Raw genomic sequence first — 56,226 nt, forward strand, 5'->3', positions numbered from 1 at the left:
TTCTTCGCGGCCGTGCTCGGTTCCGGACTGTTCGTTTTATTGGTCATGGAGCTCCTCGGCATCCTCGAGTAGAAGGCAAAACAAGGAGTTCGCCGCGGCGAACTCCTTGTTTCATGGGTATTGATTTGATGACGACGTGTTTCATCTGACTCGCGCGGCTTCTCGCGTCATCCTTGTAGACTAAAAGACGCTATTTTAAAAAACTCTCGATTTATCTCTCTAATATGATTCTTTCAGAAAATAATTTAACAAATCGGCCAGAGGAAGTCTTCCTCTGACTTCAACAAGTGATGTTTTTTATTTGGCTGTGACGCCCCCATCGACCGGAAGTTCGATTCCGGTGATGTGACTCGCCTCGTCCGACGCTAGGAAGAGGATGGCCATCGCCACTTCTTCAGCCCGACCGAGATTCGGTAAGGCGATTTGGTTCAAGAAATGCCGTTTGTAGTCTGGGTGCTCCATGTGTGGCGCGCTCATCGGTGTCACGATATAGCCCGGATGGACCGAGTTGACGCGAATGTTGTGTTTCCCGTAATCGACGGCCGCCGCTTTCGTGAGCGACCGAACGGCTCCTTTCGAGGCCGTATAGGCACCGGCACCGGCCATGCCTGTGAGCGCCGAGATGGACGAGATGTTGACGATCGACCCACCGCCGTTTTGCTCCATGAGCGGGATGGCATACTGCGTCCCGAGCATGACGCCATCGATATTGATTCGATACGTCCGCGCCCAATCGTCCTCGGTCTGTTCCAAGAACGGTTTTGCGAGCGCGATGCCCGCATTGTTGACGAGAATATCGAGCTTCCCGCACACCGATTGCACTTCATCATAAATTCTCTCCCAATCACTGCGCGAAGTGACGTCGTGCTGAAGCGCGAGCGCCTCTCCTCCGTTCGCCCGGATCGTTTCGACGACACGTGTCACCGCGTCTACATTGATGTCTGTCGCGACAACCGTCGCTCCTTCGCGCGCGAACAGTTTAGCCGTCTCCTCACCCATACCGCTACCTGCCCCCGTAATGACCGCTACTTTCCCCGTTAACCGCATTGTTCCAGCTCCAATCTTAAATTATGATAGTCTAACTATCATAATAGTAGTCGATGCACATTCGATTCTCAACGAAACTGCTTCGACACGGTATAATAACGAGATACAAAGAGGTGATTTCATGAGTAAACGACAACAAAATAAAGTAGAACGAATGAATCGCATCATTGAGCAAGCCGAGGTGCTCTTTTTACAAGACGGATTTGAACGGGTGCAAATGCAGGATATCGCTGACGCGTCCGAGCTCGGGGTCGCGACGTTGTTCCGGTACTTTCCGAAAAAAGACCAGTTAATCGTTGCCGCGGCCGTGCGCAATTTGGCACCGACGTTGGACGCGTTCAAACAACTGACGAACCGACCGGAAAATGCCTACTCGCGACTCGAGGCGATTCTTGATTATTTGCTCGAGCAACAGCTGAAGCAGACAAACCATTCCCGCTTCCGTGAGGCGTTCGAGAGCTATGCTTCGTTCGTCACGAGTCCGCTACCAGACATCGACGACTATATCGAGTTGCAGCGCGAAATCATGGAGACGCTCGAACCGCTCATTGAGGCTGGGAAGACGGACGGCTCGCTTCGAAGCGACATCGACGTGAAAGCGACCATCGTCATCGTCATCAACGCGTTCGGGACGTTCGGCAACAACATCATTTTGAAGTCGCACATCAGTTATTTAGAGGACGACATCGAACCGGCTATCCAGCAACGGGTGCTGCGCGAGATGCTCTTGTCCTATGTGCGCCCATAACGAAAGCCCCTTCGCGTGAAGGGGCTTTATTCGTGCAGTTCGAGCGGCAGACCGTCCGGGTCGAAGAAGAATGTCATCTTCTCGCCCGTAAACGTGTCAAACCGAATCGGTTCCGTCGTGACACCGTGCGTATTCAGTTCGGCGACGACTGACTCGATGTCGTCGACTTTAAAGGCGAGATAACGCAGTCCGCACGCCTCCGGGAAGCTCGGCCGTTTCGGGCTGTCCGGTTTGATGAACAGCTCGAGCTCATACTCACCGAGTCGCAGGTCGATCTTGTGGTCGCCTTTGTCCGGACGATGATGCTCGCGGATGACGTCGAAACCGAGGATGTCGATGTAGAACCGCTTCGCCTCATCATAATTTGAGGCGATAATCGCCACGTGATGGATGGTATGTAGTTGCATCATAATCTCCCATATACAAAAAATGAGCACCTCTCACTAGAGGTGCTCTCGAAAAGTCTACCGCGTCGAACCACGCTCCACAACGTGCTCCCGAAGGAATGTCCGACGTCTTACATAGACCAGCTCATCGCATGTACTCAACTATAGGCGAATCAAAGCCCCGCGTCAATCTTTTGTTTACATCGGGTTGACATCTTCCTAAAAATTAGGATAATCAATAGTGTTAGCACTCTTATTGGCAGAGTGCCAAAATCGAACAAATAAAAAGGAGAACGATCATGACAAAGAAACAGTTTCAAGCCGAATCGAAACGAATTTTAGAGTTGATGGTCCACTCAATCTATACGCATAAGGACATCTTCCTGCGCGAGCTCATCTCGAACGCGAGTGACGCCATCGACAAGATGTATTACCGGGCCCTGTCGGACGAGGCAATCGACTTCAACAAAGACGACTACTTCATTAAAGTCGAGCTCGACAAGGACGCCCGCACAATCACCATCCGTGACACGGGAATCGGGATGACGGCCGACGAGCTCGAATCGAACCTCGGCATCATCGCCAAGAGCGGCTCGCTCGCGATGAAGCAGGCGACGAAGATGGAAGAAGACCACAGCCTCATCGGCCAGTTCGGGGTCGGTTTCTACTCGGCGTTCATGGTCGCCGACCGCGTGACGGTCCGTACCCGCTCGGTCGACAGCGAACAAGGCTACTTGTGGGAATCGGAAGGTACAGACGGCTATACAATTGAGCCGACAGATAAGACAGACATCGGGACCGAGATCACGTTGCACGTGAAAGCCGATACGGACGACGAGACGTACTCATCATTCCTCGAAGAGTACGAGATCCGTTCACTCATCAAGAAGCATTCGGACTTCATCCGCTATCCGATCAAGCTCGATGTGACGAAGCACCGTCAAAAAGACGACTCAGACGAGTATGAGGACTATATTGAAGAAGAGACGGTCAACAGCATGGTGCCGATTTGGCGCAAACGGAAGAGCGAACTGTCGGACGAGGACTACAAGGCGTTCTATCACGAGAAACGCTACGGCTTCGACGAGCCACTCAAGCACCTCCACTTGAACGTCGACGGCTCGATCCGGTATCAGTCGATTCTCTACATCCCATCGACGGTCCCGTTCGACTATTACACGAAAGAGTTCGAGAAAGGGCTCGAGCTATATTCGAACGGCGTCTTGATCATGGAGAAATCGCCTGACCTGCTCCCAGACTATTTCGGTTTCGTCAAAGGGATGGTCGACTCGGAAGACCTGTCGCTCAACATTTCCCGGGAGATGCTGCAGCAAGACCGTCAACTTCGCGTCATCGCCAAAAACGTGAAGTCGAAAATCAAAGGCATGCTCGAGAAGATGCTCCAAAACGAGCGTGAGGATTACGAGAAGTTCTTCGAGTCATTCGGCCGTCAAATCAAGTTCGGCGTCTACGACCAGTTCGGCGCCGCCAAGGACGAGCTGAAAGACTTGCTCTTGTTCCACTCATCGAACGAGAAGAAGCTCGTCACGCTCAAAGAGTACGTCGAGCGCATGAAAGACGATCAGAAGTACATCTATTATGCGACGGGTGAATCGATTCACCGCATCGACCTCCTCCCACAGGCGGAACGCCTGAAAGAAGAAGGGTTCGAGATTCTCTACTTTACCGAAGAAATCGACGAGTTCGCGATCAAGATGCTCCAGTCGTATGACGACAAAGAGTTTAAGTCGATTGCGAGCGGGGACCTCGGGCTCGATGACGAGGCGGCCAAGTCGCTCAACGAGGACAACAAGGACTTGTTCGCCTTCATGAAACAAGAACTGGGCGACCGCGTCAAAGAAGTGCGCGCATCTACACGTCTCAAGTCACATCCGGTCTGCTTGACGGTCGCCGGCGATGTCTCAATCGAGATGGAGAAGATTTTGAACACGATGCCGAACGGTGGCGGTATGAAAGCGGAGAAAGTGCTTGAAGTGAACGCCGATCACGCCATCTTCCAGACGTTACAGCGCATCTATAAGGAAGACGAAACGAAAGCGAAACAGTACACCGATTTGCTCTATCAGCAGGCGCTCCTCATCGAAGGACTACCGATTGAAGACCCGGTCGCCTATTCGAATGCGGTGTGTGCGTTGATGGCAGAATGATGGAAAGGCAGAGGGCGACCTCTGTCTTTTTCATTTATTCGTATGGAGACGTGATACAATTTAACGTAGACGGAATTCTTGGGAATGAGGTGTCGTATGCTGTTCGAAAAAAATAAGTTATATAAACGATCTGAGCTTCACGATCGTTATGGTGGAAGTCGACAACGAGGGATTAGTACCCCAAACAAACATAAACTCATCTTTATATTCGATAGTGGAATGGACGAAGAGTTTGGCTACAAAAACGGTTGGAATGAAGATGACGGTCTCTACTATTACAGCGGAGAAGGACAGGAAGGCAATCAATCGTTCTCTTTTGGAAACAAAGCGCTTCTGAACCATGTAGAGAACGGTGAAGACGTTTATTTATTCGAATCGCTTGGACGAGGGACTTATCGCTTTGTCGATCAACTCATTTTAATTGGTTATGATATTCAATTTGGAATTGATAAATATCACAATCAACGAGAAGTGATCGTCTTTGCGTTTGAACCACTGCATGTAATTCAGGAAGAAGCCCAGCAGTTCTCATCGACGATGCGCTATAAATCAATTGAAGAGTTAGAGGAAATTGCATCTCGCGATCCAAAACGAGCAACTGGTTTAAGCATGTCCGCCCGAAAATTACAAGTACGCGAACAAACAGCGGCGCTTCGTTATTATGTGCTGGCTCGTGCCAATAACTGTTGCGAAGCTTGTGAGCAACCAGCTCCGTTTGAAACGGAAAACGGACCTTATCTCGAGCTCCACTCGCTCTACAAAGAATCCGATGATGGCTTGTCGCAACCTGACCAAGTTGTAGCAGTTTGTCCGAACTGTCACGCTCGCCTCCATAAAGGCATAGATCGAGTAGAATTTAATCAAGACATCATCCATAAGATTCAGCAACCTTGATCTGCCTTCAGATTAAGGTTTTTTATTTGTAATTGATAATCTAGTGATTTATGACGAGAATCATGGATTCATTTCTTCATCGAACCTATGTCTCTGAATTAGGTTTTATTTTTTTTGCATAGGTTATTGAAAACAAAATCACATTTATTTTGTAATCGTTTTCTTTCCTTTTATCAAGCGTTTTATCCGTTCAACGTTGATATATCAACATTTTACCATACATGCAAACGTCTTGACATTTTTGGCGGGTTATATGAAGTTAGTATTACATTATAATTATTCTAGTAGAGACGAAAGTCCACTAGAGTAAAAAAACAAGGAGGACATATCCAATGTCATTAATCGGCAAAGAAATCTTACCTTTCAAAGCACAAGCATTCCAAACAGGTGAATTCCTCGAAGTATCGGACAACGACTTCAAAGGTCAATGGAGCGTCGTTTGCTTCTACCCGGCTGACTTCACATTCGTCTGCCCAACTGAACTTGAAGACCTTCAAAACGAATATGCGACACTCAAAAACCTCGGCGTCGAAGTCTACTCAGTATCGACTGACACACACTTCACGCACAAAGCATGGCACGAAACATCAGAGAAAATCGGCAAAATCGAGTACATCATGATCGGTGACCCATCACACACAATCTCACGTAACTTCGACGTCTTGAACGAAGAAGATGGCCTTGCTGACCGCGGTACGTTCATCATCGACCCAGACGGCGTCATCCAAACAGTTGAAATCAACGCAGACGGTATCGGCCGTGACGCAAGCACGCTCGTCAACAAAATTAAAGCGGCACAATACGTCCGCAACAACCCAGGCGAAGTTTGCCCGGCGAAATGGGAAGAAGGATCTGCAACACTTCGCCCGAGCCTCGACCTCGTCGGCAAGTTGTAAGGAGCGGATTTCATGTTAGAAGCAGATATTAAACAACAGTTGGACCAATATCTCCAGCTCATGGAGGGCGACGTCGTCCTCCGTGTCAGCGCTGGAGACGACGCGGTCTCTAAAGAGATGCTCGACCTCGTGAATGAACTCGCGAGCATGTCATCACGCATCTCGGTCGAGCATGTCACGCTCGAACGCACACCAAGCTTTAGCGTGAGCCGTCCGTCTGAAGAGACAGGGATTGTCTTCGCAGGGATTCCGCTCGGTCACGAGTTCACGTCACTCGTCCTCGCGTTGCTCCAAGTGAGCGGCCGGGCGCCGAAAGTGGACGCGGATGCAATCAAACAGATTCAAAACATTCAAGGCACGTACCACTTCGAATCGTATATCAGCCTCAGCTGCCACAACTGCCCGGACGTCGTCCAGGCACTCAACGTCATGAGCGTCCTCAACCCGAACATCTCACACACGATGATCGACGGTGGCGCGTTCAAGGCAGAAGTGGAAGCGAAAGAGATCATGGCTGTCCCGACCGTCTTCTTGAACGGTGAGGCGTTCGGCAACGGACGCATGTCACTTGAAGAGATTTTGGCGAAACTCGGAACTGGTCCTGACGCTTCGGCGTTTGAAAACAAAGACCCGTATGACGTCCTCGTCATCGGTGGCGGCCCAGCCGGTGCGAGCGCAGCGGTTTACGCGGCTCGTAAAGGCATCCGGACCGGCATCGTCGCGGAACGCTTTGGTGGTCAAGTGATGGACACGATGGGGATTGAGAACTTCATTGGCACATCTTACACGGAAGGCCCGAAACTCGTCGCGAGCTTGGAAGAGCACGTGAAAGAATACGGCATCGACGTCATGAACCTCCAGCGCGCGAAGCGTCTTGAGAAAACTGACCTCGTCGAAGTCGAACTTGAGAACGGTGCCGTCTTGAAGAGTAAGAGCGTCATCCTGTCGACTGGTGCACGCTGGCGTAACGTCAACGTCCCAGGTGAAGCTGAGTTCAAAAACAAAGGTGTGGCCTACTGCCCGCACTGTGACGGCCCTCTCTTCGAAGGCAAGCGCGTCGCAGTCATCGGTGGCGGCAACTCTGGAATTGAAGCAGCGATCGACCTCGCTGGGATTGTTAAACACGTGACGGTGCTCGAGTTCGCTTCTGAGCTCAAAGCCGACCAAGTGCTTCAAGACCGTCTCCACAGCCTCCCGAACGTGACCGTCGTCACGAACGCACAGACGACAGAAATCACGGGTACGGACAAAGTGAACGGCATCTCGTACTTGTCTCGTGAGACGAACGAGACGCATCACGTCGAACTCGAAGGCGTTTTCGTCCAAATCGGCCTCGTCCCGAACACGGACTGGCTCGACTCGGTCGAACGCAACAACTTCGGTGAGATCGTCGTTGACCGTCATGGCGCGACGAACGTCCCAGGTGTGTTCGCAGCAGGCGACTGCACGAACAGCGCCTACAAACAAATCATCATCTCGATGGGCTCTGGTGCGACTGCCGCACTCGGTGCTTTCGATTATATGATTCGTAACTAAGCGAAAACGCGTCCTCACATTGGAGGACGCGTTTTTATAATGTCTCCCGAATCTGGCACAAACAAGACTCGGTCCCCTGAATCGATCTCAAATAGATAGACACGGTTCGGTTGGAACGGATTCCATCCTTCGTTCACCACTCCGACATCGTTCACATACTTCACGTTCTCATAATCTTGTTGAAGGCGATACTCCGCTTCAGCGACCGAATAGTGCGGTAACCCGAAATAGATGGCGCCCGCAATCAATAGGGAGATGAAGCCGCCTCTCCTAATCCGATGACGTTGATCCAACTCCTTCATTCCAATCAACGTCACCACAATCATGCTAATTGCCATGCCAAACGCCGCCGAATTCCCGTACCAAGCCTCATTGACGAACATCATTCCCCCAATCGTCAATATGCCGAGCATCCACCACCACTTCATCCCCATCACCTCATGTCAATTATCCCAAAAATAGGAAAATAGGCAACGATATTCTGATTCACGGCAGCCGATTCAAACGTTTGATTCCCCGGGAAAGTGGAATATCGGACAAGAGAACGGATTTTGAATGAGGAGGCATTTTATGAATATCCCAACCATCAAACTACATGACGGCTACGAGATTCCGGCCATCGGACTCGGCACTGTCTATTTACGAGGCGAACCGGGTGTTGACGCCATCACATGCGCCATCCGCAACGGCTATCGTCTCATCGATTCGGCGATTCGCTATGACAATGAAGGGGCAGTCGGCGAAGCCGTCCGCCAATCCGGCATCCCGCGCGAGCAGCTGTTTTTGACGTCGAAGCTGCGGGCTCAATATTTTAATTATGATGATGCACTCGAGATGATTCGTGAGTCACTTTACCGGGCAAATCTCGACTATTGGGACTTGTTCCTATTGCATTGGCCGAACCCGAAACAAGACAAATATGTCGAGGCGTGGCGCGCGCTCATCCAAGCGAAAGAAAACGGATGGATTCGCTCCATCGGCGTCTCGAACTTTATGCCCGAGCATCTCGACCGGTTGATTGAGGAGACAGGTGAGACACCGGTCATCAACCAAATCGAGATGCACCCGTACTTCTCACAAGTCGAGCAACGTCAGGCTGACAAAGAGCGCGGTATCGTCACCGAGGCCTGGAGCCCGTTGAGCCGAGCCCGTACCGTCACTCATGACGAGACGATCGCCGAGCTGGCACGACAAAAAGGCAAAACCGTGTCTCAAGTTATTCTGCGTTGGCACGTCCAACTCGGTGTCATCCCGCTCCCGCGTTCATCGAGCGAGTTGCACCAAAAAGAGAATCTCGATGTCTTCAACTTCGAATTGACGGAGGAAGAGATGGAGACAATCAACGCGCTGACAAAGCCAGATGGCCGCATCGACAACCAAGATCCGAGAGAATACGAGGAATATTGATCAAATCGGATTGAGCATGCGCTCAATCCGATTTTTGTATATATTCGAACTAAACGACGTTAAGGAGAATCTTATGCTATCTCAACAACGAAAAGATATGATTACCATCTTGAAACGAGAAGTCGTACCTTATTTGCGGTCGCAGCAATTCCAAGGATCATTTCCTCACTTTCGACGCCTTCAATCCGACCAGATTGATTTAATCACGTTTCAATTCAATCGTCATGGTGGCTCGTTCATCATCGAATTGGCTCAAGCTTCGGCCGCTGGTTTTCAAACATATTGGGGAGAACAAATCACTCCACAAAAAATGACCGCCCACGATGTCGACGTCGACGCGCGACGAAGACTGGGCAGTCATTCTTCATATGAAGACGGTATTTGGTTCTCTTACGAATCAGCTCAATCTGAACAAGACTATATACGTGTGGCGCAACAAGTCATTGCTTCATTTGAACAAGATGTTTCGCATGAAGCGAGAAATTGATTAAAACGCCGGAATCGCTGTCTCGTCGTAATTCTCTTCCAAGAACGCACGGACTTCGTCACTTGTGAGTGCTTCGCCGAGTTTCTGAATCGCTTCTTCATCTTTGTTGTCTTCACGAGCCACGAGCGTGATGGCGAAGTCGTTCTCGACACCTTCCGTCAAGAGGGCATCGCTCTTCGGCGTCAAGCCGAGTGGAGCCGCATAGGCCGGCGTCATGAGGACCGCGTCGACGTCGTCATACGCACGCGCAAGCATGAGCAAATCGACTTCCTCGAACTTGAGGTTCTTCGGGTTTTCCGTGATATCGGCTTGCGTGTAATACGAACCATTTTTCTCACCGAGCTCGATCACATCGTGCTGCGCGAGCAACGAGAGCGAACGGTCGATGTTCGACACGTCGTTCGCGATGGCGATTGTCGCGCCTTCCGGGATGTCGTCCATGTTGTCATACTCTTTCGAGTAGACGCCGTAGTTGGCGAAGTAAATCGGTTCAATCGGGACGAGGTTGGCGTCATTGCTGCGGTTGAACTCTTCCATGTACGGGACGTGCTGGAAGAAGTTCGCATCGACTTCTTTCGCTGCGAGCGCCGTGTTCGGTTGGACGTTGTCACCGAGGACGACGATTTCGAGCTCGATATTGTCTTCTGCGAGTTGTTCTTTCGCGATTTCAAGCATATCCGTCATCGGTGGGATGAGCGATGCGACTTTGAGCGTCTGCGGTTCGTTTGACGGGGCTTCCGTCGTGTTCGTTTCGGTATCGTTCCCACATGCCGCGAGGACGAGTGTAAGTGAGGCGAAGAGCGCCATTAATTTTTTCATTGGTTCTCCTTCTTTCTGTGTTTGATTAGCGTTTGTCGATGAGCCGCGCCACCGTCGTGCCGGTGAACTGAATCATCTGGACGAAGACGAGCATGATCAAAATCATGTACATCATCAATTCTGTCTTAAATTGTTGATAACCATAGCGGATGGCAAAGTCGCCGATGCCACCGCCCCCGACCACCCCCATGATGGTCGAGTACGAGATGAAGCTAATGATTGACGTCGTCAGCCCGAGGACGAGACCGGAACGGGCCTCGACGTATAAGAACTTGAAGATGACGTCTTTGATGGACGCCCCCATCGACACGGCCGCCTCGACGACGCCGCGCGGCACGTCAAGGAGTGACTGTTCGACGAGGCGCGAGTAATGGGCGATGGCGATGATGGCGAGCGGCACGGTTGCCGCCGCCGTCCCGATGGCCGTTCCGATGATGAGCCGCGTAAATGGAATCAAAAACACGACGAGTAATAGGAACGGGAACGAGCGGACGATATTGACGACCAAGTTGAGCACGGAGAAGACGGCCCCATTCTCGAGCAGCTGTCCTTTTCGTGACAAGTAGAGCCATGTCCCGAGCGGCAGGCCGAGGATGACGGCCGCGAGAATCGAGACACCGACCATGATGAACGTCTCCCCGATCGATTGCCAAATCTCAGTCTGATATTGCAGAAGCACCTCAGGCATGTGGCTCACCTGCCTTCTTCAGTTGATCGACGAACCAGGACGGATTGTCGTCGATGTCTGCCACACCAGTTGGAATGACGTCAATCGTCTCATACACCGAACCGTCCGTCATGACGGTCACGCGGTCGCACACTTGTTTGATGACGTCCATCTCATGCGTCACGATGACGATGGTGACGCCGAGCCGCTCGTTAATCGACTTCAACACGCCTAGCACTTCGGCCGTCGTGTTCGGGTCGAGCGACGACGTCGGCTCATCACACAACAAGACGTGCGGTTCGTTCGCGAGCGCGCGGGCGATGGCGACGCGCTGTTTCTGCCCGCCGCTGAGCTGCGCCGGGTATTTATCTTTGAACGACTCGAGCCCTACGAAACGAAGACACTCGAGCACCCGGGTCTCATGCGTCTCCCGCGGCCGGCCAGCCAGCTTCAGTGAGGCGGCCACATTGTCATAGACGGTCTTGTTCGCGACGAGATTAAACTGTTGGAAAATCATGCCGATGACGTGCCGCTTCTCACGTAGCTGTCGACTCGATAAGCTCGTCAACTCGTCCCCATCGACCGTGACTTGCCCTGTATCCGGTGTCTCGAGCAGGTTCATCAACCGGAGCAGTGTCGACTTGCCGGCCCCGCTCGCGCCGATGATGCCATATACCTCGCCCCGCTCGATTTGAAGCGAGACGTCACGGACCACTGCGTCGCGGCCGAACTGTTTGCTGACATTCGTTAACGTGATCATAGACGGTTCCTTTCTATTGTTTTGGAAAAGAATGATAACCGTTTTCCATTTTAGCGAACTAAAGGAAGATTGTCAGTTGAAGTGCTTCACAAAAAAGAACCGCACGGTGGCGGCTCACTTCAGCGGATGTTGTTTGAAATGCTCGGCGATATGACGTCGCATCGATTCGCGGTTCTCGGCAAAGATGCGATGCCGGTGGCCGTTCCCTCCGGATGGATGTGGAAATCCGCTCACGACGCGTTCCGGCGCGATGATGCCCTTGTCGACGAGCGTCTCGACGGCCCGACGGACGTTAATCCCCATCGGTAAGATGAGCGCATCCTCGAGGACGGCCATTTCTTCGGCGAAGCTGCCTTCGACATAAGACCGGAATAAATCCGTCCTCAACATGTCCGGGCTCGACCCGTTGTAATTCTTCCCTTTATAGAAGACGGGATACGGCAACACCGCCGTATTCTGCACAAGATGGTTCGCCTCGCCGAACAAGTCGAGCGTCGTCGGGATCCCGAGGTGGTGATGTAGATCCAAGTCGTCGAGCATCGTCACCAAGTTCTTGCGAATCGGTCCGGAAAAGCTGCCCCGTTGTTTGACGGCTCGGAGCGCCTCCTCGTCGGGCGCGTCCGCCAAGTCGCGGATGGCCTCGAACGATTGCCGCATTTGATACAGGCCTGGCGTAATCCCGGCGATGACGACTTTGGCCTGCGGGTTAACGTATTCGAACGGTGCATAGTAAATCGTGAGTTGCTTGTTCGGGTCCTCTTCAATGAGAAATGTCTCGCTCTTCAATGTTGCTTCTTCTAAGTCTTTTAGTTCGATGATCTTTTCCTTATATGCGTGAAAATGGTCGGTTCTCGTAGGCATAAAGCATCTTCCTTTCCCTTAATCCAGTACGATTAACAAACTCAAGAGTATGACATAGTCTGACTAGAGAAGACAGTGTAATGAGTCATAGTCAAGCTTGGATCATCTCGACAGGGGCAAACCCTTTTGTTTTTCGAAAGTTCATCCGATACGTGAACTGTTCGAGCGCGTCGGACGGGTCTACCCGTGACATATTCATCTGTTCAAGTGTTTGTCGGTCATATTGGACGGCAAGGATCAACACGTCTTCTTCATGGCCGGTGCTCGTGTTCAACTGCTTTTCATAAGCTTGAACATAGACGACTTCCACCGGTAGCAACGCAAACATTTCCCGGGCAATTCGTAACGCCGCCCCACAGACATAGTCTTGATATAGGTCATAATAAGCGGTCTTTGTCATCGCTCTTTCAGAGAGCTTTCCCGTCTTTGTCAGGCTGTATGCCGTTGTCGGGATTGCTTCTTGCGCATTAACATCGAAAGCGACTTGCACGATTTCCGGTGAGGCGACATTGCATTCAAATCCGCTTCCGAACTCGAGCAAATCCTCAAACGGCTGAAGCGACTCGATGACGTCATAATACGTATCGACTTCGCCGAGCAGGACGCGCTTCGCCAATGCATTCGCTTCACGCCATTCTTCGTAACGCGTCCGGTCAGCTTCAGCCGCTGCATATACGTCTTGTTCTAGACGTTGTCGCTGCTTTGATTCTCGGTTGAACAGACGGTCAATCCAACTCGGGCGGTAGGACTCTAGTTGATCGCGGGCGCTTTGCTCATAAGGTCCAATACTATCGATTTCAAACGGCGGCTTGTGATGATACATCGCTTTCCAATCGACCGGTTCATCACTCTCTTGATGAATCGAACGCATCCGCTCGATTCGATTTTCATACAGTTCTACTTGAAGTTTGGCGTGTTCTTGTTCTGCTAGTTTCGCTTGCTCTCGTTCACGCTTTGCCAATTCATGTCGTTTTTGATGGGCTGGTGTCTTATAAGAACGCGATGTTGAATACGATAATCCCGTACCCGGAAGTCCGACCGTCGATGTCGATCGACCGCTGCTGTTGATGGTGTGCCGCAAACCGCGTGTCCCGACACTGACACCAACACCTTTTTTCCCGACGTTCATTCGAACGCCCGGCGCGATTTTGATGCTTTTGCGGAATCGTAAACCCATTTCTCATCCTCCTTTGTCATCAATCTCCTTTCTGTTACCGTATCACATCTGGAGAGATTGAACATTGACGGTCACTATCCGCTTTTGTATAGTTAGGAACGACAAAAACGAATAGGAGTGACCAATTTGACTCCAACAGAACCGACGACACGACTCCTCGATCTCCTCAGTGAGCGACATGATCAAATCCGACGCATCAGCGAACGGGCTTGGAACGAGCAACACGATATCTACATCTCCAACTCCGAATGGTACGTGCTCGCCCGGATTTATCAAACAAAACCGACCATTGCCGAAGTGACACGCAACGTCCACATCTCCCGTCAAGCGATCCATAAGCTCATCAAGAACTTGAAAGCGAAAGAACTCGTCACGGTGACCGATCATCCGACGAGTCGAAAAGATAAATGTATCGAGCTGACCGAGCTCGGGGTCCGTTGCTACGAACAGAACGAGGCACTGAAAGCCGAACTCGAACAAAAAATAGCCGATTCACTCGGTGACGACGCGTTCCGACAACTGAAAATGTTGTTGAAAGCCGACTGGAATCTGTAATCTCTCCTAACGATTAGGAGGGATTTTTTTGTGTCATATCTCACCTCAAATGTCAACCGAGTTGACATTTCGTGTCATGAACTACTATACTTGATGAAAGGAAGAGGTGATCGATTTGTTCAAAACTGGTGATTTAATCATTTATTCGACCCACGGAGTTTGCCGCATTGACGACATTTCCGACATGACGGTCGCGGGTGAGACGAAGTCGTACTATACGCTCCATCCCATCAACAACGCACAGAAGTTGCAAATCAGTATCCCCGTCGATAGTGATAAAGTGATGATGTTGACGCTCCTTGAAGCGAAAGAAGCAAAAGAGATCCTCGAATCGTTCCGCTCGCCGGGTGTCGAATGGAATCCCCATCCGAACAACCGCAATCGCGAATTCTTGAACGTCGTGCACTCGGGTAACCGTCACGACATCGCTCAAGTCATCAACACGCTTGCTCGTCGCCAAAGCGAAGCGCTCGCGTTGAACAAAAAGTTATATGAACAGGATCGTAAGATTCTAGAGAACGCTAAAACGATCCTCGTGAAAGAACTTTCGCTCGCGCTTGAATTATCGGAAGAAATCATCGATCAACAAATTGCTGCTTATTTGAGCGAAGAACCTGTCGCCACTACTTGATTGGCCCCTTCCGTGCGAAGAGGTCTTTTTTTACTGTTCAAAGACGGACAGCACCTGTTCTTTCAGCGGTTGGAAGCTATGTCCGACATGTCCGTGGTACATAAAATGCTTGGAGCAGAAAATCGTCCCGATTGTTCCATCTTCGTACGTAAAAGTAATTGGGTCGGCTGCAATCCAGTCCACTAATCGCACGTTCGAATCGAAGGTTACGGATGGGTTTAGTTTTTCTATTTCCAAAAACGTCAGCAATTCGCCAAGTGCTTGCTTACTGTGGACAATCAACACACTAGGTTTGTAGTGGAAGAAAACCCTTTTGAAGATTTGTGCACCGTATACTGCCGCTTGTTTGTTTTTTGGTAAAGACAAGCATTTTGCAGATTTTGTAGGCCATGCATTCACATTCGTTTCAATCACTTCAATCACTCCATGAGACTTGGCTTCCAAATCTCTCACGAATTCGTTCAATCCGATTCTCGTCCTAGAGAGCGACGACTTGCCGTCTCGGATTCGAACCTCTTGCATCCGTTCCATAAATCGACTTCGATTATAAAGAAGCTCGATGTATTCGTTCATATCTTGAAAATCCGCTCGTTTCATCGGTGTGGCCGGATTGATTCCTACGATAAACACATTCCCTCTCGACGTTTTAGACTTTGCAAGGAGTGGTCTAAAGTATACATCTTCTCCCTCTAATTGAACCCATTGCTTCAAGTCCTTCGGCACAATGTTCCTCCTCACTCCGTCTCGACAATGACATCTTCCGCGAGCCCTGTATTATTAATTTTCTTGTATTGCTCATACACATCCGCCACATCAACGAGCTCTTCGGGATCCACAAGCAATGTTTTCGACCCTTTTTCAATCAAGAGAAGTGGATGTTCTTTGAATTTGATTTGTTCAACCACATCATTCGCATGTGAGATTAGAAGCGTCTCTGTTGTCGGCCTCATGCAACGCACTTCCCAGCGGTCGAGCCATTCTAACACTTGTCTCGTTTCCCATTCGACATCGAACAGGATAGCGACCAGGATATAGTGTCCAGCGTTCCTCATCAAGACTGCGAAGCAATCGTCCAACTGGATACATTCCGTCTGTGCCGTCTCCATATGATCTTCATAGTTGGGAAGCACACAATATTCGAAGCAATCCGGATACTTTCGAAGTTGGTCGACGTAGTCACCGTATTTCTTACGCTCCCACTTAGAAAGAATGATTCTATCCATATAACCCCTCCTATTCTTATGTAGACCTCTACTTATTTTTAACCAATATATGGATTAATTGTCTTACAACAAAAAAGAAAAAGCGAGAATATGAACATATCCTCGCTTGCACTCGCTTAATTGTAGACGACGCCTTTCTCTTTTAGGCCGAGCGCCATCGCTGTCGATTCTTGAATCGTCTTGAACAGTTCAGGGTGATCCGAGAGCGAGACGCCATAAGACGGCACCATCTCTTTGATTTTCGGTTCCCATTCCGGCATCCGATTCGGGAAACACTGCTCGAGCACTTTTAACATGACGTGCACGGCCGTTGAGGCACCCGGTGACGCACCAAGAAGGGCTGCGACCGATCCGTCTTCGGCGCTGACGACTTCCGTTCCGAACTGGAGCGTCCCTTTGCCGTCCGGCGTATCTTTAATGACTTGGACACGTTGTCCGGCGACGACGATTTCCCAGTCTTCGTTCTTCGCGGTCGGAATGAATTCACGGAGCTCGTCCATTCGTTTGTCATGCGACAAGAGCACCTGCTCAATCAAATATTTCGTGAGCGGCATCTCTTTCGCCCCTGCTGCGAGCATCGTCACGACGTTGTACGGTTTGACCGATTGGATGAGGTCGAGGTTCGAGCCTGTCTTCAAGAACTTCGGCGTAAATCCTGCGAACGGTCCAAACAGCAACTCTTTGCGCCCTTCGATGAAGCGCGTGTCGAGGTGCGGCACCGACATCGGCGGTGCACCGACTTTCGCTTTGCCGTATACTTTCGCGTTGTGCTGTTCGATGACGTCACGGTTCTTACAGACGAGGAACAGACCACTGACCGGGAATCCACCGATATGCTTCGACTCCGGGATGCCCGTCTTTTGGAGGAGTGGCAGGCTACCGCCACCGCCACCGATAAACAGGAACGGCGCCGTGTGCGTCTCGATTGTGTTCGCCTCGATGTCTTTCACTTTCACTTCCCATAGCCCGTTGTCCAACCGTTTGACGTCTTCGACGCTATGCTTATAATTGACCTCGACGCCTTGGCCGGTCAAATGGTCGAACAGCATCCGTGTGAGCGCGCCGAAGTTGACGTCGGTACCTGAATCGATTTTCGTCGCCGCAATCGGCTCATCGACGGAACGACCTTCCATGACGATCGGCATCCAGTCACGGAGCTGTTCCGGGTCATCCGATAAGACCATCCCTTCGAACAACGGATTTTTTGTGAGCGCTTCCAAACGTTTCTTTAAGAAATCGATATCTTTCTCGCCTTGGACCATGCTCATATGTGGAATCGCACGGATGAACGCTTCCGGGTTTTGAATCAAGCCTTTATTGACGAGATGCGCCCAAAACTGACGCGAGATTTGGAACTGCTCGTTGACGTTGATCGCTTTCGAGATATCGAGCGTGCCATCTGGCTTCTCAGTCGTATAGTTCAACTCGCAAAGCGCGGCATGTCCCGTCCCGGCGTTGTTCCATTCGTTCGAACTCTCTTCCCCTGCACTTTCGAGCTTCTCAAACACTTTGACTTCCCACTCTGGTACGAGCTCTTTAAAGAGCGCCCCGAGTGTCGCACTCATGATCCCTGCACCAATCAAAATGACGTCTGTTCTCTTTTGAACACTGCTCATGAAAACCCCATCCTTCTCCCCTGAATTTGTGTATGAGACGATTCAGTAAATCCCCATTCGCCGACTCGCCCCGTTTATAATTGTTATATTGATTATAACGCTTTTGTGATGTTTGATAAGGGTTAAGTACGGATTTCATCCATGAAACTTTTGAAGGGGGGGATGCACTCCGTGAAGCGCGGCATCCGTTTTAAAATCTCGAATACATATGGACGCTTTCTGGCCGACATGTTAAGTCCCATCGATATTACCTCTTACAGTTGGTTCGTTGGCGGTGAGGAATCATATCGTGTGAAGAACGGCGAGCTCAATCAACCTTTGTTTCCTGAAGAGACCGAGGTAGATGGCGAAACGTTTTCTCATTTGATTCATCAGGATGAGCACTATCTCATCTTCGCGAATTTAAAGGCCTTTTCGAAAGGACCGGTGAAAGACATTGAGACGTATGAGGCGTTTCGTAAGAGCAATTGTGACCTCGCCCTGCTCATCGTCGACTCCACGTTCGTCGACATGTACTGTAAGAATCAACTAATGATTGAATCACTCTATAAGCACGCCCTATCCCGTTCCTTTGAGGACGTCGCCTATTTGACCGACGCCAACGATACGAGGACGAGTTTGACCGTCTGGTAAGCACCCAACCCTATAACGAAGGAGGATCCATTATGTCTACGTTCTATCTCATCCGCCATTGCTCGGCCACCGGTCAAGAACCGGACGCCCCACTCACCGAGGCCGGCGAACAACAAGCACTCGCTCTCGCTGACTTCTTTCAAGACATTCCTGTCGATCGCATCATTTCAAGCGACTATACGCGAGCCGTCGCCTCGATGGCACCACTCGCCGGATCCAAGCAGCTGACCATCGAGACGGAGCCGAAGTTGCGCGAACGCATCCTCTCGCTCGAACCGCGCGATGATTGGTTCGAACTGCTCCGTCATTCGTTCACCGATGCCTCGTTCCGTGTGCAAGGTGCCGAGTCAGGTCAAGATGCGACGGACCGGATTTTGAGCGTCATTGATTCACTCGACGACGTAAACAGTGCGACCGTCCTCGTGACGCACGGCAACTTGCTCGCGCTACTTCTTCAACATGTGGATAACCGCTTCGACTTCGACACGTGGCGCACGCTCAGCAATCCCGACATTTATCGCCTCGAAATTGTGGATAACTCTTGGTCCGTGAATCGTGTCTGGTCCGTCCCTGCCTGTGGATAACGTTATCCACAGAAAAAGCCGTCTCATTCACGAGACGGCTTTCGTTTTTCATTTTTCCACAAAGAACATGGAGATGGCCCCAAGGCCGACATGCGTCCCGACCGAGACGCCCATCTGCATAAGGTAAATCTCACCTTCAAAGTCGGATTCGGCTTGAATCTTCGCCTTCAAGTTCTCGGCAATCTTTTGATCGGACGTATAGCCGATGATGACAAAATTGGTGATGTCCTTGTCGCAACGTTTGATGAACTCGTCCGTATAGTGCTTGAGCACTTTACGAGTTCCGCGCTCTTTGGCGACAATGGCCCCTTTGCCATTCTTCATGCTCATGATCGGTTTGACCATCAACAGCTTGCCGATGATGGCGCTAGCATTCGAGATGCGGCCGCTTTTAATCAAATGGTCCAAGTCGTCGACCGACAAGAAGTGCTTCACTTTCAGCTTATACTTCTCGTTGAAGTCAACGAGCTCCTCGAACGTCGCCCCGGCTTCACGCATCTGGGCACTCTTCATTAACAACCAGCCGCTGCCGTGGCTCATCGAACGAGAGTCGACGATATGAATCTTCGCCGTCGAATCAGGATGTGCCTCTTCGAAATATTCTTTTCCGAGCACGGCCGATTGATACGACCCGCTCGTCCCGCTCGACATACAGATGCACAGAATCTCGTCATGTCCGCTCTCGACGGCCTCTTCCATCAGCTTCATAAATGTCGCTGGGCTCGGCATCCCCGTCGTCGGGAATTCCGGTAGCGCTTCCAACATTCCGTAAAACGCATCGGGCTGGATGTCGACACGGTCCTCATACGATTTGTTGTCAATCGTGATGATGAGCGGCGCGACGCTAATCTCATATTTTGCTAAAACCTCATCGGATAAATCACACGTTGAATCTGCAAGTAACTTTATCATGGTACCCTCCAAAAATCGCTCCTAAGTGACGAGAATCGTCCTAGACCACTACATCGATTCAGACGTCACGATAGGACTTCTCCATTGTATCAGATATAGAGGGGTAGATGTTTTTTTGCCAGGCTCCAATATGCGGTTGTTTGCTCGTGTCGGAGCAGCCATTCCTTCCGCCAGAGTCCGCCCGCATAGCCCGTCAACGTCCCGTTCGATCCGATGACGCGATGGCACGGGAAGACGATACTCAATCGATTGCGCCCGTTGGCACTGCCGACGGCCCGCACGGCGCGGTCCCGGCCGAGTGTCACGGCCAATTCGCGATACGAGGTCGTCTCGGCGTATGGAATCATGACCAGTGCCTGCCACACGTCTTGTTGAAACACCGTCCCCTGTACCTCATACGGGAACGTGAACGATTGGCGGCGTCCGTTGAAGTACTCCTCGATTTCTCGGTAGCACGTTTTCAACACGTCCGGCGTCGTCTCATCCGCTTCAAAATGGACTTCATCGCGTTCGACGAACAAGATAGAGCGGATGGCCGTCTCTGTCCCGACGATTTCTAAAATTCCAATCGGACTCACATAGTCCAGTCTATACGTCTCCATACAATGACCTCCATAAATAGAATGTGGCGTATGCCTCCCACCCGGCAAACCGTTCCCCGTACTGTCTCACTTCGTCCGCTGTCAACTTGTCGCTTCGCCCGAGGTGATACTTCAACGCTTGATGCAGACCGGCGTCCGCGGCCGGGAAAGCCGTCGGGTCTTGGAAACACTTCATCCTCACATACGCGGCCGTCCACTCCCCGACACCGCGTAAGCTCAGCAACCGTTCATGGATCACGTCGGGTGGCTCGTTGCGTAACTGCTGTTTCGACAATCGTCCGTCCGTCATCTCCTGGGCGATGCCGATGATATATTCTGCTTTCCGGGTGCTGAATTGAAGCTGTCTCAGTTCACTCGGGTCGAGCAGCGCGATCGTCTCTGGGCTCGGGAACGCCCAGTACGTCACGCCGTCCACTTCCCGGGATGGTCCGTACTGCTCGACGAACCGTCGTTTCAGCGTATAGGCGAACGACAGCGTGATCTGTTGGCCGATGACGGCCCATGTGAGCGCCTCGAACAAGTCAGGGAACCCGATTAGACGTAGCCCCGCGTACTCTCGGACGAGCGGACGCAACAGTTCATCCGTCTCGGCCATCTGCACGAACGCCGCGACGTCTTGGTCGAGATCGAACCAGTCGTGGACGTAGCGCTCCACGTGTTTCTGTTCCGAGCTCGTGATGTCGTCTTCTGGGAACGCGATGACGAGGCCGTGAGCCGTCTCCATGATATTCCCTAGCAACAATCGTCCGTCCACATCGAACAGTTTGGAGACGGACGTTTCGCGGGCGACATGCATCACTTCATCGTTTGAGCGTCGTAAAAACTGCAGACATTGTTGAAAGTCAAACGGAGCGGTGACGTGAATCTCGAACGACGAGCGACTCATCGGCTCCCCCCTTTCGATACATGCTCGGTGAACAGCCTTTCCGCTCACGGAAGACGCGATAAAAGTTGGATGGGGTTTGAAAGCCGACCTCATAACAGATGGCGAGATTACTCATGTCCGTCGACCGCAACAGATGGGCTGCTTTGTCGATGCGAACTTTTTCGAGCAGACGACGCGGCGTCTCGCCCGTCGCCTGGGTGAACGTCCGCTCCACATAGAACGGGCTCAAGTTGACATGCTCGGCAATCTCCTCGAGTTTGAGCGGCCGTTTGTAATGCGTGAGCACGAACGCCGTCACGTCATGGACGAGCGCGCTCGCCGGACTACGGTCGACCTCGGGCTGACATCGTTTGCACGGCCGAAAACCGGACGACTCCGCTTCCGCTTTCGTCTCATAGAAATCGACATTCTCTCGCTTCGGTTTCCGCGAGCGGCACGAGGGACGACAGTAAATCCCGGTCGTCTTGACCGCGGTATAGAACTGTCCATCATATGTCGCGTCACAGGCGAGCACTTTCTCCCACTTCTCTTCAAACGTCAGCATCTCAGTCCCCCCTTTTGTTTTTACTGTATCAGATTGATTTTCGGTCACTCGTCCTGTTTCTTGCCCTTACAGTCTATATTCCCCCGGTTCACGAATCTCATTGATTTTGAATCCGTCTCTCCCTCTGACTCGTACTATGATTACGTGACTCGATTGAGTACACTTTAGCTAATCAAGTCAGAAGGAGTACATACGATGCAAAAGCGATTTTCCTGGAAACAACTGAAATGGTTGCTTCCATTCCTATTGATTGGATTGATTCTTTACCAGAGCGGCCAGGAGCTCCAAAACCTGTCGCTCGCCGCGGCGTTTCAAACGTTAGAGGCGTTGACGGGCTTCGAACAAATCGCCTTGATCGGACTCGGACTCGTCGCTGTTTTGACGATGACCGGCTACGACTATTTTTTACTGCGTTCGCTCGACGTCCATCTCCCGCTCTCGAAGGTGCTACGCGCGGCATGGATCACTAACGCGATGAAAGGCATGATCGGGTTCGGCGGCGTCATCGGCATCGCACTTCGGACGTCGCTGTATCGACCGTATACGGACACGTTGCGTTTGCTTCGGGCCATCGGTTGGATGACCCCGACGCTCATCAGCGGCTTGTCGCTGCTTGCCGCAGGGGTGCTATTCGGGCTCTTCCCGGCCGGTGTGCTCACCGAAACAAAACAGTGGATTTGGCCCGTGCTCCTCGCGACACTCGCCGTCCTGCCGCTCTACATCTATGTGACGCGGAAGCGGTCGAACTTGGATTGGCCGACATTGCTGTAGCGTATTTAAACAAATTTGGCGTCTTCACCTTAGATTCCTCCTTTATGTCGCCGCGCTCGCACCTGCGGCCTGGTCTGCCTTCGCACAATCGATGGCGACGACGATTGAGATGAGCATGTGCTCCATCGTCTCGTCCATCACTTGAATCTCGTAACTGTCACCCCATGACAACCATTTCTTCTGGACGCTGCCGATGACTTGGCCGTTCTGCATCACTTGGAAGTCCATGTCCCACCAATTGCCTTGCACATCGATTCCGGCCGCATCAATCGTATAACGCGGTTTGAATAACGTAAACTCTTTCGAAATCGTGACCGTCTCCTGCCCTTCGACGTCGACATAGAACTTCGGCAAGAAACTGAACGTCTTTTTCGTGATTGTCGTAATCTCGTGGCCGTCTTTGTCTGAGATCGTGAACGATTTTGGCAGCTTCATGAAACTTCCTTCGACGAAATACAAATCGTTCTCATCCGCATCTTTGATAGTGAAACGGCCGCGCAGGCTGAAAACTTTTTGTTTCATATAGAGCGTGTTCATCGTCATCCCTCCGATTCGTTGATTATTCTTTTCTCTATACGACTGTTTACCCGAATATGGTTCAATCTTTCATGATGCAAAACAACTGTTTATACCAAACGTTAACGGCGTATAATGAGAGAAGGGGGTGGGAACATGGTTTCTGACGTGATTAACCAAGCAGTCATCGAAATGATTCGACAGAAGACAGATGCGGATTTCATTTTGTTGTTCGGTTCGTTCGCAAAAGGAACAGCTCGAGATGACAGTGATGTAGACCTCGCATATTTCAGTCAGAAACGCCTCTCACCTTATGAACGATTCACATTGGGGAACGAAGTGGCCCTCTTATGCGGTCGAGACGTCGATCTGATCGACATCCGTGAAGTGGATACCGTTTTTGCCATGCAGATTTTCTCAGAGGGCATCCCTCTGCTCGTGCAGGACGAAAATGAATGGATCCGGCAACGGATCAAAGCATATCGAATGTATGCCGAGTTGAATGAACAGCGCCAAATGATAGTAAACAATATTCAATCTAGGGGAAGTGTGTTTGATGAATGATGTGATTCTAAACAAGGTGACGACAATTGAGCGTTGTATAAAACGGATTCATGAGGTCTATGAGGGAAATCCAGCGCACCTCCAAGATTTCACGAAACAAGATAGCATCATCCTCAACATTCAACGCGCATGTGAAGCGAGTATCGACATCGCGATGTACCTCGTCAGCCAAAAAAAGCTAGGGGTGCCGAAAGCGAACCGAGACGGGTTCATCATGCTCGCGGACGCAGGAATCATTGATCACGACCTAGCCAAGACGCTCATCAACATGGTTGGCTTCCGCAATGTCGCGGTTCATGACTATCAAGCGCTTCAACTAAATATTTTAGAGGCGATTCTTGAGAAACACATTGATGATTTCAAAGCGTTCACAAAAGTTATTCTCCAGTTGGATGTGTGACAATCATGGGGGAGCAAATTTCAATTGAATTAACGATTGATTCCTTAACTTATGACACCCAAATCGTTGGCAACATCGCCTTCGTCATCGATTCTTATGATTATTTCCCGGGACAAGGATGGTCTGATTTCGTCGCCATCGTCTTGAACTGGTGGGTCGACAATTGTCGTGCCCTTGTATTTGCGCCGTTGAGTGAGACATACTCATTTCAGTTCATGGACGGCCCGGTCCAGATAGCCGCTAAAAAAGTGACCGCCGCAGACGTCGAGCTCACATTTGTAGAAGATGGTCATCCTAAGACGCGTATGGGGACTGTATCGCTTGAGGAATTGAAACACGCACTCATCAAAGCGACACGTCAGTTCATCAACGCCGCGGACCGAAACGGATGGCAGAACGAGGAGGTTGAACAGCTCCGTCACGCCAACAAAGCTCTTCAGGCATACTAAAACGCCGCCTCGTTCCCGAGGCGGCTCTTTCATTATCCATTTTTCATGCTGAACGAGTCGACGAGCGTGAACGTGATGTCCTTCACGTCGAGACCACCGAGCGCGAAGTAGAGCTGCAAGTAGTTGTGTTGGTTCAAGAAGAATACTTGCTTCGTCTGCGTCACCCATTCCCCGTCCGTGCCGTTGAACGTGAACGTCGGGCCCGGGATGTTGTTCGCGAACAACGTGACCGGCATCTGGGCGAGTTCGCCCGCGTCTGATTTGGCCGTGATCGTCACGTCGTACGTGCCCGTCTCATCGACCGAGACGGCAAAGACGTGCGTGTTCCCGGTCGATGTGTCGGCGTCACTCAGGCTGACGCTCTCCCCGTTTTCAAGATGGCGATACGTCACATCGAAGTCGAGTGCTTGTCCAGCTTCCTCGTCGAGCCCGATCACTTCGACCGTGCCGTCATGAATACCGAGTTCTCGTTCCATCGCCGGTGACTGTAAGACGAAACGACAGATGTTCGTCGCACTCCGGAGTAGTTCCCCACGCGTCAACCTCCCATCAGCGAGCGCTGCGCCCGTGTTGTCATCGAACGAGTTTGTGTCCGGACGGTCGACGACCATATACAAGTCGTTTTGCGACTGGACCATCGCCGCCGTGTTCTGACGGTTCGCCAGCTCGTCTTCCTGATGGTTCACTTTCGCCCACCAGTCGGTCATGACGATGCCGTTAAAGCCCCATTCGTCACGGAGGATGCGCGTGTTCTGATCATATAATCCGGCCGTCCAGATGCCGTTGACGGCGCCATACGTCGTCATAATCGATGTCGCCTTGCCTTCTTTGACGGCCATCTCGAACCCTTTCAAGTAAATCTCGCGCAGCGCCCGCTCCGAGACGATGGAATCGATATCGTGACGGTGCGCCTCTTGGTTGTTGGCGCTGAAGTGTTTGAGCGTTCCCGTCACGCCGACGCGATGCATCCCATTCAATTGGGCAATCGCCATTTTACCGGTCACGTGCGGGTCTTCCGAGAAGTACTCGAAGTTCCGGCCGTTCAACGGGTTGCGGTGGATGTTCATCCCTGGTCCGAGGAGCGTATCGACGCGATTTTTCCGCATCTCAAGTCCCGTCATCTCGAACAGGTCTTCCACCAATTGAATGTTGAACGTCGAGGCGAGGAGCGTTCCGTTTGGAAGGGCAAACGCCTTCGTTCCGATGTCCATCCGGATGCCGGACGGACCGTCCGCGCAACATGCCGCTGGGATGCCGAGTTCGTTCAAGCGGTCCGATACTCCACCAAAAGCGGCGGCCGTCCCCGGTGTCACGCGCGGCGAGTTCATCCCTTGTCCACGCACGATACAGGCGAGTTCCTCATCCGTCAACTGATCGAGGAACGCATCGAGCTCGACCTTGCCCGCATAAACGTCCTTCAATGTTAAGCCGTTGTCACCGGCATAGTCGCGCGTGACCGGACGTTCGGCGAGGTAACGCGCCTCGACATCGACCGCACGGAGCGGCGTCGGCACGTATTTGACCAAATAGCCATTCTCGCCAGCGACCGGTTTGATGCGGTCGAACGGAGTGATCGGGGCCATGTTCTCGCTGAGCTTCTCAATGACTTGAAGCGAATCCACATTATACGTAAATACAGGTCGCGCCGTGCGGACGTCGGTCCCGAGGTGAAGCTCGTATGTGCCGGCCTCGAGAACGAAGCTTGATACGTGTCCTGTCGCTCCGTTATCGTCATAGCTCGCGAAGTCCGTGATCGGGACACTGAGTGTGAGCATCGTCCGTTCCCCCGGTGCGAGTGTGCCCGTCTTATCAAAGGTGACGAGTGAACGCGCCGGGTTCCCGAGCACACCTTGCGGCTTCTCGACGTACAGCTGGACGACTTCTTTTCCATCGACCGCGCCTGTGTTCGTCACCTCGATGGTCACCGTGATCACGCTGTCCTGTTCACTCGCCGTCAAGACGTCGGTCGTAAACGTCGTATACGACAATCCGAAACCGAACGGATAGAGCACCGAATCCTTGGCGAATGTCTCGAAATAACGGTACCCGACGTAGATGTCTTCTTGGTAGATGCCCTTGTCCGCATGTCCGAAGTTTTTCGTCGATGGGTAATCCTCAATCGATTTGGCGATCGTATCGGTCAGCTTACCAGATGGCGTGACAGTACCCGTTAAGACGTCGACGAGTCCGGTCCCACCTTCTAATCCCCCTTGCCATGCGTAGAGGATTGCGCTCGGTTGATGCGCCCAGTCCATGTCGATGATATTGCCGACGTTCAAGACGACGGCGGTTTTCGCGAATTGTTTGGACACTTTCTCAATCAGCGCCTGCTCGATGTTCGTCAACAAATAGCTGCCCGGGTCGGCCGTGTTGTCCCGGTCCTCACCGGCCGTGCGTCCGATGAAGATGAGCGCCAAATCAGAAGAGCCTGCCGCTTCCGCGACGAGCTCGTCCGTCACTGCCATCTCTGGCTGTGACCACGGTTCTCCGGCCCAACCGACACCTTGGTCGAACGGATTCGCCTCGACCCATGTCTCATACGTCTTAAGAAGCGATGCGTTCAATTGAATGCCTTCTGTCGCCTGAAGCGCCTCGAGTGGACTCGTCACATGCGAGACGTTGACCATCCCACCTGACCCCGTTCCGCTCTTATAGTAGTTGAATTGACTGCGCCCGAACACGGAAACGGTCGTCCCCGCTTGAATCGGAAGCGTCGCGTGCTCGTTCTTCAAGAGGACGGCCCCTTCTGCGACGGCTGTCCGCGCCAATTGTTTATATGTATCCCAGTTCAATGTGTAGGTTTTCATCGTGTCATCTCCTTCATTCCATTTGCGATTTCAATCATGCAGTCTTCGGCTTGCGGGTAGTCACCGAGCTTGTCCATAAAGGCGTGGTCCATGCCGCGGTATTGAATCAGTCGCGTCGGTACGCCGTCGCGTGCGAGTTTCCGCGCGTACGCCTCACCTTCGAGACGAAGGTAATCGTATTCGGCCGTGATGATCAAAGCGGGTGGTAATCCGTTCACATCATCCGCGAACAACGGCGACACGAGCGGGTCGGTCAGCTCGGCCTTGCCTTGTAGATAGATTTGGTTCAACAGATTTTCTGAATCTCCGAGTGCCATGACGACGCCACGGATCAAGTCATGATGATGCTTAATCTCATAGCGGTCGAGCGTCCATTCGTAATCGTCTGTCGGAATCGACCCTAAATTGACGACCGGATAAATGAGCGCCTGGAAACGAATCATGTTCGTCCCGTTCGATCGGTCGAGTAAGCAACAAGCCGTCGCCAAGTTCCCACCGGCACTGTCGCCAGCGACTGCGATGCGCTCTTGCCGCACGTTCAGTTCGTTAGCATGTTCATAAACCCATTCGAGCGCCCGGTAACAGTCGTTCAGTCCGCCCGGAAACGGATGCTCCGGCGCGAGCCGGTAATCGACCGAGACGACGAGGGCGTTCGCTTTCTCGGCGAGCAGTTTACACGGGTTCTCGACCGTATCGAGTATCCCGCCGAAGAAGCCGCCGCCGTGAAAGAACAGGATGGCCGGTAACGTCTCTTCCGTGAGCGGCCGATATAGGCGCGCCGGGATGTCGCCGTCAGCGCTCGGAATCAAAACGTGGTCTGTCGTGATGTCCATCGTCGTCACGTCACGGTTCGGCCAGCCCATGCTGGCACGGGCAGACGTCAAGTCGAATGGCGTCTCCGGCTCGGCTGCAGCATAGCTTTGGATGACAGCCAGGACGCGCGGGTCCAAATCTCCGCTGACATCTGAATCGGGAATCGGTTTGATGATTGTTTCGACACCGTCTTGTGAGACGACCTCTCTCGTACGACTCAGCGTTTTGACGAGTCCGTCTTGTTTGTTTGCCAAGATTCGTTTTCCCCCTTCCTTATACCTACATATAAATCTTACAAGGTGATGGTTGCACCCTCATTCTTCGCATGCTACGTTTTTATGTAGATGAGTAAAGGAGCGTGTTCGATAATGTCTCGATGTGTACGTTGTCAAAAAAATCGTGAATGTGTTCAAACCGATGAATTTGGTCACTTTGGTGATCCGCTGAAGTCGTATTGTGCCGAATGTTTCGTCCATGAGGTGAAATCCGGTTTTTACCGGTACGAAATCGGTGAGTGTACGACTTGTCAGCAATCCCTTGTTCTGCAATATGATGATGAAGAAACGTTTTCGCTCGCCCAAGAAGAAGGTTTGGTCCATTATCTCTGTCCGGAACTTAAGGCAGCTTTTCTTCACCAAAACGAAACAGATATGGAACGGTTGTGGGATTCACATGATGAACTCATTTTGTATATCATCCAGCCTGATCCGATGGAGCCGGACTTTGGCTGAACCACTTCGATTCGCTTTCCTTCATGGATTCGGTCTATAATGGACTGTATTCAAATATGCTATTGAAATTTTCTGAAGCAGAAGTTTTCACTAAAGAATGAGGTTAATTATGAGTAAACAACAATTTTCTGACTATCGCCTGAGCGAAGATATCCAACGCGCACTAGGCATCATGAAATACGAATCACCGACCGAAGTCCAACAGAAAGTCATCCCGCTCGCACTCGAGCGTCAAGACTTGGTCGTCAAAGCCCAAACCGGCAGCGGGAAGACTGCAGCGTTCGGCATCCCGGTCACGGAACTCATCGAATGGGAAGAGAACAAGCCGCAAGTCTTGATTCTCACACCGACGCGCGAACTCGCCGTCCAAGTCCGTGAGGATATGACGAACATCGGTCGTTTCAAGCGCATCAAGGCGACTGCCGTTTACGGGAAAGAACCGTTCTCGAAGCAGCGTGATGAATTGAAACAGAAGACGCACGTCGTCGTCGGGACACCAGGACGCGTCATGGACCACATCGAGCGGGAGACGCTCGTCCTCGATAAAATCGATTACTTGATCATCGATGAGGCCGACGAGATGTTGAACCGCGGTTTCCTCGCTGACGTCGAGGCGATTCTTCAAGAATTGCCGCGCGATCGCGTGACAATGGTATTCTCGGCGACGTTCCCGAACGACATCGAACGTTTATGCCAAAAGCACATGAACGAACCAGTCCGTGTCGCCATCGAATCGAGCGGTGTCACCGCCTCGACAATCGAGCACCGTCTGATTGAAGTCCGCCGCGAAGACAAGCTCGCCGTGCTTCAAGATGTGACGGTCGTCGAAAATCCAGACAGCTGCCTCATTTTCTGCCGGACGAAAGAACATGTCGACACGGTGTACAGCGAACTCGACCAGGCCGGTTACTCGTGCGAGCGACTCCACGGTGGCCTCGAGCAAGAAGACCGCTTCGCCGTCATGGAAGGCTTCAAGATGGGTAACTTCCGTTATCTCGTCGCGACCGACGTCGCAGCACGTGGAATCGACGTCGATAACGTCAACCTCGTCATCAACTATGACGTGCCGATGGAAAAAGAGAGCTACGTGCACCGGACCGGACGCACAGGCCGTGCCGGCAACGCCGGAAAAGCGATCACGCTCGCGACGCCGCATGAAGGCAAGTTCGTTCGCGCCATCGAAGCGTTCATCAAGTTCGATATCCCGGAGATGGATGCACCGACTGAAAGAGAAGTCACGCGCAACCAAGCCGCGTTCGAAGAGAAGTTGAGCGGTCGACGTGTCGTTCGCAACAACAAGACGGCCCGGATTAACCAAGACATCATGAAGTTACACTTCAGCGGCGGGAAGAAGAAAAAACTCCGTGCCGTCGACTTCGTCGGTACGATCGCCAAAATCCCTGGTGTGACGGCCGACGATATCGGGATCATCACGATCAACGATCAGATGACGTACGTCGACATTTTGAACGGCAAAGGTTCACTCGTCCTGCAGGCGATGGAATCGACACCGATTAAAGGTAAAAAGCTAAAAGTTAGTAAAGCCCATAAATAAACAATCCAGGTTTCGGAGAGAATGATCTCTCCGGGCCTTTTTTGTGTTTAACCAATATTACCGAAAGCGCTTTCGATAAACTTTAAAAAAATAAGACTTATCGAGATAACGCTTTTAAGAGCATCATACTGATAACCATTTCGAAATTCAACTATCCTCACATGATTGACAAAAAAAGGTTCAGACAATTGTCTGAACCTCAGTTTTCCAAATGCAGAAAATCAATCTTGTTCTCTTGAATCGAACTATGGCTCGTTTGGAGGATGTGCTTCTCGTCCTTAACGATATACGTGTATTCCGCGTCAGGTTCTGTTAAGAACGTGACAAACAGCGTATAAGGATTCATGCTCTCAAAGCCGTCCGTTCCATATGAGATGCTTTGAATGGTGACCGCCTCGTCCGGATAGCGCAACTCCAAATGAGCCTCAAGCTCGACAACATCTTGCTCAATCTGTTGATTCACAAAATTCGGACGAATGAGATAGAATACGCCATAGCCAATGACGTACAAAACGACAAGGACTTGTAGCATATGACGCCATTTCCCGCGCAATAAAAGGGAGATGACGACCAATACTATTAAGTACAGCGACTGCCGTCATCCATTCAAAGATTTCTAAAGGGTGCACCCGCTCGCCTCCGACCGCTCAAAATCAGTCCAACAGTTCTTCCGAAATCAGTTTGAATCCTTCGATTTCCGTATCCTCTTCTAATTCGATTAACAGGCAACGTTTTCCTTTCACGTTCACTTGTCTCACGTACTTCAAGTCTTGCGGACTGATTGAGATGTTGGCGACTTTCGTATTGATTTTAATCGACTTCGACGTGTATTTCGGGACGACGCTGCTCGCCTTCATCTCATATTGCCGGTCGTCGACAACTTGTTGGAACGCCTGCTCGACTTTCTCCGTCGTCACGTCTTCGACCCCGCTCGCTTTCAAAACGATTTCGACGGTGCGGGCGTCAATCATCGGCACGCTCTCGTCCTCGTCTTCGCGCTCCGCTTCGGCGAGGATCATTTGGTTGATTTCATCGTAAACGGTAGCGAGTGTCCCCACGTTCACTTCTTCGCCGATGACGGTTTTGACGACTTCCTCGAACATCGCCTTCTCTTCGACCGCCGTCACGATCTCAGTCCCGTTCAAGACCTTCTCAATAAAGCCGAAGTCCGGTTGGTGCGCCTTCTGGGCCGCATATAAGATATGGTTGACGTCGGCCGCGTTGTCCGTGAAGCACGGGAACATGAAACCACCGATCGGTGCATCGAGCTTGATGACGGGATTGATGAAGATGTTCGACTTGAACTCTCGCTCGATATAGTCGAACACAAGCGACTGTTTTGGGAGCTCGGTCTGATTGATACTGCCGAGAATGAAGCGCGACGTCCATACTTCGTCGCGCATATCGATTTCCGTCTCCTCCGAGTGACGGCGCGTCGGCTTATTATATTTGAAGCGGATGAACGTGATGACCATATCTTTTTCGAATGGTGCGTCCTGTACCATCTTCAATGCGACCCGCTGCATCATACCGGCCCATTCTTCGATATCGTCGGTCCGAAGTGCCTCATACAACAACGTCTGCGTATGGTCGGTCTGGCCCGGCTCCGGATGTTGAAACTTCACTTCGAACAACTTCTCGTCGATTTTGCCGCCGAGCACTTTTTTGAAATTAGCGAGGAACAGCTCTTGGTGCTCCTGCTCGACAAACGGGAACGAGCGCAGCTCCTCATGGAAAATCTCGTTGCTGTCTTGGCGAATATAAATATTATAAATGTCAGCGATTTTGACCGCTTCCGCATTTAACTTGAAATGCTTGCGAATCGCCGCGATATCTTTTTGATTCATTCATCCCAACTCCTTCGTCCTTTACTACAAACCGCCTTCATTATACCAATAGTTGGTGCCTGCGCGTATGCCGGTAGTGCTAAAGCCGGGACCCTTGAGTTCGCGTCACTTACGTCGGGGCGGTCGATTGGTACACACTACTGGAGAAATCATGACGTGCGTGGCATCGCTTGCTCGTGAACGTACTCGAGCGGGCATAGCAAATGAGCCGACACGGCATCGTGTCGGCTCATCGCTTGTACTTCTCTAACAATGCTTTCGGGATATGGCAATAATCGTCTGGGTAGCGCGCGAGCCGGTCTTGATGCTCGTCCGCGCTCGGGATGTAGTTCGTGAGCGGCAACACTTCGAGTGCAATCCGGTCGACATCGTTCCGTCTGTGGATAAACGCACGGGCCGCATCCACATGACGAAGATCCTCGCTATAGACACCGGTCCGATACTTTTCGCCGACATCTTCACCTTGACGATTAACGCTATACGGGTCGATGATTTCAAATAAGTAATTCATCAAATCCTCCATCGTAACGACGCTCGGATCGAACATCGTTTTGACGCATTCGGCGTAGCCGTCATATGCTCCGTCCAGCGTATCGGTAGTCCCGTTCGCCCGTCCGGCCTCTGTTTCGATGACACCGGGTAACGTCTTGATGAACGCTTGGACGCCCCAGAGGCAGCCACCTGCTAAATAAACGGTTTCGATCAGTCTCACTCCTTGTCTGTCAGGTTTAGGTAATTCTAGTTATACTATCGTTATACATGATTATATCCAAAAAGGAGCATCATTTTGAAAACAATCAGACTCGCTCTTCTTCTATCCGCAGCACTCCATGTGATTTATGTTGTCGCCACGTTCGGAATCGGCTTCATCCGCACGCTCAATTATGAACCCGACATCATCGCCGAGGCGGATAACGTCACCATGCTTCAAAACGAGGTGACCCTCGGGACGACTGGGTCGCCATTGATCTACGTCTTCACATGGATTGGTCTTGCCGTCCTTCTGGCGCTTGGGATGTTCACCGCTCAAAGGATTCGCCAAACGCGTTAACCAAGAATACATGCGTTACACGGTTACAGATGCCACTTTAGGAGGGATATCGTTTGAATCTTATTCAGCAAATCAGACGAATCTACGTACCGGTGCACGACTTGGATCGTGCGGTCCGCTTCTACCGGGACACGCTTCAACCTCCGCTCTTATTCCAAGCTGGCCAGCTCGCCTTTTTAGAATGCAGCGGTATACGGCTCATGTTGTCGCGTCCCGAGAATGAAGATTTTGCAAAAGCGAGCTCCGTGCTATATCTCTAAGTGAACAACATCACTGAGGCGTATGAACAGCTTTTGGCGAAAGATGTTCAGTTTATCGACCAGCCGCACCTCGTCGCGAAAATGGAGAACCTCGAGACATGGATGGCTTTTTTCAAAGACTCCGAGGGTAACACGCATGCGTTGATGAACGAGATTGTTTCGTAATAGGAGCAATACGAAAAAGGAAATCTACGCTGCTGTAGATTTCCTTTTCTTATAGATAGCCAAGTCGTTTCAAATCCTCATAGACGAGAGAAGATAGGAGCGTTCTCCCCTTCCCGTTCAAATGGTCTGGATTGTGAAAGTACTCGCGCTGATGGATGAACCGTTCGTCATCCATATAGTTCAGGAACGGGACGTCCAACTCGAGCGCGGCCAGATGTTGATAAACGAGTCGGTCCATGACCGCTTGATCAAAATAGGCGTTGTAGGATGCGTGGACTGGCTCCATCGCCAACACGACGCGATACCCTTTCGCCTGACAATATGCGATGATGTCTTTCAATCGTTCCATATTTTGCTCGATGTCACGATTCTCCACGGCCTGTTTATATTGAGCTTCGACCATCTCATATTTTCGTTCCGAATAATTCTGGCCATTGTTCACCCACGGTTTATGAGACTCCCATCTGAAATCTCGAATCTCGCGCGACAGCGCCGTATACACGCTCCCACTGTTTAATGCGGGGATCGACGTGTACGTATAATAATCAAACGTACTGACCGGTTCGATGTCTTCCCGGTCCAACACCTGATAATAGTTTTCTTTCCGGCCAATCTCCGCGTTACTGAACGTGATTTGCGAGAGCGAGACGATGACGACGCCTCCCGGACGCAGATGCTCGTCGTACTGCTTCAACATCTTCAAGTCGTACTCAATCGTTTGGCTCGGCAACGCCAAATCGAGATGCGACAGACCGAGCGGTTTGAACGCATAGCCGAACATCGCATGAGACGTCCCTAAGTTGATGATATCCAACGAGGACGGATTGTCTTGGAACGCCAACACGCCGCGGTTGTTATTGTACGCCCACGACTGTTTGACAAAGTCGTTGAGCGGAATCAACAAGAGCGCAACGATGATCAACACCACTGAAATTTTCATCCATACACTTCTCATAGCCATTCCTTTCACTTAGAACCCACCATAAATGAACCCTTCACTCGACACGCCGAACACCAAGACCGACACAATCACGAACAGTTGAATCGCCACGTTCGTGAAGGCTGAACGTTCGGACAGCCAGTCCCAAGCCGAACCTTTCGCCCGTTCGATATACTGAAACACCTGAACGGTCGTAAAGAAGAAGAGGAACACGAGTAAATCGAGTAACGAGAATAATTCAAGTGCCTGCAGCATGTCGACCGGTGCCCATGACGAAGGTGTCACATACAACCGGGCATGGTGAAACGCTTGGGCGACCGAGTCAGATACGAAAAAGACGCGCGAGAAACAGACCAACTGGAATGTGACCGCAATCTTCAACCATTTATGAAGCTCGGGCGTCCGGTCGAGTCGAACGAAGGACGCCAGCTGTTCCCGCTGATGTTTCGTCGCATCCCCGAACACGCGGTACAGACCGTGAATCAGACCCCATAAGACGAAACTCCAGGCGGCCCCGTGCCAGATGCCGCTCACCAAGAACGTGATGACGATAGCGACATAGATTTGATGTCGTTTCTTTTTCCCTTTGCAGAGCGGGATAAAGATATAATCCCGGAGCCACATCGACAGCGAGATGTGCCATCGGTTCCAAAAGTCGGCGATTGATACCGCGAAATGAGGCTGGCGGAAGTTCTCCGTCAACTTGATGCCAAATAGTCTCGCCGTCCCGATGGCGATATCGCTGCAGGCTGAAAAGTCGGCATACAATTGAAGCGAGAACAACATCGTCCCGAGCACAATCTCGGAGCCGGTCGGGTCTGGCTGACTGAACACGCTCGCGACCATTGGCGCCAACCGGTCGGCGATGAGCGTCTTCTTGAAAAATCCCCAAGCGATCCGCTTCATTCCATAGCTGACATGCTCATAGTCGAACCGTTGTTCCGCCTTGAATTGAGGTAGCAATTTCTTGGCTCGCTCGATCGGTCCCGCCACTAGCTGCGGGAAGAAGGCAAAGTAAATCGAAAAATAGCCGTAATGGCGCTCGGCCTTCAGCTTCCCGCGATATAGATCAACGAGATAACTGATGGCCTGAAACGTATAAAACGAAATCGCCAGCGGCAAGACGACATCTCGATACGGGATGTCGTAGTTCCAACCCATCGATGTCGCCATCGTTCGCAACGAGTCGTTCACGAAGTTAAAGTATTTGAACCAGCCGAGGAACAATACCAGCGTAGAGACGCCGATCACCATGAGGCGTTTCTTCTGTCGCTTCTCGTCTTGTCGTTCAATCAGGAGTCCCGTAACGAACGTGAAGGCTGTGCTCACGAGCAACAACGGGATGAACTGGATACTGAGCGTCGCATAAAACAAATAACTGGCCGCCAGCAACAGGACCCATCTAAACCGATGCGGCACCACATAATATACCGCCACTAAAATGGCGAGAAAGAGTAAAAACTCGAATGAAATAAACGTCATAGCTTCACCTGATTATTCTAAACTTATACGACTTTCCACAAAGGCTTCACTCACTTGCTTGTTCAGGTGGTGACGAGCTCTCGTTTCGGTAATGCGGCATACAGAATCTTTCCGGATTCGTTCCGGGGAATGGCATCGATTTGTAGAATCGTGACCCCTCTTGTATGCATCATGTCCTTGATGACTTGTTTGATGGCGGAACGGTCCTCGTGCAACGTGTACACGTAAAGCTCGTCATCCGTTCCTGTACAGACACACTCATGTCCGTGTGCTCGTAACAGGTCCTCCACTTCATCGAGGCTAATCCGGTTCCCATGCATCTTAATCATCCGCTTGATGCGGCCGACGATAAAGAAATAGCCGTCTTCATCCATATACGCCAAATCACCCGTCTGCAGGACGCCCTCGTTCTCATCTCCGCTCGCGAGATCGGACAACGCCTCGGCATACCCGAGCGACACGTTTGCTCCCTGATACACCAACTCACCGACAACGTTTGGCGCGGTGATGAGCTTGCCCGTTTCCTTGCGCAACGTCAATTCACCGCCTGGGATGGCGATACCGATGCTGCCGGCCTTCTCCCGATTCTTGTCAGGAGGCAAATACGACATGCGTGCCGTCGCTTCCGTTTGACCGTACATCGTGAAAAACTGAATGCCTTTTCGCTCGCAAATGTCAGTAAACGCACTCGCTAAATCCGGATTTAATTTTCCTCCGGCTTGCGTCAGTTTCGTCAAACTCGGCAGCTCCATCGTTCCGAACTTGAGCCGGTGCAGCATCTCGTAGACGAACGGCACACCACCGAACGTCGTCACATGCTGGTCGCAGCATAACTGCCAAAATTCCTTCTGCATGACCGACGCTTCCGTCACCACAATCGTCGCTCCGGACACGAGGTGGCTGTTGATAATCGACAGACCATACGAGTAGTTCATCGGCAACGTCGTGATCGGACGGTCGTCTTCAGTGATAGTTAAGTACGATACGATTGATGCCGCGTTGTGGAACAGGTTGTCGTAGCTGAGCCGTACCAGCTTCGGACTGCCCGTACTGCCGGACGTCGTCAACAGGAGCGCGAGCTCGTCATGCAGTTCATGCTCAATCACATGAGAACATTCAAATAGCGCATAGTCCCCATATTCGTAAGTCGTGTCCATCTCCTGCATTAATTGCTCATGCTCCCGATTCGCCCAAATGTGCGTCGGTCGGTAGCGGTCAATCAAGTTCTGCAGCTGTTCCGAATGAATCGCTGCATCCAATAGGAGCGGCACAATGCGTCCGCGCAGGAACCCGACGTAGCCGAAAATTGACTCTTTCGTGTTGGTACAAAGACAAAAAACGAGCGTTCGATTGCCGACCTCACGCGCAATCGCGTCGGCCGCCTCGATCATCTCTTCGTAGGAATACGTGCGATCCGCGTAGATGGCGGTACGCTCTCCATACTGCTCGATTGTGTCGAAGCGCTTCATTGCCCGAAGTCCACACCCAAGCGCTTCAATAAGTCGATACCGGACTGATACGTGTTGAAATCGGTGATTACATCGGAATCGAGATCGACGTCAAACGCGTCCTCGAGCTCCGCGATTAATGTCATATGGCCAATCGAATCCCACTCTTTCGTGACACCGAGCTTCATTTCTTCGAATGATGTGTCTGGCTCGACATCCAGTCCGTTGATAAAGGCTGTTTTATATAATTCGATATTGTTCATTGGATTAAATTCTCCCATTTCTTATTGATAATGATAATCATTTGCCATGTGATTTTATCACATCGGTTTTTTGACGGCAATACGACATCGGATAATCGGGTTGCTCATTGAGAAAAAACGGCCATCACTGTTCGATGGCCGGTCTCGGTAAATCATTAGAATCGTTCAATTAATCGTTTGATGGCGGCCAAGATGACGTCCGGCTCATCTCGCTGGATGTAATGGGCGCTCGCTTCGGCAAGGACGAATTCGGAATTTGACGAGATTTGCGTGAGTTCTTTCTGCATATCGTTCCATAATCGTTGCGATTCATTGGAGTAGTGGTCCTTCTTGCCGGCCGCGATGACGATGACCGGAATCTGGAATGCCAGTTCCGTCTCTTTTAATTGCTTCATACTTTCCATGAACTCTTCGTAGTTCCCTTCGCGGACGAATTGCTGCTGGTAGGCACGTTGAAAGTCTTGTGACATCGTCGGCAGGAATCGCTCGCGATAGTCCTTCGGAGTGACATCCACTAAAATCAACCCGCTGACGTCTTCTTCATAGGCATCCGCGAACAGCTGCATGTTCACTCCGCCAAAAGAATGGCCGACGAGGAGGTAAGGAGGTTTCGTATTAGTTTCCGTCAGTAGCTGCCTCAGTTCTTGAATCATGTTTCGACTCGTTCTCGGATTCGAGCTGGTTTCACTTTGACCAAGGCCAGCTCGATCATACAAGAAGACGTTAGCCAGCTTCGAAATATCAGCCACCAATGGGCTCCAAGCCGTTGAATCATCACCGTACCCAGCGTCCATGACGACCGTCACGTTTGCGGAATCGTGTTGAACTGATTTGGTGTATAACCTATATTCTGCGAGTTGAATCAATTCCTCTCTATTCATGGTTTAATCTGTTTGAATCACTTCAGCCAATCTTACGACTTGAAGCTCCGTTTTTACTTCATTTATGGATGAAATCGTTTCTTTTGATCGTTCTGCCATTTCCTCAGGAAGATCTTTCAAACGTTCCCTTGAATCCGCAAGTTCTTTTTCAATTCGATCAAATTCATCTTGATCAATTTTACTTTCGTTCTTCCCGTCTTTCCAAAACTGCAATTTCTCGATGGCTTTTCCACTCTGATTTTTGACCTTTTGATAAGCAGAGTTTGCATAGTTTGCTGCCACAATGACGTCTTTAGATGATTCTAGGACTTCCCTCGCTTCAATCGTTGCAGTTCGAACGTCTTCAATTTGATACACGAGTTCAGTATCCAATTCATGCTCCATCTCTAAAAGTAATGCTGGATCATTCTTAATTTGATAGCTCTCATACAATTCACTAATCTGTTCTCGCGTCTTACCCATCTCTTCTTTGACGCTCGATAGGTGCTCCAATCGGAACAAAAAAGCGTCCATTTCATTCAATGTGCTATTGGCAGAACTTAAAGAAGAACTCATTTTACCTAGAATTGGGTTACTTACCACACTGTTGACTCCTGAAATAACAAGCGTCGCTGAATTAATATAGTTTAATCCGTCACGGACAGGAGTCATATTTTGCTTTAACCAATTGACTTGTTTAACGAGCTCATTTAAATCTTTATCATATTCTTTTAAATCGTTGATGATTTGTGGTACTTCTCTTTCGATAGTCGTGACAGATTCTGCTTGCATATTGTCGACACGAGATTGCATCTCCGCTTGAGCAATCGATTCGTTCGTGTTGAAGTGGCTGACAAAGTAACTGACTGCACCTGATACGATTACAGACGAAGCAATGGTGATTGGGATCAAATATTTTTGAAAAAATGATGCTCGTCGTGTCGTTCGTTCTCGTTTCGATTCCATTAAGGAAAACTCCTCTACGCTTAAAGAATGACCTTTTATAAAAACTACCATTTTATGATTATTTTTATCTATATTGTAAATCTGAAACTAAGAATCAACAATCGTTTTTCTATGTTGTCGGAAGGAATGTGTTGAAACTATATTTAGTTGCTCGACTCGCTAAATAAATCAGCTACTAGTCTTTCGTTTCACTACTAAAAAACCCACCTGTGATCTTCTGGTAAACAGTCATCACATAGCAGTTTCCCTTCGAAAGTTACTCCATTACACAACTGTAATAATGGATCACTTTTTTCTCTATCTGTTGTCCAACGTCTACAAGTTGAGCATTGTCCACAATTCATTGAACTTGGGTCCAAAACAACCGTGGATGAACTTTCCCATTCCACATTCACTTCATTCGTACCTATTCTGATTTTTCGATTATGACACAGCTCATTCGCAATTTGATCAATCATCCCAAAATCTTTATGTACTTCTGTTTCGTCTACTTCCACCAAAAAAGACGCATTGATTAAAACTGTTTTTTTCAAAGTTAACTCTCCTTCCAATCATTCAATTCATACGTGTTTTAATCAAAGTAGGTACTTTATTTTCAATATGTTTAGCATTCGGTAGCCGAAAACATTTACCTGCACAAAAGCGTCAAAGACAGTAGCCTGCCTTTGACGCTAAACAAATATATATGTGGTTACTTATGATAGGGCTCATTCCGGTTGATCCGATACGCCCGATAAATCTGCTCACACAAGACGAGCTTCATTAATTGATGCGGGAACGTCATTTTTGAGAAGGAGATCGTATCATCCGAGCGTTTCATGACATCGTCCGACAAACCGAGCGAGCCGCCGATGACGAACGCGATTTTGCTCTTGCCGTACGTTGCGAGTTGATCGAGCTCACGGGCGAACTCTTCGCTCGTCCGCTGTTTGGCGTTGATGGCCAAGGCAATCATATGCATGTCCGGACTGATTTTCGCCAAAATCCGCTCGCCTTCTTTTTGTTTTACTAAAAACATGTCCGCTTCACTCAAATGCTCGGGCGCTTTCTCGTCCGCGACCTCGATTTCCTGCACTTTCGCATAGGCCGACAGGCGTTTTGTGTACTCGGCAATCCCTAGTTTCAAATACTTCTCTTTTAGTTTGCCGACCGTGATAATTGAAATATTCATCCAATTCTTCCTTTTTCCACAATTTTTTTGGAGTTATCCATAGGGTTATCCACAGAGTTATCCACAAATCCACATGTTGATAATCATTTTTTGCTTGACACAACATATGTTGCGTCGGCATCGCAGAACTCACATATCACTTGTCCACTTGTGGATAATTCTTCGAGCAACGGGTATTCCCCCGTCTCATCGACAATGATATCTAACGCGATTTCAACATGTTCCTTGCATACTTTTTTTTCCACAGGTTTTCCTCCTTAAAAAAGAAGCGTCGCCGCTCCTTTACGTTGCTTCAGTTAATGTGGCCTCGGTCTTGCTTGCCTTGCCGCGTCGCGTATATTCGATCGTGACATTATCCCCGACCGATGCGTCTCGGTACAGCGCATCCCGCAAATCGACGTAACGTTTGATGTCGCGGTCACCGATTTTGATGATGACGTCACCGACGCGAAGACCGGCCTCTTCGGCTGGACTACCGGGCGTAATTGCCTCGACGAACACCCCGTCCTCGTTGTCAAAACCAATCCCATACTCTTCCCGGACGTTACCCGGTACGGCGATGACTTCTTGAATCGTGACACCGAGCTGGGCCCGCGTTACTTTCCCATCACGCTCAAGCATGTCGATGACCGGCAACGCGACGTTAACGGGAATCGAGAAGCCGACCCCTTCGACGCTCGCCTCGGCAATTTTCATCGAGTTGATACCGACGAGTTCGCCGCGGATATTGATGAGTGCCCCGCCAGAGTTCCCCGGGTTTATGGCGGCATCGGTCTGGATGACCTCGGCGTTATAATCCATGAGTCCGTCACTGTTCGTATCGACCGGTACAGTGCGTTCGACACCACTGACGATACCACGGGTGACCGAGTTTGAAAAGACACCGAGCGGATTGCCAATCGCCATGACGGTCTCGCCTGCCTGAAGCACGGTTGAGTCCCCGAGCGCAATCGGCGTGACATCGATATTTGCCGGCAATTCGACCGATGCGACGGCCAAATCGTTGAGCGGGTCTTCACCGAGAATCGTCGCCGAAGCGACTTGTCCATCAGAAAACGCTACGTTAATCTCATCCGCTTCTTCGATGACGTGGAAGTTCGTGACGATATATGCCGTGTCGCCGTCGACCTTATAGATGACACCCGAGCCCGCTCCGGCCTCCCACTGCGATTCCGAGGTGAACGCCCGCTGGATGTTCGTAATGCTGACGACGGACGTCTTAGCGCCCGTCACCGCGCTCGTGATGTCGGATTCCGTGACGGTTACGGCTTGTTCCGTCCGAATCAGTTCATTCGTCACAAAACGAGAGGTTGGGGAATCCCAGAGCATCATCGCCAAAAAGAACAAAGCCGCTCCTAAGAATCCGCCAACCCCTCCGAGTAACAACGGTTTTAAATTCACTCGTGGCTTATGGCGCACATGTTCTTCTTGCTTCGGGCGCCACTCGCTGCGAGATGGGTACGTCGGTGTATCATTCATCGTATCTGCTTCGTGCTCTAAAGGTTCGACGTCTTGAGGTTCATACTCATGCTGTCTCTCTTCATTCACGACGCGTCCCCCCTTCAAGACAGTGTGTTATCTGTCTTTTCCCAAGTTCGCTTATAAAGAAACGAGCGAAGTAGGGGTCGATGGGTCGGTATCGCACAATTTGATGCGATCTAAGTCGACATCGCGCGTACCGAGTGTTTGCGAGACGCTCATTTGAGCGAGTTCTTTCATGTTGTTGTCTCTACTCAGGTGAGCCAAATAGATGCGTTTCGTCTGGTCTCCGATGACCTCGCTCATCGCGATGGCCGCGTCTTCGTTCGAGACGTGACCGTAGTCCCCGAGAATGCGACGCTTGACGCTCCACGGGTAACGTCCCATTTGGAGCATCGAGACGTCATGGTTCGATTCGAAAATAAAATCATCGGCCCCGCGGATGACGCCTTTCATCCGATCGGACACATAGCCCGTATCGGTGATGTGGGCGAGGCGTCTGCCGTCATGCGCGAACTGATAAAACATCGGGTCGGCCGCGTCATGGCTGACATTGAACGACTCGATTTCAATATCCCCGAACTGTTTAATCTCCCCTACCTCGAAGTGAAACTTCAAGGCCGGGTCGACTTTCCCAATCAACGATTCCATCGCGTCCCACGTCTTCGCGTTCGCATAAATCGGTACATTGTATTTTCGAGCGAGAATCCCGACACCTTTAATGTGGTCGGAGTGCTCATGCGTGACGAGCAGTGCATCGATACCGTCAAATGATCGTCCAATCTCAGTGATGCGTTGTTGCATCGCCTTCCCGGTCAATCCGGCATCGACGAGCAATTTCGCCCGTTCCGTCTCAATATAGAGGGCGTTCCCGGTCGAACCGCTCGCAAGCACACTATAGCGTAAAGTCACTCGATCACTCCTTTCATTCTTCTGAATCAAATTCGACCCGTTCGACGGTCCCATCGATCGCATTGACGAAGTAAACATCCTCGTCAATCGTGATTGACCAAAGCGGCGGCATGATGATCAAACTGCCGGAACTGTCGAGCGGCAGGCTATAAAAGCCCGTGTTGATGGCTCGCATCTCTTGGTTCGGTTGGAAATACTTCCGGCCTGCGAGTTGTGAGATTGCCTCGCTCGCCGTCAAGACGAGATCGTCTTGCGACTTCGAGGACAAGTTTGTCAAATGACGTTGTTTATAGTCGGTCACTTCGAACGCCTCGTTTAGTTGAAGCAATAGAAGTGATGGACCGATATACTGTTCGGTCTCCCCCTCGATTTCAGGGTTCGAGAAAATTTTATTGTTCTCATACGTCTGCACGAAAGCGACTTGACGCGTTTCTTCGTCATACCGCCAGTACACGTACTCGGAACCGAACGGGACGTATTCAGAGACGAACGTCGAAGCGGTCGTCCGTAAATCGTCTTTATCGAGCACTACGGGCTGTTTGAGTTCGACTTCGAGTTGCATATTGTCAAGCGTCGTCGCCAATTGAGATTCTCGATTCTTTGTAATCATCGAGGCCGACATCTGTTCAGACGATCCCGTCAAATATCCGATATCCCGGCCCATCCGCGGCAACTTTGATGCATCAACGTTACGCTGGTCCAAGATTTGTGCGATTGACGTATTGTCATTCGTCACGACCTCCGTCGCCCACGTTTCCGTCAAGAGCTGGAACAGTAAGTAGATGTTCAGCGCGAGGAAGGCGAAGAGAAGGATCGTTTTCGCTTTACTCCAATCCACGATACATCATCCTTTCTGTCCAGTCATCGGGTTGATCGTATGGAATCCATCTTCCGGCTTCCCGAACGAACCAATTCGGAGAGAACGTCACGTAACGGCTCGTGTCTTCGTTATATTCAATCTCATAACCGAGTCGAATCTCGGTCACATTTTCAAACCGTCCGGTGTTGACGAGTGTATCAATCACATCTTGTCCGTCTGCGAGCTGGGTCGTCCCGACTGAGATCAACCGATCGATTTCGAGATGGTGCCGCGTGATTGATCGGACTTGCGTCCCGTCATTCTCGACGCGCAACGTGGATAAGTCGACGGCATCATTGTTAATAAACGCTTCCCGTTGGCTGAACACCGGGTAACCCTTCACGTGAAACCGGAAGACGGTCGTTTCAAAACCTTTATTGGCCGGAGTAATCGCATCGAAGCGAAGCGACAACCCTTGATTCTCTGACGTCTCATCAAGCCAACCGCCATGGAAGTTGACGAACTCGACAATTGTGTCAAGGCCGATGACCGAACCTTCTTCCGAACTATTGCGTGATAAGTTACGGTAACGGCTCGCGTTCAGGTTCGCATCATATTCGGCGACACTAATCCCATTCGTAAGCGCGCCGACGGAACTGGCCGGATCGACTTCTTGCACGTTCGGGTCTCCCGGGAAAAACGTATCGCGCATCCAATCGAGGCGTGCCGAAATTTGAATCTGCGACACGTCATAGGCGAACAGTTCGTTCATCTCCGGCCCGACGACAGGGATATAGTTGACGCGCTCATCTGCATACGTGATTCGACGCATCGATTGGTCTGAATCTTTCAAGAATAGGCTGTTGACATCTACTTGTCCAACTTTCGACAAGCGCCCTTCCCAGAGCGACTGGTCGCTCATGATAGTACGGACGCGCCATATATCATCATCCATGAAGATGAGAACCCGTTGCGGCACTTTCCCGGACAGGCTGTATGAACCCGGGAGCATATAGCTGAGCGTGTCCGCATAATAGGCTTCTGGTAAAATCAATTCGACGGCTTGGTCGACACCCGCATACAAACTCGGAACGTTCTTGGCGACGAGCGGTTTAAATTCACTCGCTTCAAACGATTCCCGGATGACGCGCATAATCTGTTTCGGTGTGTTCTTCGTAGCAAAGACGGCATTGTTCTCGTGAACGACCGTTTGAGCCGGTACGATGATTTGGCGTGGCTGTCGCTGAAGCGACTCATCCACCGTCGCGACTTGTGTCTCTGACTGGACCGATTGATACTTCGGATGGTAATCCCACAGGATGACCGTTTGAACGATGGACGTGACGATCAAGGTGAGCAAGACGAGCGATTTCACTAGTTCTGGCTTCGCCAAGAGGCGTGGTCGTTCCATCAGTCATTCACCTCCACGATCGTGTCGAACGGGATGGTGAAGTAAATCGTCGTCCCGCGTCCAAATTCACTCTCGGCCCAGATGTCGCCACCGTGAGCCGAGACGACTTCTTTGGCAATCGACAGGCCGAGTCCGGTCCCGCCGATATTGCGGGCCCGGGCTTTGTCGACCCGATAGAACCGTTCAAAGATTTTTTTCAAGTTCGATTTCGGGATACCGACTCCTTCATCCTTAATGCCGATGACGAGCCGCTTGGCACGGAGCATCGTCCGGAACGTAATCGTCCCGCCTTCCGGCGAGAACTTGACGGCGTTCGTGATGATGTTATCGATTACCTGAGTCATCTTGTCTTGATCGGCGTGGACGTATACCCGGCGCTTCATGAGCTTACGGCGGAACTGAATCGTCTCGCCTTTCGTCATCTCATGTCGCTCGATGATATCGTTGAAGAACTGGATAAAATCGAACTTCACTTTTTGCATCGTATACTCTTTGCTGTCCATCTTCGACAGTTGCAACAAATCGTTGACGAGACGAATCATCCGCTCCGTCTCGTTTTGTGTCGTCTCGAGGAAACGCGGGGCGAGCTCGTCATCCTTATACGCGCCTTCTGCGAGCACCTCGAGGTAACTCCGCATCGTCGTGAGCGGCGTCCGCAGCTCGTGGCTGACGTTCGCGACGAACTCACGGCGGTCTTGCTCGACTTGTTCTTGCTCGGTCACGTCGTGCAAAACGACGATCAGACCGGTGATCGGTCCGCTATGCTTTTGGATCGGCGAGAAGTAGGCGCGGACGAGGAACAGTTCTTCGTCCGTACTGAGGTCGATCAGTTTCGGCGGCATCGTCCCGTCTTCAGGGATGACGATCTCGTCATCGAATTCGAGCAGGTTCTGCAAGTTCGCTCCCATCGCCTCTTCTTCGGCGAGCCCGATCATGTCGCGGGCCTGGTCATTCATCAAAATGATCCGGAGCGAGCGGTCCGTCGCGACGACCCCGTCCGACATGTTCTCGAGGACACTCGTCAAGCGGCGTCGCTCGGCTTCTGTCGTCGCGTTGGCTTCCATCAGTTCATCGGTCAATTCGTTGAAGGCGTAGGCAAGTTGGCCTACCTCGTCGTCAGAATAGACTTTGACTTTTCGCGAGAAGTTCCCTTTTCGCATCTCGACGGCTTGACGACGCATATCCGCAATCGGTCGCGTGATCGTCCGTGACAGTAAAATTCCAAGAATCGATGTGATGATGAGGGCGATGAGCGTCCCGGTCGCGAGAATCCGGGTCACTTGTTCCATCTGGTTATAAATGGACTGCATCGACGCCTCGATGTAGATCATACCGGTCGTCGTCCCATCGACTTCGGATTTCACCGGGACGGCGACGACACGCATCCGCTCGTTGGAATCTTCATAGACGAGCGTCTCTTGCGCCCCACTTGTCGCAAATGATTTTTGAATGAACGAGTTCGCCGTTCGTTGTCCGACGAGACTCTGGTTGTTCGGGTTCGACGTCGCCCGCACGACACTGTTCGTGTCGATGATTTGGACTTCGCGAATGTCGTCAGCTAGCGTCGTGCTCTCCGTAAATTCAGACAGCAGTTGATCCAGTACCTGGTTCAACTGCTGGTCTGAAGTCGAGTCACCGCCGTTCGATGCGATCCCTTCACTGACGTTATAGCTCAGAAGGTTGGCGCGATCGACGAGCGACTGCGAGAAGTTGTTGATGTATTGTCGTTCGAGGGAGCGTACGAAGTACACTCCGATGACTTGCATCGCAACAAGAATGAGCAGCGCATAGATGACGACGAGCTTCCACTGGATAGATTTAAAGAAGTTCGTCCGTTTCATCGTTTAGTCTTCTTCTCCTGCTTTTAAATAGTAACCGACACCACGGCGCGTGATGATATACGTCGGCGTCGATGGGTTGTCTTCAACTTTCTCGCGCAGACGACGGACCGTCACGTCGACCGTACGGACGTCGCCGAAGTAGTCATAGCCCCATACGGTCTGGAGCAAATGCTCGCGCGTCATCACTTGCCCGATGTTTTGGGCGAGGTAATGGATGAGCTCGAACTCGCGGTGTGTCAGTTCGATTTTCTCTTCCCGTTTCGTGACCATGTATGAATCCGGATGAATCGTCAAGTCACCGATTACGATATCATTGACGTTGGCACCTTTCGTCTCTGGGGCCGGAGCTGTTGCGTGACGGCGCATGTTCGCCTTGACGCGGGCCAAGAGCTCGCGTGAACTGAACGGCTTCGTGACGTAATCGTCAGCACCGAGCTCGAGTCCGAGCACTTTATCGATCTCAGAGTCTTTTGCCGTCAACATGATGATCGGCATGTCGTACTTCTTACGGACTTCACGGCACACTTCCATGCCGTCTTTGAGCGGGAGCATGATGTCGAGCAGAATCAAATCTGGTTTGACTTCTTCGACTTTCACGAGCGCCTCTTCCCCGTCATAGGCGACGTGGACTTGGTATCCTTCTTTTTCAAGCTTAAACTTCAATATATCGGCGATTGGTTGTTCGTCATCTACCACTAAAATCGTACGATCCATTCAGTGAGTCCTCCTCTTATCGTTAAACGTACATGTCTACATTGTAACTCTTTTTCTATAGGTTAGAAAGCGTGGTCCATTTCCGTGGAAATGAAAAGAGAGCCACGAGGGCTCTCTGTCTTATGCTTCGTAAATGTCACGCAAGATGACCGTCTGTTCACGGGCCGGTCCGACCGAGAACGTCAACAATTCGATGCCTGTCAACGCTTCGATGCGCTTGACATAATTCTGAGCGTTCACCGGCAAGTCTTCGAACTGACGGATGCCTGTGATATCTTCTGTCCAGCCTGGGAGCTCTTCGAACACCGGCTTGCACTGTTCAAGCATGCGGAAGTTCGGCGGGTACTCGTCGAGGAGCTTGCCTTCGAACTCGTAGGCTGTACAAATCTTGAGCGTCTCAAGACCTGTCAACACGTCAATCGAATTGAGGCAAAGGTCTGTGATGCCGCTGACGCGGCGTGAGTGGCGGACGACGACCGAGTCGAACCAACCGACGCGACGCGGACGTCCCGTCGTCGTACCGTACTCTTTTCCGACTTCACGGATCGTGTGACCGATCTCATCATCAAGCTGGGTCGGGAACGGGCCGTCTCCGACACGTGACGTATACGCCTTACAGACGCCTACGACGTGATGGATCTTCGATGGACCGATCCCGGCACCGCTCGATACGCCGCCTGAGGCCGCGTTCGATGATGTGACGAACGGGTACGTTCCGTGGTCGATGTCTAGCAACACACCTTGTGCGCCTTCGAAGAGCACTTTCTGTTCTTCGTCGAGCGCGTTGTTCAACACGACCGATGTATCACACACGTACTTGGCGAACTGTTGGCCGTACGCATAGTATTCTTCAAAGATATCATCGAATTCGATCGCATCGACTTCGTACATCTTCACGAACATGCGGTTTTTTATCGCGAGCACCGTCTTGAGCTTCTCGGCGAACACTTCTTTGTCGAGCAGGTCAGCGATGCGAATCCCGATGCGCGCCGCTTTGTCCATGTAGCAAGGACCGATCCCTTTGAGTGTCGTCCCGACTTTCGCGTCACCTTTCGCGTCCTCTTCGAGCTTGTCTTGCAACTGGTGATACGGCAAGATGACGTGGGCTCGGTTCGAGATGCGGAGGTTATCCGTGCTCACACCGCGCTCGTGCAAGTAAGCGAGCTCCGTGACGAGCGATTTCGGATTGACGACCATCCCGTTCCCGATGACACATGTTTTGTCCGAGTAGAAGATCCCCGATGGAATCAAGTGAAGTTTATACTTCGTATCGTTGAAGACGATCGTATGACCAGCGTTGTCTCCCCCTTGATAACGCGCGACGACCTCGGCCTGCTTCGATAAGAAGTCCGTGATTTTCCCTTTACCTTCATCGCCCCACTGCGTTCCCACTACGACTACTGATGACATAATGAATCCTCCTTGTAGATAAACGTTCTATTCAAACCATCCGTAAGTGTACACTTGCTTTTGTAGAAAGTCAACCTAATACCGAACGATATTATCAAGTTGTAACCTTTCGTTCGTTATTGACATATCATTTCTCATTCAATCATGAAATTCTTCAAAATCAAGATCTATTTAGGTCTAAAGACTGACCAAAAAGACGACGTCTCATGACGTCGCCTACAGCGGAATGACTCGCCCTACATCGGCGGCGCAAAAGCTTGCGTCTCCATGTTGACGAATTTGTTGTATTCTTTTCGGAACGAGAGTTTGACCGTCCCCGTCGGACCGTTACGCTGCTTAGCGATAATGATCTCGATCGTGTTGGCGTCTTCACTCTCTTTGTCGTAATAGTCGTCCCGGTACAAGAACGCGACGATATCGGCATCTTGCTCGATCGCCCCGGATTCCCGGATATCCGACATCATCGGACGCTTGTCTTGACGGCTCTCAACACCACGTGAGAGCTGCGACAAGGCGATGACCGGTACTTGGAGCTCACGCGCAATCGCTTTGAGCGTACGCGAGATTTCCGAGACTTCTTGTTGTCGGTTCTCGCCTGGCTTTCCGTTTCCGACGATGAGCTGCAAGTAGTCGATCATAATCATGCCGAGGCCGTGCTCTTGTTTCAAGCGGCGGCACTTGGCCCGAATCTCGTTGACGCGAAGACCCGGCGTATCATCGATATAAATACCGGCTTGCGACAGGGACGACATGGCGAGCGAGAGCCGACCCCAGTCTTCGGCCTCGAGCCGTCCTGTCCGCAGACGCTGGGCGTCGATATTGCCTTCCGCACAGAGCATCCGCATGACGAGCTGCTCGGCGCCCATCTCCAAACTGAAGATGGCGACGTTCTCACCGGTGCGGACAGCAACGTTTTGTGAGATGTTCAAAGCGAAGGCCGTCTTCCCGACAGAAGGACGGGCCGCGACGATGATGAGGTCGTTGCGTTGGAAACCGGCCGTCATCTTGTCGAGATCGCTGAACCCGGTTGCAATCCCTGTGATTTCCCCGCTCGATTGGTGCAGTTTTTCGATCGTCGAGTAAGCGTCCGATAAGACAGAACCGATCGGATGGAAGCTCGACTGTCCTTTGCGTTGCGAGACTTTTAAAATGTTCCGCTCAGCGTCTGAGAGGACGGCATCGACCTCGTCTTGACGTTCATAGCCGTCCGAGACGATGTTCGTCGCGGTCCGAATCAATCGGCGGAGCGCCGCCTTTTGGTCGACGACGTTCAAATAATACCCGATGTTCCCGATGGCTGGAACCGCCTCGGCGATTTCCGCCAAGTAGTTCAATCCCCCGATCTCATCGAGAATGCCTTGGGCTTGAAGCTCCGAACTGAGCGTAACCAAATCGACGAGTTCGCCCCGGTCATTGATTTTCAGCATCGCCTCGAAGATCCGTTGATGGCTGACACGATAAAAGTCGTCCGGGTCGACCCGCTCCGAGGCCGTGATCAGCCGATCGGAATCAAGGATGACCGCCCCGAGGACAGCTTGTTCCGCTTCGACGCTATGTGGCGGGGTGTTGACTTGAATCGCATCACTCATACGTGTCTACCTCACCTTCACGCTTCTTGAACATGAACGTTTAACGAAGCCGTGACGTCATGATGCAACTTCACCGGCACTTTCGTGAACCCGAGCGCTTTGATTGGATGTTCGAGCTCGATTTTACGCTTATCGATTTTGTAGCCCATTCCTTTCAACGCCTCACCGATTTGTTTGCTCGTGACCGATCCGAAGACGCGACCGCCCTCACCTGACTTCGTCTTGACGACGATCGTCTCTTTTTCAAGCTTGTCTTTCAACTGTTGGGCTTGCTTCAATTCTGCTTCGGCCGCTTCTTCGGCGCGTCGCTCTTTCGCGGCGAACGCCTTCAAGTTACCCGGTGTCGCTTCGACCGCCAAGTTCTTTTTGAAGAGTACGTTCTTCGCGTAAGCGTCTGCGACGTCTTTGACGTCACCAGCTTTACCTTGACCTTTTACATCTACTTTTAAAATGACTTTCATTCAGAATCCTCTCCTTCTGTTTCATCTGTCATATAATGATCGATCGCTTCTTGTAATAACGTCTTCGCCTGTTCCCGGCTCACGTTCAATTGCGTCGCCGCGTTCGTCAAATGACCGCCCCCATCGAGCATCTCCATGATGACTTGAACGTTAACATCACCGAGCGAACGGGCACTGATGCCGGTTCGGCCGTCAGGTAAGACAGCGATGACGAATGACGCTTTGACGCCCTCCATGTTGAGGAGCTGGTCAGCGGATTGGGCAATCAACACTTGATGATGTACCTCGTCGTCCGAAGCGACGGCAATCGCCATCCCATCGGAATAAATATCCGTGTTTTCGAGAATATGGGACTGTTCGATATACGAATCGAGATCTTGGCGCATGAAGTGCTGGACGAGCACGGTGTCTGCCCCTTGAATCCGAAGGAAGGAAGCAGCATCGAACGTCCGCGACCCCGTTCGCAAGGTGAACCCTTTCGTATCGACCACCATACCCGCAAGGAGCGACGTCGCCTCTAAAATCGATAGCTTGCGCGTCCCGGCCTGATACTCAATCAGCTCCGTCACGAGTTCACACGTCGAGGACGCATACGGCTCCATATAGACGAGAACCGGGTCCTCGATGAACTCTTCACCGCGACGATGGTGGTCGATGACAACGACCCGCTCCGCGCGGTCTAAGATGTCCCGTGAAATGACGAGGGACGGTCGGTGCGTGTCGACGACGACGAGAAGCGTCTGTTCGTCGATGAGCGGTTGGGCCTCGAACTCCGTCAAGAAACGGCTATACAGCTCTTCATCGTTCTCGACTTCATGGACGAGCCGTTGAATGCCGACGCTCGTCTCGCCAGCCGGGATGACGACGTACGCCTCACGCCCGACAAACTCGGCCAGTTTCATGATGCCGATCGAGGCTCCGAGTGAGTCCATATCCGGATTTTTATGCCCCATGATGAGGACTCGGCTCGACTCGCGAATCAAATCGCGCATCGAGTTCGAGATGACCCGGGCTCGAACCCGGGTCCGTTTCTCGGTCGGGTTCGTCTTACCGCCGAAAAAGCGAACTTTCCCATTATGACGTTTGACGACGACTTGGTCGCCGCCACGTCCGAGCCCTAAATCGAGACTCGATTGCGACAAGTTCCCCAGTTCCGTCAGCGTCGTCTCTCCGCAACCGATGCCGATGGAGAGTGTGAGCGGAATTTTATGTTCCTTCGTCGCTTCGCGGACCTCATCGAGAATCGAGAAGCGATTGTTCTCAAGCTCAGAGAGCGTCCGTTCGTTCATGACGAGGAAGAAACGGTCGGCTGCCGTCCGGCGCATATAGATGTGATATTTTTGAGCCCATTGGTTCAAGAGGACGGTCACGCGTCGGTTGATTTCACTCCGCACTTGTTCATCGACGGCGGTCGACATCTCATCATAGTTGTCTAAATACAAGACGCCGATTACCGTCTGCGTTTCCGAGTACTTTTGTTCAATTTCTGCTTCATCAGTCATATCGAACAAGTACAGGGTTTGATACTCCTTATTGTAGAGGACCCGATACACGCGGTCCCCGACTTCGATGGTCGCTTCGTCCTCTTCTTCCTCAATCAACTCGGTGAACGCTGAGTGAATCGAGTCGATTGAAATCCCTAGTTCCATCTCGAGCTCGAAGATGAGTCGAGACTGTTCATTGAACCAGCTGATACGACGCGCTTCGTCAAAGACGAGAATCCCGATCGGCATGCCGGTGAGCGCCTCTTTCCCGACGTCTTCGATGCGATGCGACAAGGAATGGACGTATTGTTCCCACGCCTTACGCTCACGTCGAATCGTCACTTGCTGATAGATGAAAAAAATCAGCGTGCCCACGAACAGGGTGATTGCCGCCACAATGCTATAGAACGCCAATCCTAACGCGACGAGCAGTCCAATCACATATGGGACGGCGTGACGCGCGTACCGGTTCTTCACTGATGTTATTGCTTCACCACTGTGCATGTGTGCCTCCTAAAATGAGTGATATTCCACCCATGATGTCTAAATGGTTTCTGCTCTATCATATCATATCCGTCCGTTTCACTTACACTCCTACATCAGCTGGTAAAACAAAAAACGACCTATCCCAAGGGATAAGCCGTGTGTCAAAAATTACTCTGCAACGTATGGGAGCAAAGCCATTTGACGTGAGCGCTTGATAGCGACAGTAAGTGGACGTTGGTATTTCGCTGAAGTACCAGTCACACGACGTGGAAGAATTTTACCACGCTCCGAAACGAAGCGTTTGAGCAATTCTACGTCTTTATAATCGATATGAGTGATGTTGTTCGACGTAAAGAAACATACTTTACGACGACGACGACCTCCTGGACGACGTGCCATGTGAAGACCTCCTTTTTAGTTTAGTTTCGAATCGACGCGATCAAAATGGCAGATCGTCATCCGATAAGTCGATTTTTCCGCCACCCGAGAACGGGTCGGCTTCAAAACCTTTGTTTGAGTTCGAGGACTGAGATGAAGTCGAAGAAGCGGCTGCGCCCCATCCTGATCCACTTGACTCACCACCACCGAAGACATCTCCAGCTGGTGCTGTATCACGTTGCGTCGAAGCACCGCGTGGTTCAAGGAAGCGTACGCTATCGGCTACGACTTCTGCCCGGTAACGACGTTGGCCATCTTGACCTTCGTAACTACTGATTTGAAGGCGACCGTCTACGCCGGCCATGCTGCCTTTTTTCAAATATTGCGCCACGTTCTCTGCTTGTTTGCGCCAAACGACACAATCAATAAAGTCCGCCTCTCGCTTCCCATCTTGTCCAGTGAATGGACGATCGCAAGCGAGAGTAAAGCGAGTTACGGCAATCCCGCTCTGCGTGTAACGCATTTCTGGATCGCGTGTCAATCGACCAACTAACACAACTCGGTTAATCATCTCAAAGCTCCCCTTTCGCAATATGAAGCGTTAAGAATTAACGCTCGTCTTTAGTTGTCATTTGACGGACAACGTCATCAGAGATCTTCATGAGACGCTCTGTTTCTTGAATCGCTTTAGGCTCAGCAGTGATGTTGAGAAGAACGTAGTGTCCTTCGCGCATCTTGTTGATTTCGTAAGCGAGACGACGTTTACCCATATCTGTTGTTTTATCAACAGTACCACCGTTTTCAGTGATGACGTTGTTGAAGCGTTCGATTAAAGCTTTCTTCGCTTCCTCATCAACTGATGGACGGATAATGTAAAGAAGTTCGTATTTACGCATTATCTTTCACCTCCTCTTGGACTAACGGCTCCTACCGGTTGTAGGAGCAAGGAGCAAACAATTGTTTTACTCACGTCATAATATACTATCAAACTTCTGTTCATTTTACAATACGTTTCCGCAAAATGGCTTAAACGTTGAAGCGGAACGTGACCACGTCGCCGTCTTGGAAGACGTACTCTTTTCCTTCCGAGCGAAGTTTCCCTTGTTCTTTGACCGTCGTCATGTTGCCAGCAGCTGACAAGTCTTCATACGAGACGACTTCGGCTCGGATGAATCCACGCTCGAAGTCCGAGTGGATGACGCCCGCACATTGTGGGGCTTTCATGCCTTGCTTGAACGTCCAGGCGCGTACTTCTTTCTCACCCGCCGTGAAGTAAGTCGCGAGACCGAGCGTCGAGTAAGCGGCACGAATCAATTGATCGAGACCTGACTCTTCGATACCGAGGTCTTGCAAGAACTCAAGGCGCTCTTCTGGTTCGAGCTCTGAGATTTCTTCTTCGATGCGGGCACAGATGACAATCACTTTCGCCTCTTCTGTCGCCGCGTGTTCACGAACTGCTTGAACGTATGGGTTTTGATCGGTGTCGGCCACTTCGTCTTCACTGACGTTCGCGACGTAAAGCATCGGCTTCATCGTGAGCAATTGGAAGTGTTTGACGATGGCAAGTTGATCGTCTGTCAGCTCAGCGACACGAGCCGGACGCTCCGACTCGAGGACGGCTTGAACGATTTCGAGTGCCTCGAGTTCTTGAGGTGCACCCTTATCTTTCGACTTGACCATTTTTTGGACGCGCGTGATGCGTTTCTCGACCAACTCAAGGTCGGCCAAAATTAACTCGAGGTTGATTGTCGTGATGTCATCGATTGGTGAGACTTTACCTGCCACGTGCGTGATGTTGTCATCTTCAAAGCAACGGACGACTTGGCAAATCGCGTCGACTTCACGGATGTTGGCGAGGAATTTGTTTCCGAGGCCCTCTCCTTTTGAAGCACCTTTCACGATTCCAGCGATGTCTGTAAACTCAAATGCGGTCGGTACGGTCTTCTTCGGTTTGACGAGTTCCGTCAACCGGTCAAGACGCGCGTCCGGCACTTCGACGACCCCAACGTTCGGGTCGATCGTGGCGAACGGATAGTTGGCTGCCTCTACACCGGCTTGCGTGATAGCGTTAAATAATGTCGATTTCCCGACGTTCGGTAATCCGACGATTCCTGCTGTTAATCCCACTTGTATGTCCTCCTCATCCGGCTTTCCCGGGAAATGT

At 51.1% G+C, this 56,226-nt stretch carries 63 protein-coding genes and 1 pseudogene (1 of these 64 cut by a window edge); 20 read left to right on the forward strand and 44 right to left on the reverse strand.

What is annotated here, in order from left to right:
* Positions 1-72, forward strand: the final stretch of a protein-coding gene (locus DPV68_RS01210) for a hypothetical protein (protein ID WP_114165029.1). The gene continues 255 nt to the left of window position 1, outside the view; the window shows 72 of its 327 coding nt (coding positions 256-327); the start codon falls outside the window, past its left edge; the stop codon is at positions 70-72.
* 225 nt (positions 73-297) lie between these two features.
* Here the strand turns inward: DPV68_RS01210 and DPV68_RS01215 are convergent, their stop codons facing one another.
* The gene (locus DPV68_RS01215) at positions 298-1,047 is read right to left on the reverse strand and encodes an SDR family NAD(P)-dependent oxidoreductase (RefSeq protein WP_114165030.1); all 750 of its coding nucleotides are present in this window, start codon (positions 1,045-1,047) and stop codon (positions 298-300) included.
* Between the two features lie 121 nt (positions 1,048-1,168).
* Here DPV68_RS01215 and DPV68_RS01220 point away from each other — a divergent pair, with 121 nt between their 5' ends.
* Entirely contained in the window at positions 1,169-1,795 is a 627-nt protein-coding gene (locus DPV68_RS01220; RefSeq protein ID WP_114165031.1) for a TetR/AcrR family transcriptional regulator, read from the forward strand.
* A 26-nt stretch (positions 1,796-1,821) separates the two neighbouring features.
* Here DPV68_RS01220 and gloA2 read toward each other — a convergent pair whose 3' ends face one another.
* Complete coding sequence (gene gloA2 / locus DPV68_RS01225; protein WP_114165032.1) at positions 1,822-2,202, reverse strand: SMU1112c/YaeR family gloxylase I-like metalloprotein; 381 nt, start codon at positions 2,200-2,202, stop codon at positions 1,822-1,824.
* 278 nt (positions 2,203-2,480) lie between these two features.
* Between gloA2 and htpG the strand changes: the two genes are divergently transcribed.
* From htpG to ahpF, 4 genes are all read left to right on the forward strand, one after another.
* Entirely contained in the window at positions 2,481-4,349 is a 1,869-nt protein-coding gene (gene htpG, locus DPV68_RS01230; RefSeq protein ID WP_114165033.1) for a molecular chaperone HtpG, read from the forward strand.
* A 96-nt stretch (positions 4,350-4,445) separates the two neighbouring features.
* Positions 4,446-5,243 carry an SRA domain-containing endonuclease gene (locus DPV68_RS01235; protein WP_114165034.1) on the forward strand — a complete coding sequence of 266 codons (798 nt, stop codon included), beginning with the start codon at positions 4,446-4,448 and terminating at the stop codon, positions 5,241-5,243.
* Positions 5,244-5,575: 332 nt separating this feature from the next.
* A complete protein-coding gene (ahpC, locus tag DPV68_RS01240) occupies positions 5,576-6,139 on the forward strand; it encodes an alkyl hydroperoxide reductase subunit C (protein ID WP_114165035.1) in 564 nt (187 codons plus the stop codon).
* 12 nt (positions 6,140-6,151) lie between these two features.
* Entirely contained in the window at positions 6,152-7,675 is a 1,524-nt protein-coding gene (gene ahpF / locus DPV68_RS01245) for an alkyl hydroperoxide reductase subunit F (RefSeq protein WP_114165036.1), read from the forward strand.
* 14 nt (positions 7,676-7,689) lie between these two features.
* Here the strand turns inward: ahpF and DPV68_RS01250 are convergent, their stop codons facing one another.
* On the reverse strand, positions 7,690-8,103 hold the full coding sequence (locus DPV68_RS01250; protein WP_114165037.1) for a hypothetical protein: 414 nt from the start codon (positions 8,101-8,103) through the stop codon (positions 7,690-7,692).
* A gap of 142 nt (positions 8,104-8,245) precedes the next feature.
* On the opposite strand from DPV68_RS01250, the gene DPV68_RS01255 reads away from it, so the two are divergent.
* Together DPV68_RS01255 and DPV68_RS01260 are read left to right on the forward strand one after the other, a co-directional pair.
* Positions 8,246-9,082, forward strand: a complete 837-nt coding sequence (locus DPV68_RS01255) for an aldo/keto reductase (RefSeq protein WP_114165038.1) — start codon at positions 8,246-8,248, stop codon at positions 9,080-9,082.
* 73 nt (positions 9,083-9,155) lie between these two features.
* Positions 9,156-9,569 carry a DUF4304 domain-containing protein gene (locus DPV68_RS01260; RefSeq protein WP_051690329.1) on the forward strand — a complete coding sequence of 138 codons (414 nt, stop codon included), beginning with the start codon at positions 9,156-9,158 and terminating at the stop codon, positions 9,567-9,569.
* Here DPV68_RS01260 and DPV68_RS01265 read toward each other — a convergent pair whose 3' ends face one another.
* The 5 genes from DPV68_RS01265 to DPV68_RS01285 all read right to left on the reverse strand — a co-directional run bounded on the left by DPV68_RS01265 (position 9,570) and on the right by DPV68_RS01285 (position 13,853).
* The gene (locus DPV68_RS01265) at positions 9,570-10,388 is read right to left on the reverse strand and encodes a MetQ/NlpA family ABC transporter substrate-binding protein (protein WP_114165040.1); all 819 of its coding nucleotides are present in this window, start codon (positions 10,386-10,388) and stop codon (positions 9,570-9,572) included. It abuts the gene before it with no gap.
* Positions 10,389-10,413: 25 nt separating this feature from the next.
* Positions 10,414-11,076, reverse strand: coding sequence for a methionine ABC transporter permease (locus DPV68_RS01270; protein WP_114165041.1), 663 nt, complete (start codon positions 11,074-11,076; stop codon positions 10,414-10,416).
* The gene (locus DPV68_RS01275; protein WP_114165042.1) at positions 11,069-11,815 is read right to left on the reverse strand and encodes a methionine ABC transporter ATP-binding protein; all 747 of its coding nucleotides are present in this window, start codon (positions 11,813-11,815) and stop codon (positions 11,069-11,071) included. The genes DPV68_RS01270 and DPV68_RS01275 overlap by 8 nt, the downstream gene beginning before the upstream one ends.
* 114 nt (positions 11,816-11,929) lie before the next feature.
* Positions 11,930-12,676: a hypothetical protein gene (locus DPV68_RS01280; protein WP_114165043.1), complete on the reverse strand. Its 747-nt coding sequence runs from the start codon at positions 12,674-12,676 to the stop codon at positions 11,930-11,932.
* Between the two features lie 91 nt (positions 12,677-12,767).
* Entirely contained in the window at positions 12,768-13,853 is a 1,086-nt protein-coding gene (locus DPV68_RS01285; protein WP_114165044.1) for a DUF4236 domain-containing protein, read from the reverse strand.
* Between the two features lie 126 nt (positions 13,854-13,979).
* On the opposite strand from DPV68_RS01285, the gene DPV68_RS01290 reads away from it, so the two are divergent.
* Together DPV68_RS01290 and DPV68_RS01295 are read left to right on the forward strand one after the other, a co-directional pair.
* The gene (locus tag DPV68_RS01290; RefSeq protein ID WP_058765235.1) at positions 13,980-14,408 is read left to right on the forward strand and encodes a MarR family winged helix-turn-helix transcriptional regulator; all 429 of its coding nucleotides are present in this window, start codon (positions 13,980-13,982) and stop codon (positions 14,406-14,408) included.
* Between the two features lie 106 nt (positions 14,409-14,514).
* Positions 14,515-15,039: a CarD family transcriptional regulator gene (locus tag DPV68_RS01295; RefSeq protein ID WP_114165045.1), complete on the forward strand. Its 525-nt coding sequence runs from the start codon at positions 14,515-14,517 to the stop codon at positions 15,037-15,039.
* A gap of 30 nt (positions 15,040-15,069) precedes the next feature.
* Here the strand turns inward: DPV68_RS01295 and DPV68_RS01300 are convergent, their stop codons facing one another.
* The 3 genes from DPV68_RS01300 to mqo form a co-directional block, all read right to left on the reverse strand.
* Positions 15,070-15,762, reverse strand: coding sequence for a hypothetical protein (locus tag DPV68_RS01300; protein ID WP_114165046.1), 693 nt, complete (start codon positions 15,760-15,762; stop codon positions 15,070-15,072).
* A gap of 11 nt (positions 15,763-15,773) precedes the next feature.
* Positions 15,774-16,262: a hypothetical protein gene (locus tag DPV68_RS01305; RefSeq protein ID WP_114165047.1), complete on the reverse strand. Its 489-nt coding sequence runs from the start codon at positions 16,260-16,262 to the stop codon at positions 15,774-15,776.
* A 116-nt stretch (positions 16,263-16,378) separates the two neighbouring features.
* A complete protein-coding gene (gene mqo, locus DPV68_RS01310; protein WP_114165048.1) occupies positions 16,379-17,878 on the reverse strand; it encodes a malate dehydrogenase (quinone) in 1,500 nt (499 codons plus the stop codon).
* A 162-nt stretch (positions 17,879-18,040) separates the two neighbouring features.
* Here mqo and DPV68_RS01315 point away from each other — a divergent pair, with 162 nt between their 5' ends.
* Positions 18,041-18,511 carry a DUF2691 family protein gene (locus tag DPV68_RS01315; protein WP_232819449.1) on the forward strand — a complete coding sequence of 157 codons (471 nt, stop codon included), beginning with the start codon at positions 18,041-18,043 and terminating at the stop codon, positions 18,509-18,511.
* A 32-nt stretch (positions 18,512-18,543) separates the two neighbouring features.
* Positions 18,544-19,095: a histidine phosphatase family protein gene (locus DPV68_RS01320; RefSeq protein WP_114165050.1), complete on the forward strand. Its 552-nt coding sequence runs from the start codon at positions 18,544-18,546 to the stop codon at positions 19,093-19,095.
* 48 nt (positions 19,096-19,143) lie between these two features.
* Here DPV68_RS01320 and DPV68_RS01325 read toward each other — a convergent pair whose 3' ends face one another.
* From DPV68_RS01325 to DPV68_RS01340, 4 genes are all read right to left on the reverse strand, one after another.
* Complete coding sequence (locus tag DPV68_RS01325) at positions 19,144-20,007, reverse strand: DegV family protein (protein ID WP_114165051.1); 864 nt, start codon at positions 20,005-20,007, stop codon at positions 19,144-19,146.
* 89 nt (positions 20,008-20,096) lie between these two features.
* Complete coding sequence (locus DPV68_RS01330) at positions 20,097-20,609, reverse strand: methylated-DNA--[protein]-cysteine S-methyltransferase (protein WP_114165052.1); 513 nt, start codon at positions 20,607-20,609, stop codon at positions 20,097-20,099.
* Positions 20,596-21,495, reverse strand: coding sequence for a DNA-3-methyladenine glycosylase family protein (locus DPV68_RS01335; RefSeq protein ID WP_114165053.1), 900 nt, complete (start codon positions 21,493-21,495; stop codon positions 20,596-20,598). Before DPV68_RS01335 ends, DPV68_RS01330 begins: the two co-directional genes overlap by 14 nt.
* A complete protein-coding gene (locus DPV68_RS01340) occupies positions 21,452-22,039 on the reverse strand; it encodes a bifunctional transcriptional activator/DNA repair enzyme AdaA (protein WP_114165054.1) in 588 nt (195 codons plus the stop codon). Before DPV68_RS01340 ends, DPV68_RS01335 begins: the two co-directional genes overlap by 44 nt.
* Positions 22,040-22,234: 195 nt before the next feature.
* On the opposite strand from DPV68_RS01340, the gene DPV68_RS01345 reads away from it, so the two are divergent.
* Positions 22,235-22,810: a putative bifunctional lysylphosphatidylglycerol flippase/synthetase gene (locus DPV68_RS01345; protein WP_232819443.1), complete on the forward strand. Its 576-nt coding sequence runs from the start codon at positions 22,235-22,237 to the stop codon at positions 22,808-22,810.
* Positions 22,811-22,852: 42 nt separating this feature from the next.
* Here DPV68_RS01345 and DPV68_RS01350 read toward each other — a convergent pair whose 3' ends face one another.
* Positions 22,853-23,347 carry an LURP-one-related/scramblase family protein gene (locus DPV68_RS01350; RefSeq protein ID WP_029596417.1) on the reverse strand — a complete coding sequence of 165 codons (495 nt, stop codon included), beginning with the start codon at positions 23,345-23,347 and terminating at the stop codon, positions 22,853-22,855.
* Between the two features lie 135 nt (positions 23,348-23,482).
* Between DPV68_RS01350 and mntA the strand changes: the two genes are divergently transcribed.
* Genes mntA through DPV68_RS01365 form a run of 3 tightly spaced genes read left to right on the forward strand, consistent with a single transcriptional unit; the run spans position 23,483 to position 24,739 of the window.
* On the forward strand, positions 23,483-23,890 hold the full coding sequence (gene mntA / locus DPV68_RS01355; RefSeq protein WP_114165055.1) for a type VII toxin-antitoxin system MntA family adenylyltransferase antitoxin: 408 nt from the start codon (positions 23,483-23,485) through the stop codon (positions 23,888-23,890).
* A complete protein-coding gene (hepT, locus tag DPV68_RS01360; RefSeq protein ID WP_114165056.1) occupies positions 23,883-24,290 on the forward strand; it encodes a type VII toxin-antitoxin system HepT family RNase toxin in 408 nt (135 codons plus the stop codon). Before mntA ends, hepT begins: the two co-directional genes overlap by 8 nt.
* Positions 24,291-24,295: 5 nt before the next feature.
* Entirely contained in the window at positions 24,296-24,739 is a 444-nt protein-coding gene (locus DPV68_RS01365; protein ID WP_114165057.1) for a hypothetical protein, read from the forward strand.
* A gap of 32 nt (positions 24,740-24,771) precedes the next feature.
* Here DPV68_RS01365 and DPV68_RS01370 read toward each other — a convergent pair whose 3' ends face one another.
* Together DPV68_RS01370 and DPV68_RS01375 are read right to left on the reverse strand one after the other, a co-directional pair.
* Complete coding sequence (locus DPV68_RS01370; RefSeq protein WP_114165058.1) at positions 24,772-27,546, reverse strand: glycoside hydrolase family 3 C-terminal domain-containing protein; 2,775 nt, start codon at positions 27,544-27,546, stop codon at positions 24,772-24,774.
* On the reverse strand, positions 27,543-28,613 hold the full coding sequence (locus DPV68_RS01375) for an alpha/beta hydrolase (RefSeq protein WP_232819444.1): 1,071 nt from the start codon (positions 28,611-28,613) through the stop codon (positions 27,543-27,545). Before DPV68_RS01375 ends, DPV68_RS01370 begins: the two co-directional genes overlap by 4 nt.
* 114 nt (positions 28,614-28,727) lie before the next feature.
* Here DPV68_RS01375 and DPV68_RS01380 point away from each other — a divergent pair, with 114 nt between their 5' ends.
* Positions 28,728-29,090: a hypothetical protein gene (locus DPV68_RS01380; RefSeq protein ID WP_114165060.1), complete on the forward strand. Its 363-nt coding sequence runs from the start codon at positions 28,728-28,730 to the stop codon at positions 29,088-29,090.
* Between the two features lie 109 nt (positions 29,091-29,199).
* Entirely contained in the window at positions 29,200-30,645 is a 1,446-nt protein-coding gene (locus DPV68_RS01385) for a DEAD/DEAH box helicase (RefSeq protein WP_114165061.1), read from the forward strand.
* 199 nt (positions 30,646-30,844) lie between these two features.
* On the opposite strand, the gene DPV68_RS01390 is transcribed toward DPV68_RS01385, so the two are convergent.
* From DPV68_RS01390 to DPV68_RS01400, 3 genes are all read right to left on the reverse strand, one after another.
* Positions 30,845-31,177: a hypothetical protein gene (locus DPV68_RS01390; RefSeq protein WP_114165062.1), complete on the reverse strand. Its 333-nt coding sequence runs from the start codon at positions 31,175-31,177 to the stop codon at positions 30,845-30,847.
* A 121-nt stretch (positions 31,178-31,298) separates the two neighbouring features.
* Positions 31,299-32,492 carry a DUF4317 domain-containing protein gene (locus DPV68_RS01395; protein ID WP_114165063.1) on the reverse strand — a complete coding sequence of 398 codons (1,194 nt, stop codon included), beginning with the start codon at positions 32,490-32,492 and terminating at the stop codon, positions 31,299-31,301.
* A gap of 229 nt (positions 32,493-32,721) precedes the next feature.
* On the reverse strand, positions 32,722-33,195 hold the full coding sequence (locus DPV68_RS01400) for a peptide-methionine (S)-S-oxide reductase (protein ID WP_114165110.1): 474 nt from the start codon (positions 33,193-33,195) through the stop codon (positions 32,722-32,724).
* An 84-nt stretch (positions 33,196-33,279) separates the two neighbouring features.
* On the opposite strand from DPV68_RS01400, the gene DPV68_RS01405 reads away from it, so the two are divergent.
* Both DPV68_RS01405 and DPV68_RS01410 read left to right on the forward strand, forming a co-directional pair.
* A complete protein-coding gene (locus DPV68_RS01405) occupies positions 33,280-33,543 on the forward strand; it encodes a hypothetical protein (RefSeq protein ID WP_114165064.1) in 264 nt (87 codons plus the stop codon).
* A gap of 53 nt (positions 33,544-33,596) precedes the next feature.
* A pseudogene (locus DPV68_RS01410) lies at positions 33,597-33,968 on the forward strand (VOC family protein).
* Positions 33,969-34,017: 49 nt separating this feature from the next.
* On the opposite strand, the gene DPV68_RS01415 reads toward DPV68_RS01410, so the two are convergent.
* From DPV68_RS01415 to ychF, 23 genes are all read right to left on the reverse strand, one after another.
* Positions 34,018-34,908: a hypothetical protein gene (locus tag DPV68_RS01415; RefSeq protein ID WP_232819445.1), complete on the reverse strand. Its 891-nt coding sequence runs from the start codon at positions 34,906-34,908 to the stop codon at positions 34,018-34,020.
* Between the two features lie 30 nt (positions 34,909-34,938).
* The gene (locus DPV68_RS01420) at positions 34,939-36,390 is read right to left on the reverse strand and encodes an MBOAT family O-acyltransferase (RefSeq protein ID WP_114165065.1); all 1,452 of its coding nucleotides are present in this window, start codon (positions 36,388-36,390) and stop codon (positions 34,939-34,941) included.
* Positions 36,391-36,452: 62 nt separating this feature from the next.
* The gene (locus DPV68_RS01425) at positions 36,453-37,859 is read right to left on the reverse strand and encodes an AMP-binding protein (RefSeq protein WP_114165066.1); all 1,407 of its coding nucleotides are present in this window, start codon (positions 37,857-37,859) and stop codon (positions 36,453-36,455) included.
* Positions 37,856-38,101: an acyl carrier protein gene (locus tag DPV68_RS01430; protein WP_114165067.1), complete on the reverse strand. Its 246-nt coding sequence runs from the start codon at positions 38,099-38,101 to the stop codon at positions 37,856-37,858. The genes DPV68_RS01425 and DPV68_RS01430 overlap by 4 nt, the downstream gene beginning before the upstream one ends.
* Before the next feature lie 155 nt (positions 38,102-38,256).
* Positions 38,257-38,982, reverse strand: coding sequence for an alpha/beta fold hydrolase (locus DPV68_RS01435; protein ID WP_114165068.1), 726 nt, complete (start codon positions 38,980-38,982; stop codon positions 38,257-38,259).
* Positions 38,983-38,985: 3 nt separating this feature from the next.
* Positions 38,986-39,927, reverse strand: a complete 942-nt coding sequence (locus DPV68_RS01440) for a hypothetical protein (RefSeq protein WP_114165069.1) — start codon at positions 39,925-39,927, stop codon at positions 38,986-38,988.
* 194 nt (positions 39,928-40,121) lie between these two features.
* On the reverse strand, positions 40,122-40,460 hold the full coding sequence (locus tag DPV68_RS01445) for a hypothetical protein (protein ID WP_114165070.1): 339 nt from the start codon (positions 40,458-40,460) through the stop codon (positions 40,122-40,124).
* A 158-nt stretch (positions 40,461-40,618) separates the two neighbouring features.
* Positions 40,619-41,098, reverse strand: a complete 480-nt coding sequence (rlmH, locus tag DPV68_RS01450; RefSeq protein WP_114165071.1) for a 23S rRNA (pseudouridine(1915)-N(3))-methyltransferase RlmH — start codon at positions 41,096-41,098, stop codon at positions 40,619-40,621.
* Between the two features lie 83 nt (positions 41,099-41,181).
* On the reverse strand, positions 41,182-41,343 hold the full coding sequence (locus tag DPV68_RS01455; protein ID WP_114165072.1) for a CxxH/CxxC protein: 162 nt from the start codon (positions 41,341-41,343) through the stop codon (positions 41,182-41,184).
* Between the two features lie 37 nt (positions 41,344-41,380).
* Positions 41,381-42,646, reverse strand: coding sequence for a S1C family serine protease (locus tag DPV68_RS01460; RefSeq protein ID WP_114165073.1), 1,266 nt, complete (start codon positions 42,644-42,646; stop codon positions 41,381-41,383).
* A gap of 51 nt (positions 42,647-42,697) precedes the next feature.
* The gene (locus tag DPV68_RS01465; protein ID WP_114165074.1) at positions 42,698-43,489 is read right to left on the reverse strand and encodes an MBL fold metallo-hydrolase; all 792 of its coding nucleotides are present in this window, start codon (positions 43,487-43,489) and stop codon (positions 42,698-42,700) included.
* 13 nt (positions 43,490-43,502) lie between these two features.
* On the reverse strand, positions 43,503-44,327 hold the full coding sequence (locus tag DPV68_RS01470; protein WP_114165075.1) for a two-component system regulatory protein YycI: 825 nt from the start codon (positions 44,325-44,327) through the stop codon (positions 43,503-43,505).
* A complete protein-coding gene (gene yycH, locus DPV68_RS01475) occupies positions 44,314-45,699 on the reverse strand; it encodes a two-component system activity regulator YycH (RefSeq protein ID WP_114165076.1) in 1,386 nt (461 codons plus the stop codon). The genes DPV68_RS01470 and yycH overlap by 14 nt, the downstream gene beginning before the upstream one ends.
* Positions 45,699-47,540 (reverse strand): cell wall metabolism sensor histidine kinase WalK, encoded by a 1,842-nt coding sequence (gene walK, locus DPV68_RS01480; RefSeq protein WP_114165077.1) that lies wholly within the window; start codon positions 47,538-47,540, stop codon positions 45,699-45,701. Before walK ends, yycH begins: the two co-directional genes overlap by 1 nt.
* Positions 47,541-47,543: 3 nt before the next feature.
* On the reverse strand, positions 47,544-48,254 hold the full coding sequence (gene yycF / locus DPV68_RS01485) for a response regulator YycF (protein ID WP_114165078.1): 711 nt from the start codon (positions 48,252-48,254) through the stop codon (positions 47,544-47,546).
* A 120-nt stretch (positions 48,255-48,374) separates the two neighbouring features.
* A complete protein-coding gene (locus tag DPV68_RS01490) occupies positions 48,375-49,664 on the reverse strand; it encodes an adenylosuccinate synthase (RefSeq protein ID WP_114165079.1) in 1,290 nt (429 codons plus the stop codon).
* 236 nt (positions 49,665-49,900) lie between these two features.
* A complete protein-coding gene (gene dnaB, locus DPV68_RS01495) occupies positions 49,901-51,253 on the reverse strand; it encodes a replicative DNA helicase (protein WP_021067865.1) in 1,353 nt (450 codons plus the stop codon).
* A gap of 17 nt (positions 51,254-51,270) precedes the next feature.
* Positions 51,271-51,714 carry a 50S ribosomal protein L9 gene (gene rplI, locus DPV68_RS01500; RefSeq protein WP_034780320.1) on the reverse strand — a complete coding sequence of 148 codons (444 nt, stop codon included), beginning with the start codon at positions 51,712-51,714 and terminating at the stop codon, positions 51,271-51,273.
* On the reverse strand, positions 51,711-53,702 hold the full coding sequence (locus tag DPV68_RS01505; protein WP_114165080.1) for a DHH family phosphoesterase: 1,992 nt from the start codon (positions 53,700-53,702) through the stop codon (positions 51,711-51,713). Before DPV68_RS01505 ends, rplI begins: the two co-directional genes overlap by 4 nt.
* Before the next feature lie 150 nt (positions 53,703-53,852).
* Positions 53,853-54,083, reverse strand: coding sequence for a 30S ribosomal protein S18 (gene rpsR / locus DPV68_RS01510; RefSeq protein ID WP_015880232.1), 231 nt, complete (start codon positions 54,081-54,083; stop codon positions 53,853-53,855).
* Positions 54,084-54,123: 40 nt separating this feature from the next.
* A complete protein-coding gene (gene ssb / locus DPV68_RS01515; RefSeq protein WP_024371077.1) occupies positions 54,124-54,633 on the reverse strand; it encodes a single-stranded DNA-binding protein in 510 nt (169 codons plus the stop codon).
* 37 nt (positions 54,634-54,670) lie between these two features.
* Positions 54,671-54,958, reverse strand: coding sequence for a 30S ribosomal protein S6 (gene rpsF, locus DPV68_RS01520; protein ID WP_021067861.1), 288 nt, complete (start codon positions 54,956-54,958; stop codon positions 54,671-54,673).
* Between the two features lie 130 nt (positions 54,959-55,088).
* On the reverse strand, positions 55,089-56,189 hold the full coding sequence (gene ychF, locus DPV68_RS01525; RefSeq protein WP_114165081.1) for a redox-regulated ATPase YchF: 1,101 nt from the start codon (positions 56,187-56,189) through the stop codon (positions 55,089-55,091).
* Between the last annotated feature and the right edge of the window lie 37 nt (positions 56,190-56,226).

The organism is Exiguobacterium sp. TNDT2, from assembly GCF_003331145.1.
In the GTDB taxonomy this organism is placed as follows: Bacteria; Bacillota; Bacilli; order Exiguobacteriales; family Exiguobacteriaceae; genus Exiguobacterium.

Excerpts from the sequence above, each read along its gene's own strand:
- gloA2 (WP_114165032.1), bottom strand. The coding sequence starts at position 2,202 with ATGCAACTACATACCATCCATCACGTGGCGATTATCGCCTCAAATTAT.
- DPV68_RS01320 (WP_114165050.1), top strand. The coding sequence starts at position 18,544 with ATGTCTACGTTCTATCTCATCCGCCATTGCTCGGCCACCGGTCAAGAA.
- DPV68_RS01385 (WP_114165061.1), top strand. The coding sequence starts at position 29,200 with ATGAGTAAACAACAATTTTCTGACTATCGCCTGAGCGAAGATATCCAA.
- DPV68_RS01420 (WP_114165065.1), bottom strand. The coding sequence starts at position 36,390 with ATGACGTTTATTTCATTCGAGTTTTTACTCTTTCTCGCCATTTTAGTG.
- DPV68_RS01285 (WP_114165044.1), bottom strand. The coding sequence starts at position 13,853 with ATGGGTTTACGATTCCGCAAAAGCATCAAAATCGCGCCGGGCGTTCGA.
- dnaB (WP_021067865.1), bottom strand. The coding sequence starts at position 51,253 with ATGAGTGATGCGATTCAAGTCAACACCCCGCCACATAGCGTCGAAGCG.
- DPV68_RS01330 (WP_114165052.1), bottom strand. The coding sequence starts at position 20,609 with ATGGAGACGTATAGACTGGACTATGTGAGTCCGATTGGAATTTTAGAA.
- DPV68_RS01440 (WP_114165069.1), bottom strand. The coding sequence starts at position 39,927 with ATGGAATCGAAACGAGAACGAACGACACGACGAGCATCATTTTTTCAA.
- DPV68_RS01425 (WP_114165066.1), bottom strand. The coding sequence starts at position 37,859 with ATGAAGCGCTTCGACACAATCGAGCAGTATGGAGAGCGTACCGCCATC.
- htpG (WP_114165033.1), top strand. The coding sequence starts at position 2,481 with ATGACAAAGAAACAGTTTCAAGCCGAATCGAAACGAATTTTAGAGTTG.
- DPV68_RS01505 (WP_114165080.1), bottom strand. The coding sequence starts at position 53,702 with ATGCACAGTGGTGAAGCAATAACATCAGTGAAGAACCGGTACGCGCGT.
- rpsR (WP_015880232.1), bottom strand. The coding sequence starts at position 54,083 with ATGGCACGTCGTCCAGGAGGTCGTCGTCGTCGTAAAGTATGTTTCTTT.
- DPV68_RS01415 (WP_232819445.1), bottom strand. The coding sequence starts at position 34,908 with ATGAAAATTTCAGTGGTGTTGATCATCGTTGCGCTCTTGTTGATTCCG.
- DPV68_RS01260 (WP_051690329.1), top strand. The coding sequence starts at position 9,156 with ATGCTATCTCAACAACGAAAAGATATGATTACCATCTTGAAACGAGAA.
- DPV68_RS01490 (WP_114165079.1), bottom strand. The coding sequence starts at position 49,664 with ATGTCATCAGTAGTCGTAGTGGGAACGCAGTGGGGCGATGAAGGTAAA.
- DPV68_RS01255 (WP_114165038.1), top strand. The coding sequence starts at position 8,246 with ATGAATATCCCAACCATCAAACTACATGACGGCTACGAGATTCCGGCC.
- hepT (WP_114165056.1), top strand. The coding sequence starts at position 23,883 with ATGAATGATGTGATTCTAAACAAGGTGACGACAATTGAGCGTTGTATA.
- DPV68_RS01325 (WP_114165051.1), bottom strand. The coding sequence starts at position 20,007 with ATGATAAAGTTACTTGCAGATTCAACGTGTGATTTATCCGATGAGGTT.
- DPV68_RS01340 (WP_114165054.1), bottom strand. The coding sequence starts at position 22,039 with ATGCTGACGTTTGAAGAGAAGTGGGAGAAAGTGCTCGCCTGTGACGCG.
- DPV68_RS01335 (WP_114165053.1), bottom strand. The coding sequence starts at position 21,495 with ATGAGTCGCTCGTCGTTCGAGATTCACGTCACCGCTCCGTTTGACTTT.
- DPV68_RS01305 (WP_114165047.1), bottom strand. The coding sequence starts at position 16,262 with ATGGATAGAATCATTCTTTCTAAGTGGGAGCGTAAGAAATACGGTGAC.
- ahpF (WP_114165036.1), top strand. The coding sequence starts at position 6,152 with ATGTTAGAAGCAGATATTAAACAACAGTTGGACCAATATCTCCAGCTC.
- DPV68_RS01435 (WP_114165068.1), bottom strand. The coding sequence starts at position 38,982 with ATGAATAGAGAGGAATTGATTCAACTCGCAGAATATAGGTTATACACC.
- DPV68_RS01365 (WP_114165057.1), top strand. The coding sequence starts at position 24,296 with ATGGGGGAGCAAATTTCAATTGAATTAACGATTGATTCCTTAACTTAT.
- DPV68_RS01270 (WP_114165041.1), bottom strand. The coding sequence starts at position 11,076 with ATGCCTGAGGTGCTTCTGCAATATCAGACTGAGATTTGGCAATCGATC.
- walK (WP_114165077.1), bottom strand. The coding sequence starts at position 47,540 with ATGAAACGGACGAACTTCTTTAAATCTATCCAGTGGAAGCTCGTCGTC.
- rlmH (WP_114165071.1), bottom strand. The coding sequence starts at position 41,098 with ATGAATATTTCAATTATCACGGTCGGCAAACTAAAAGAGAAGTATTTG.
- DPV68_RS01350 (WP_029596417.1), bottom strand. The coding sequence starts at position 23,347 with ATGAACACGCTCTATATGAAACAAAAAGTTTTCAGCCTGCGCGGCCGT.
- rplI (WP_034780320.1), bottom strand. The coding sequence starts at position 51,714 with ATGAAAGTCATTTTAAAAGTAGATGTAAAAGGTCAAGGTAAAGCTGGT.
- ahpC (WP_114165035.1), top strand. The coding sequence starts at position 5,576 with ATGTCATTAATCGGCAAAGAAATCTTACCTTTCAAAGCACAAGCATTC.
- DPV68_RS01345 (WP_232819443.1), top strand. The coding sequence starts at position 22,235 with ATGCAAAAGCGATTTTCCTGGAAACAACTGAAATGGTTGCTTCCATTC.
- yycF (WP_114165078.1), bottom strand. The coding sequence starts at position 48,254 with ATGGATCGTACGATTTTAGTGGTAGATGACGAACAACCAATCGCCGAT.
- mntA (WP_114165055.1), top strand. The coding sequence starts at position 23,483 with ATGGTTTCTGACGTGATTAACCAAGCAGTCATCGAAATGATTCGACAG.
- DPV68_RS01265 (WP_114165040.1), bottom strand. The coding sequence starts at position 10,388 with ATGAAAAAATTAATGGCGCTCTTCGCCTCACTTACACTCGTCCTCGCG.
- DPV68_RS01280 (WP_114165043.1), bottom strand. The coding sequence starts at position 12,676 with ATGCCTACGAGAACCGACCATTTTCACGCATATAAGGAAAAGATCATC.
- DPV68_RS01430 (WP_114165067.1), bottom strand. The coding sequence starts at position 38,101 with ATGAACAATATCGAATTATATAAAACAGCCTTTATCAACGGACTGGAT.
- DPV68_RS01380 (WP_114165060.1), top strand. The coding sequence starts at position 28,728 with ATGTCTCGATGTGTACGTTGTCAAAAAAATCGTGAATGTGTTCAAACC.
- DPV68_RS01215 (WP_114165030.1), bottom strand. The coding sequence starts at position 1,047 with ATGCGGTTAACGGGGAAAGTAGCGGTCATTACGGGGGCAGGTAGCGGT.
- ssb (WP_024371077.1), bottom strand. The coding sequence starts at position 54,633 with ATGATTAACCGAGTTGTGTTAGTTGGTCGATTGACACGCGATCCAGAA.
- DPV68_RS01275 (WP_114165042.1), bottom strand. The coding sequence starts at position 11,815 with ATGATCACGTTAACGAATGTCAGCAAACAGTTCGGCCGCGACGCAGTG.
- rpsF (WP_021067861.1), bottom strand. The coding sequence starts at position 54,958 with ATGCGTAAATACGAACTTCTTTACATTATCCGTCCATCAGTTGATGAG.
- DPV68_RS01235 (WP_114165034.1), top strand. The coding sequence starts at position 4,446 with ATGCTGTTCGAAAAAAATAAGTTATATAAACGATCTGAGCTTCACGAT.
- DPV68_RS01250 (WP_114165037.1), bottom strand. The coding sequence starts at position 8,103 with ATGAAGTGGTGGTGGATGCTCGGCATATTGACGATTGGGGGAATGATG.
- DPV68_RS01370 (WP_114165058.1), bottom strand. The coding sequence starts at position 27,546 with ATGAAAACCTACACATTGAACTGGGATACATATAAACAATTGGCGCGG.
- DPV68_RS01315 (WP_232819449.1), top strand. The coding sequence starts at position 18,041 with ATGCACTCCGTGAAGCGCGGCATCCGTTTTAAAATCTCGAATACATAT.
- mqo (WP_114165048.1), bottom strand. The coding sequence starts at position 17,878 with ATGAGCAGTGTTCAAAAGAGAACAGACGTCATTTTGATTGGTGCAGGG.
- DPV68_RS01220 (WP_114165031.1), top strand. The coding sequence starts at position 1,169 with ATGAGTAAACGACAACAAAATAAAGTAGAACGAATGAATCGCATCATT.
- yycH (WP_114165076.1), bottom strand. The coding sequence starts at position 45,699 with ATGGAACGACCACGCCTCTTGGCGAAGCCAGAACTAGTGAAATCGCTC.
- DPV68_RS01390 (WP_114165062.1), bottom strand. The coding sequence starts at position 31,177 with ATGCTACAAGTCCTTGTCGTTTTGTACGTCATTGGCTATGGCGTATTC.
- DPV68_RS01395 (WP_114165063.1), bottom strand. The coding sequence starts at position 32,492 with ATGAATCAAAAAGATATCGCGGCGATTCGCAAGCATTTCAAGTTAAAT.